The sequence below is a fragment of the Acinetobacter sp. YH01022 genome (assembly GCF_013420235.1).
Classification (GTDB): domain Bacteria; phylum Pseudomonadota; class Gammaproteobacteria; order Pseudomonadales; family Moraxellaceae; genus Acinetobacter.
Genome location: NZ_VOYP01000005.1, coordinates 57,672 through 115,342, shown reverse-complemented (window position 1 = coordinate 115,342; position 57,671 = coordinate 57,672). Strand labels below are relative to the sequence as shown.

Below are 57,671 nucleotides of genomic sequence, written 5' to 3'. Positions count from 1 at the left end.
AACATGGCTCATGGAACCGTAAACCGCATAGCGGCTATAAGGTTATTTTTGTGCCCTTTCAAAATGGCCAACCTTCAGGTCAGCCGCAAGATGTATTAAGCGGTTTTTTAAATGATCAAGGTGAGGCACTTGGACGGCCTGTTGGGGTAGCAGTTGATCGTTCGGGGGCAATATTGGTCGCTGATGATGTGGGCAATATAATTTGGCGCGTATCGCCTATCGGGACAATGATGGATAACCGGCCAGTCAATAAAACGATTAGCCCTGCTTCTGCGAGTCAACAGCCTGTGAGTTCACCACCTACCGTAGAACAGGCAGCAAAGTAATTGTGGCTGAATAAAATGATATAAAAAAAGCCCGACATCCTGTCGGGCTTTTTCGTATGGGGTAGTTAAGCATGACTCCTGTCTTGCTTCACAATCCTGGTGTATGAACGTTTTATTGTTGTTTTATGTTCCGGAACATCCTGTTCCTGTATGAATTCATCATAGGAAAAAAACTCGGCTGCGCCCATCCGCAAAATCCTTAAATTGATGTGCGCCAAAGCGTACAAAAACGGACATTTTTTCATCCATAAAATATGGGCATTCTTTTTGTCCCGGAAGAATTAATAACCCACCAAAAATTATAAAATTGAATTTTTATTGATCAACTTTATTGACAGAACATTACAGATGCGGCTAAAAAACACACGAGTTGTTAAAACGTGTGTTTTTTGATCTCTTGGGTTTGGGATTTATGGATTTATGGATTTATGGATTTATGGATTTATGGATTTATGGATTTAAGTGTTTGACAAACAATAATATTTTAAAAATCGTTTCGTATAACGACCATTATGTTAGATATAGCTAAACTGATTTTGCATGTTACGAAGAATATCTTTAATAAAGTTAATTATATCAATATCTTATAATTATAAGAATGTATCATAAAAATTAATTTAGCTATAGAGGTCATTTGGAAAAGCTATCTAATAATTAAAATGAAGAACATTCCTGTAAAAATGGTTCCAATTATGAAATATATCAAAGGCACAAAATATCTTTGATACCAATGTGGGCTTTTCCCTTCACTGTCTATAAGACATCTTTCATTCCAAGTTGGTATAAGAAATATTAAAGCACAAGATATGAAAACAACTATTTTATTAAAACTAGATAAATCATTAATATAGTTTAAACCACTGTGTCTTTGAGCGAGCAGAAAGAACATAATTATTGGATAGAGTAGGAATCCAAGTAAGAGCCCCAACCACGTTAATGCATTATTACTCACAAAAAAACTCACTAAATTTTAGTTTTTCTAAAATTAACATAATACACCTTATACGAAATTGAAATTTATTTTTTATAAATCAATAATTTAAGTAAAATTAAAAAAGCCTAATCTTCACAAATTAGGCTTTTTTAAGTGATTTTTCACGTTCCACGCTCTTAATTCATTTTTTAAATCTAGAAGTAAAAAGGCTCCATTTCGTAAAATGGCATTTTCTTATTTCATTATGAATAAAAACTCGGATCAGGAACTTTAGCCGTTAACACCCACTCCCCAATTTCCTGATATTTATAATCCACCGGGTCATGCAAAGTTTGGGTACGCACATTACGCCAGAAACGATCTAGATTTAATTGGGCTGTGGTGGCACGTGCACCCATCACCTGAAAAATATTTTGTGTGATATACAACGAGGTATTGGTCGCCGCAATTTTGGCAGTCGCAATTGCAATAGACACTTCACCGCGCTGTTCAGCAGTGAGGTCATTGCCTAGATCCCATGCCGTCTGTAAGCTCTGAACCGCTTTAGCTGCCAGTAAACGTACCCCTTCCAGCTGCACATAAAACTCGGCAAAGTGTTTTTGCGTAAACGGGTCATTCACGGCATTTTCAGCCAAAGATTTGGACCAGGCTTTTTGGCTCTGTACGGTTTGTCTGGCAGTTGCAAAAGCCCCTTCTGCTACGCCTAAAAACAGGTGCACAAAAATCAGTTGCGCAATCAGCGGACGTAGGCTCGAATACGGCGTACTCAGGGGTCCCGGATTGAGCAATAACTCATCTTTTTGGATTTTGACCTGCTCAAAATGACTGGTACCGCTGTCAGTCTGGCGTTGTCCCATATTGTTCCAGTCACCTAAGAAGCTCACCCCTTCTCGGGCTGTCGGAATCACACCTATCAGCAATTTACCTTCATCATTATAAGCTGAGCATAGCAAGATGTCAGAATCGATCGAACCTGAACAGAAGCTTTTGTCACCATGAAATAGATATTCATTTTCAGACACTTGGGTTGCAATCGTTCGTCGGTCTAATGGATTTAAAGTATTGCCCCAAAACAGGTTTTCTTGTGCGGTTTGCTCAAACCATTTGCCATACTGTTCAGGCTGTGAAAACAGTTGCACCGTCGCAATCAGTAAATGATGAAAACCATAAACATGTGCCAGTGAACTATCGACCTGGGCAATGACCTGAATAGTCTGAAATACCGTTTTCCAGCCTGCACCCTGTCCGCCATATTGGGTTGGAATGGCAAGTCCCAGCAAACCACTTTGACGGATTAAATCACGCTCCTGTTTTGGGTTACCGCCCTGTTTATCACGTTCCGCAGCCGTGGTTGCAAACTGTTCCGCCAGTTGTTGAGCGATGTGTAATGGATTTGACGTTAAAAGCGGGGATGAAACATTCATAATATGATCTGATTATTGCTATATTTTTAGCTTAGCAGATGATGTTTTGCTGCTTTATCTGAATGCCTGCTGTGCTTATACATAAAATAAAAATACCGCCTCATTTTCAGGCGGTATTTTTATAAATGACTTATTTATCGGGATAGACCGTTGCAATCAGATTGTCCACCACCTGTGGGTCGGCCAGGGTTGAAGTATCTCCTAAAGTGTCCAGTTCATTGGCGGCAATTTTTCTTAATATACGGCGCATGATTTTACCGGAACGGGTTTTCGGTAAAGCTGGTGCCCAATACAAGGCATCCGGTGTAGCTACGGGTCCCAAAACCTTACGCACCCAGTTGATCAGTTCATTACGCAGCTCTTCGGATTCCTCAAAATTTGCCTGTAAGGTGACGAATGCACAAATACCCTGACCTTTAATATCATGCGGCATACCGACCACCGCCGCTTCAGCCACATGTTCATGTGCCACCAAAGCACTTTCCACTTCTGCCGTACCCAAACGGTGGCCAGAAACATTCAGTACGTCATCGACGCGTCCGGTAATCCAGTAATAGCCATCCTTGTCACGGCGGGCACCATCTCCAGTGAAATACGTCCCCGGATAAGTCGAGAAATAGGCTTCGATAAAACGTTCAGGATCACCCCAAATGGTACGCATCTGACCCGGCCAGGAATCCTTGATGATCAGGTTGCCTTCGGCTTCACCTTGAAGTTCCTTGCCTTCAGCATCAACGATGGCGGGTTGTATGCCGAACAAGGGTCGGGTTGCAGAACCCGGTTTTAAATCGGTTGCACCCGGCAAAGGTGAAATCAGGATTCCGCCAGTCTCGGTTTGCCACCAGGTATCGACAATTGGACAACGGCTTTCACCGACCACGGTGTAATACCAGTTCCAGGCTTCCGGGTTAATCGGCTCACCCACCGAACCGATCAGACGCAAGCTGCTGCGGTCACTTTCCCGAACAAAGGCATCGCCTTCGCGCATCATGGCACGAATCGCCGTGGGTGCCGTATAGAGAATGGAAACATTGTGCTTGTCGACAATATGACCGGTACGCGCCCAGGTCGGGTATTGCGGCACGCCTTCAAACATCACCGTGGTGGTGCCATTGGAAAGCGGGCCATAGATCACATAGGAATGTCCGGTAATCCAGCCCACGTCTGCAGTACACCAGAACACATCATCCTGCTTGATATCGAACACTTCTCGGAAAGTGGAATTCACATAAGTCAGATAGCCACCGGTCGTATGCAACACCCCTTTCGGCTTGCCGGTCGAACCCGAGGTATACAGAATGAATAACGGATCTTCGGCATTCATCGGTTCAGGCGGACAGATTTCATTCACCGACATGATTTCCATGTGATACCACAGATCACGCCCGGGCTGCATTTCAATCGGGTTGCCGGTACGGTGTACCACAATCACATGTTCAACCGATTCAGTTCCGGCAATTTTCAAGGCTTCATCTACGTTGGCTTTGAGCAGAATCGGCTTGCCGCCGCGCATGCCGGAATCGGCAGTAATCACCATTTTGGCCTGGCTGTCCTCAATCCGGCTGGCCAGTGAATCGGGAGAAAAACCGCCAAACACCACACAATGCACCGCGCCAATCCGGGCGCAGGCCAGCATCGCAATCGCGGCTTCCGAAACCATCGGCATATACAGCACCACCCGGTCGCCTTTTTTAATCCCGTTCTTTTTCAGCACATTGGCAAAGCGGCAGGTTTCATCATAAAGTTCGTTAAAGGAAATAATCTTGTGACGGGACGGGTGATCGCCTTCCCAGATAATGGCCGGTTTATACGGATGTTCCTTGAGATGACGGTCCAGACAGTTGGCACTGAGGTTCAGCTGCCCATCAGCGAACCATTCAATCTTAAAATTGTCCTTGTCGAAACTGGTATTTTTGACCTGGGTAAAAGGTTTGATCCAGTCCAGCTTGTTGGCCTGTTCAGCCCAATATTCATCAGGCTGCGTGATGGATTTCTGATAACGCTCGAAATATTCAGACTCATTGGTGCGAGCGGTTTTTTTAAATTCTTCTGGTACAGGATAGATCTCATTCATTGTTTACTTCCTTGATCTTATTCATCTCATCACGAGATGCTATGCCGCGTTGTTATTGCTTTATTTATTGACTGCATATCTACAGTATGACGATTATTTTTCAACCGCTTCAATCATGCTTTGGTCGTAGTTTATTTATACAATTTAAAACACATACCCCTTATCGTATTCAACAAAAAATATGGTTTTATTCGTATCTGATCTGTTTATTTAATCTTATAATTTAAGCAGAAGATAGTGTTCTAACTTTGTAGAATTCATCATTTTCTTATTTTTATTTTAACCGGAAAAAGCGTATGAAACCGCAAGATGCCTCCCCATTTTTTTCCCGATCCCAACAGGCCAAGGCAGATAATCCGCTTTCTCCGGAAGGTCGTTTCGGTCGTCTGAGTTCAATTGGCTGGTATGGGTTTGTGCATCTGATTGCTTTCTTTGCCACCCTTGCCTTCAGTCTGGCACTGGGCATTTTTAATATGCATACCTTGTCCATGGACAATCAGTTCGTCAATACCCTGACAGGAATCGCCGGACTGGGTTTTGTGGTCATTCTGGTGCTTTATCTATATTTTCTGATCGTGATTACGGTACGCCGCCTGCATGACCTGAACCGTAGCGGCTGGCTGATCCTGCTGTTTTTACTGCCACTGGTGAATATTTTTATGGGGCTGTATTTGCTGTTGGGTGCCGGGACCAAAGGCATCAACACCTATGGATTGCCGCGTGAAACGCCGGTCTGGGAAAAAATATTGGCCTGGTTGATGATCATCATCACGGTACTGAGTTTCTTGGCTTCAGGCAGCATGGTGTCTTATATGTTCGGTACCGGCGAACTGGAAGTACCGCCACAGGTCATTCAAAAAGGTACACAATATTTCTAAAGTTGACTGACAATTTTTGACAAAACGGCAGTGAATACGATGTACGGTTGGTTAAATTTTTGTTCAGTTTCAGGCAAAATGTCCGGCAATGATCATCATCCGGAAAACTTGTGGCTGAAAAACAAAACGCCTTAAATGAGGTAACTCAGGACACCTCTCAACTTTTGCAAGAAGCAACAGAAAAGACAGCGCAAACTGTCATTGAACATACAGCAAAATACAATGATGCCTATTCCACCATCGACAAATTTGTTGATGCCTTTTGGGAACGCCTGCCTTATTTATGTATCGCGTTGGTGGTCTTCAGCATTTTCTGGTTGCTGTCAAAACTGTTTAAGCTCTTTGTCCGTAAAGCACTCACTGACCGTAGTTACACCAAACAAAACCTGGTACTGGTGCTAAACCGTGTCGGCAGCTCAGCCATCATCTTTATCGGATTTTTAATTGCCATGGTCATTGCCATTCCAGGTTTTACCCCGGGTCAGCTGATGAGTGCTCTGGGGATTGGTTCTGTTGCCATCGGTTTCGCGTTCAAGGACATTTTCCAGAACCTGCTCTCTGGCATCTTAATCCTGCTGGGTGAACCGTTCAAAATTGGCGATGACATTATTGTTTCGGGCATGGAAGGAACGGTTGAGGATATCCAGATTCGTGCAACCTACTTACGTTCTCCCGATGGCCGCCGCATCGTGATTCCCAATGCGACAGTATATACCAGTGCCGTGACTGTAAACACGGCCTATCAACGGCGTCGTTGTGAATTTGTGGTGGGGATTGGTTATGAAGATGATGTACAAAAAGCCAAGAGCATTATCTTAAGCATTTTAGATAAAGACCCGACCATTTTGAGCCAGCCTGGATTTGCAGTAAACGTCAATGCACTTGCAGACTTCTCGATTAACCTGAATGTACGTTGGTGGGTCGATACTACAGAAACCACCACTGCAGGTTCAATCAGCGAAGTTCAGGAACGCGTGATTAAAGCCTTTGCTGAACATGAAATTTCGATTCCTTATCCGGTACAGGAAGTCAAAATCTATCGTGGCAATGACACGACAGAACTCGCTGAATCAGCACGTGCTAAATAAGCGGCCCAATACGTAAGGAATTACCGTTTCGGTCCGAATAATACGGTTGCCCAGGCTGACTGCCTTGCAGCCGTTTTTTATGAGTAAATCAATTTCATAAGGGATAAAACCTCCCTCTGGGCCAATTACGATGGTACAGGGATGATCAATGGCAACAGGCATGGGTTGCTCTACATAAGGATGGGCCACATAAGCAGGACATTCTGCCGTAATTAAACCGGGCAGCACATCTTCAACAAAAGGTTTAAGGCGTTTATGGATTTCAATTTGCGGTGCAACCGTATCCCCCGCCTGTTCCAGACCCAGTGTGACATAATGATCCAGCTGCTGTAGAAATGGGGTTTGCCAATAGCTTTTATCCACCCGATAGCTATGCAGCAAAATCATTTTTTCCACCCCTAACGTCACGCTATCCATAATCAGGCGGCGCAGCACTTTCGGACGTGGCATGGCGACAATTAAAGTTACTGGCAACTTGGCTGGAACAACTTCTTCTTTGAGCGGTTTTAATTTTATAGCGTGTTCGGTCACTTCTACAATTTCGGTGAGATAGCGTTTCCCCTCACGAATACCCACCTTGAGCGTATCACCTACAGTAATCTCTAGATGTTGCTGTAGATGCTCTAACTGACGTTTGCTGGTAATGGACCAGTATTCAGATTCAGTTTGGCGTGGGTCAAGGAGGACAATATTCATAATCTTCTGCTAAAGAATCATTCAACATATTAGGATACGCGGAAGGCGACAGGGATGTCGCCCGCTGATCTGTACAGCATGGATGCTGTATCAGATCAGCAAAGGATTTTTGCTACTTTTGATCCCTCAAAAGTAGAGATTACCTACGAATCAACATTTAAACTTTTCTGTCAAAATGAGGCCGTATGGTGCATTTGAAATATTTAAATATACTGATCAATCACCGCAATATGTTTGGCTAAAGAACCCTTGTTCTGCAACATAATTTTCTGCGCATGCTGGTTCAGCTGGTCTGCGGTCACGCGATCATTTAACAATTCAATTAAAACCTGCGCGGCCTGCTCTGCATCTTCCACGATTTTCACACCGTTTACAGCAACAAATTCATCGACAATGCTCTGGAAGTTAAAATAATTTTTACCCAAAACCGTCGCTACATTTAAGGCAATCGGCTCCAGAATATTATGCCCGCCACCCGGTTCATTCAGCGAGCCGCCGACAAAGCAGGCTTGGCTAAGTGCATACCACAGCCACATTTCCCCCATCGAATCGGCTAAATAAACTTGGGTATCTAACTGAATAGCTTCCCCTGCACTGCGACGACTGGTTTTTAGATTCAGATTTTGTGCAAGCTGAAACACTTCATCAAAGCGTTCCGGATGACGGGGCACCACAATGACCAGCAGTTCTGGATGTTGTGCCAGATAAGGCTTGAAAGCCGTTAACAGTTTTTGTTCCTCAGGCGCATGAGTACTGGCAAGGGTGATTATTTTCCGTGCCGATAAATTCCAGTCCTGCTGCAATTGCTGTGCCTGTTGAATAAAGCTTTGTGGCGCATGAATATCAAATTTAATGCTGCCCAATACCTGACTTTTATTTACTGCCATACCTAAATTACGGTAACGATCTAAAGTCGCCTGATCTTGAGCCAGCAAACGTTCCAAACCCTTCAACATGCCTTGAGTCAGTCCTTGAACCTTGGCATAGCCTTTGGCCGATTTTTCCGAAAGCCGGGCATTCATCAGTAAACATGGCACTTTAAATTGCTGTGCCTGATCGATTAAATTCGGCCAGATTTCAGTTTCCACCAAAACCAAGAGCTTCGGCTGATATTTTTGATAAAATGCATGAACTAATTTTTTCTGATCGGCAGGCAAATACACGGCCTGAAACAAATGTTCATAAGGTGCTTTTAGAAATAGTGACTTGGCCCGAGCCTGACCCGTCTTGGTGGTATTGGTGACCAGTACCGGATGGCCGAGTTTGAGATAATGTTCAATTAAAGGCTGGGCTGCGTTGGTTTCTCCAACCGACACCACATGAAACCAGAAAGCATGCAGGTTTTTCGGCTGTTGAAATGGACCAAAGCGCTCAAGACATTCTTGTTGCAATTGCTCCGTAGTCAGCGCACGTTTTTTAATCTGCCATTTATACAATGGCTTAATTAGAGTAAGTGCCGCGTTGTACCAAAAAGGAGTAGCCAAACAAGTTGCCTCAAATCATGTTCAATCGGCAAAATATAACAGAGCAGCCTTCACATGTTAATGAATTCTGCTCTGTGACCTCATTTATTCTGTTTTATGGAAGTAGCTGCTTAACTTTCAGCAAGCTGTTTATTCAGGAATGGATAGTCAATATAGCCTTCTGCCACATCGGTTCCAATCATGTTTTCCAGTTTCAATTCATTTAGTGGTTCATCTTCCACCAAACGCTCAAACAGGTCTGGATTGGCAATATAAGCCTTACCAAAAGACACTGCTTCCGCTTTACCTGATGCCAGCAGCTCAAGCGCATCTTCACGGCTTAAACGCATATTGGCAATATACGGCACACCGTTAGAACGTGCTTTCATGTCCAGACTGATGCTGTCATCGGCCAGATATTCACGGGTAAAGAAAAAGGCAATTTGACGTTTACCCAATTCTTGCATGACATAACCAAAGGTTTCTTTAGGATTGGCATCCCCCATATCATGCTCATCGCCACGCGGTGCCAGATGTACACCGACACGACCTGCGCCCCACACTTCAATCAGTACATCCACCACTTCTAATAAGAAGCGGGCACGGTTTTCAGCAGAACCACCGTAAATATCTTCACGTTGATTGGTTTTGCTTTGTAAAAATTGGTCAATCAGATAACCGTTGGCGGCATGCAGTTCCACCCCATCAAAACCAGCAGCTTTGGCACGAATGGCCGCCTGTTTGTATTGTTCGGTAATGGCATGGATTTCCGAGATTTCCAGGGCACGTGGCACCACATATTCACGTTTTGGACGCAGCAGGCTGACATAGCCAGCTTGCTTCACATTACTGGCTGAAACTGGTGTTTCACCTTTTAACAGGTCAGGATGGGAGACACGTCCCACATGCCACAACTGTGCTACGATCAAACCACCTTTACCATGCACTGCATTGGTAACCAGTTTCCAGCCTTCTACCTGCTCATCAGTAAACAGACCCGGGGTTTTTTCATAACCGTTGGCTTCTTCTGAAATCACTGTCGCTTCGGAGATGATTAAACCTGCGCTAGCACGCTGTGCATAGTATTCCGCCATCATGGCCGTTGGAACACGGTCTGCGGTAGCACGGCTACGTGTCAGTGGTGCCATCACCACACGGTTTTTAAGTTTGAGTTCACCAAATTGAATTGGGGTAGAAAAATCTGTCATCAAGCCATCCTCTTACAGCTGGCCTAGACTGATTAAAGTCTAAAGCGCATGCTGTAAATGTTGTAAAAATTCCTGAATCAGTGCTTCATTACGAGAGAAATAAGACCATTGCCCATATTTGGTCACCTGAATCAGCCCTGCCTGTTGCAACACCGATAAGTGATTGGACATGGTGGATTGGGAAATATCCGCGATTTTTTCCATCTGCCCTGCACATACACCACGACTGAAATCACTGCCACATTCTTCAGTGGCAATGAAACGTTCAGGTTCTTTTAAACATTGCAGAATCTGACGTCGAATCGGGTTGGCTAAGGCTTTATAAATCGCTTCTGTGTCCATCTCATTTCACTCATGTTCATGATCAGCACTTTCGCAAAAATCATTATATCGAATTTATGCGATATTAATATCGAAAATTATCGATATTATGAGTCATTTTGTAAATTGCTGTCATTTTATCCAAATCCAGATCATTCTAGCATTGTCTGGTCAGGGGCATTCATCCTGCTGATCGACAAATGTTAAAGCTAAAAAAGCAGAGAACCCGCCTCTGCTTTTCCACGCAATAAACTTATAGACCCTGTTTCAGGCTGGCTTCAATAAATTTATCCAGATCACCATCCAGTACTGCACCAGTATTCGAGGTTTCTACACTGGTACGCAAGTCTTTAATACGCGAGTCATCCAGTACGTATGAACGAATCTGGCTGCCCCAGCCGATATCAGATTTGGTATCTTCCAACGCCTGCGCCGCTTCATTACGTTTGCTCATCTCTAATTCATAGAGTTTGGCACGTAACTGTTTCCAGGCATGGTCACGGTTGGCATGTTGTGAACGCTGGTTCTGACAGGCCACTACAATACCGGTTGGTGCATGGGTTAAACGTACCGCAGAGTCGGTTTTGTTAATGTGCTGACCACCGGCACCGGATGCACGATAAGTATCGGTACGTACATCTGCCGGGTTAATATCAATTTCAATGTTGTCATCCACTTCTGGCGATACAAACACGGCAGAGAATGAAGTATGACGACGGTTACCCGAGTCAAATGGCGATTTACGCACTAAACGGTGTACACCGGATTCAGTACGCAACCAGCCATAGGCATACTCGCCTTCTACACGAATGGTCGCCGATTTAATCCCGGCCACATCACCGTCAGATTCTTCCATCACTTCAGCTTTAAAGCCATGACGTTCAATCCAGCGCAGGTACATACGCAGCAGCATTGAAGCCCAGTCCTGTGCTTCCGTACCACCCGAACCGGCCTGAATCTCGACATAACATGGATTCGGATCCATCGGATTGCTGAACATACGGCGGAATTCAAGTTTTGCCAGTTCCGCTTCTGCAACATCAAGTTCAGCCTGCACATCCTCAAGCATGGCTTCTTCGTCCGCTTCTACAGCAAGGTCAAGCATGGCTTGGGCATCTTCAAGCTGCGTAGCTAAACCATCCAGTACATTCAGTACATTCTCAAGCTCGCCTTTTTCTTTGGCCATGGCTTGGGCACGGCTTTGGTCATTCCAGATCGCCGGATCTTCCAGTTCACGCAGAACCTCTTCTAAACGTTCCTTTTTCAGATCGTAGTCAAAGATACCCCCGTAATGTCAGACCACGGTCGTTTAAGTCTTTTAATTGGTTTAGATAAGGATTAATTTCCACGTGAATTACTCTCAATCAGAATATTAGGCTTAAATAGCCGTCAATTATAACACAGAGCATACAGGGAGTTTTAAAGCACTTTAATTCAATAACAATTGAGCAAATACTGCATAAAAATAGCGGATAAAAAAGCACTTACTCTAGAGGGTGCTTTTAAGATTCAAATCATTTTTATGTTACAAAATACTCAGTTTTTTATGTAAAAAACGTCTAAATTCATAAAACCTCCACAATTTTAATAAAACAAAACATTTTAATATTTTTATAATTTTCAAATATTTAATAAATATAAATTACATAATATTACCTTAGAAACATTTCTGTAACCTTGGGTGGATTGACCTGTTTTTGTTTTGCTCTAGACTAAAAGTTGTAACAAAAAATGTATTATTTTTAACCGAAATTTGAGGGGTAGTATCCATGAAAAAATTAGCCATTGCTTCAGCATTTCTTTCTGCTCTAGCAGTCACAGGTACAGCCAATGCCTACCAGGCCGAAGTCGGTGCAGCAGCAGCTTATATTGATCCAGACAACGGCAGTTCAGGTAGTGCCTTCGGTGTAGATGGTACTTATTACTTTAACCCCGTACAAACTCGTAATGCGCCACTTGCAGAAGCGGCATTCCTTGACCGTGCCAGCAACGTCAATGCACACGCAACATTTGCCGATCGTGGCGATGTAGATGACAACACTTATGGTGTGGGTGCTGAAGTTTATGTTCCAAACTCAGATTTCTATCTGGGTGGTGATGTAAGCCGTAACAATACTGAATATCGTGATGTATTGGGTCAAAAATATGACTTTGATACCACTTATTATTCTGCTGAAGTCGGTTATCTTCCAGCACCAGGCCTATTAATTGCCGCTGGTGTAAAAGGATATGACAACGACAATGATGATGGTGTAGATCCTACAGTTCGTGCCAAATACGTGACCCAGCTGAGTAATGGTAAAGATATCAACCTTGAAGCAGGCGCATCATTTGGTGATCTAGACGAGTTCAATCTTGCTGCCGATTACTTCATTGATAAATCATTAAGTGTTGGTGCGGATTACTACAACAACGACTTAACTGATCAAAATGAATTTGGCATTAATGCGCGTAAATTCTTTAACCAACAAGTCAGCCTTGAAGGTCGAGTTGGTTTCGGTGAAGTGGGTAATAACGACTACAACTCATTCGGTGTAGCTGCTAAATACCGCTTCTAAGCGTGCCTTAACTCCTTTTCATCAAGTGGCCCATCTTCGGATGGGCCACTTTTTTGCTCTGTAATAAAGCATTTAGATCGTTTTTGCACATTGACGGGGCAAATATAAACTGTACACTTTGTTACAACTGTTCAAGAAACAGTCATATTTTTATAACAAAGAGAGAAATCTAAATGCTTAAAAAACTTGCTCTTGCTACAGCACTTTTGGCTAGCCTAGGAACTGCACATGCTTATCAAGCTGAAATTAATGCTGCATATGAAAATACCGACATTGATGACAGTAACGACATTGATACTTATGCAATTGGCGGGAAATATTATTTAAAGGGGGTTCAAGTTAGAAATGCTCCTCTAGCTGAAGCAGCTTTTTTAGGCAAAGCAAGCAATATCGGTCTTGGCTATGCCAATGCCCGTACTGATGATGATTTTGCAGATTTAGAAATTGATACTGTAGGTATTAATGGTGAATTCTTTATCCCTAACTCACAGTTTTATGTTTCTGGAAGCTTAAATCGTGCTGAAGTGACTGTTGAAAGTGAATTTGCTAAAGCATCTGATGACAATACAGGTTATGCAATTGAAGCAGGTTACCTACCAGTTAACGGCTTACTGTTAGCTGCAGGTGTTTCTAAAGAAAACATTGATCCAGTATATGTTTCAAAAAATGGTTTCATAGACACTTTTACCAATCTAGCCTCTGTAGCAGATGAGACTGCTGTGACTTTGCGCGCAAAATACGTCACTCAAATTGGCAATCATTTTACCAATTTTGAGGGAGCAACATATTTTGGAGATGAAACTGCATATCGTCTAGGTGCAGACCTTTACCTCGATCCTACACTTAGTGTTGGTATTTCCTTCGCTGACTCAACGATTGAAGATTCAGATACCATTTTCAGTATTCGTGGTCAGAAATTCTTTACTCCAGTCATTGCTGCCGGTATGAATTACACGACAACTGATGGTGGGGACTCTTTTGGAATCAACGGTACTTTCCGCTTTTAAGCTTTAAGATTAAAAACAAAAACCGCTCAATTGAGCGGTTTTTTTATTGTTCCAAATGGATCACGCGTAGTTGTAAACTGACGTTGCCATTAAATTCATTTTTATCAATTTCATAGACCAGTCGTACACTGCCCTGCATGGCATCAAATTCAAACTTGTCACGTGCATTAAAGGCGATGGCTTCCACAATTTGACCATCTTGCAAAGCCAGACGCAGCTTTAAATGCATTTCTTTCAGCCAGCGATAATCCAGAACCTTAAATATCCCTTCAAAAATCGGCGATGGAAACTTTTGCCCCCAGGGGGTTAAATTTTGCAGAAAATCGACTGTTTCAATGTGAAAATGTTCTGTCGGTAATTCACCATCAGTCCATAAAGTGGCCTGAAACAGTGACTCATCCATATTTGAAATTAAAGCCTCAAAGACCTGCTTAAATTCATCAAAATGCTGTTTCTGAATGGTCAAACCGGCAGCGGCGGCATGTCCGCCAAAATGGCTGACCAAATGGGGATACTGCTCGGCAATCATTTCAATCGCATCGCGTATATGTACGCCCTCTATAGAACGGGCAGAGCCTTTAATATGTATACCATCTTCATCGGAGGCAAAAACAATACTGGGGCGATGAAACTGTTCTTTTAAGCGACCGGCCACAATCCCAATCACGCCCTGATGCCAATGTGGCTCAAACAGAATGAGCACAGCTGGTAAATGCTCTTGGTCCAGCTCCAGCTGAGTAAGCTCAGACAAAGCCTCCTGTTTCATCTGGCTCTCGACCTGTCGGCGCTCAGTGTTCAATTGATTTAATTGTTGTGCCAAGGGATAAGCGGTTTGCAGATCGGCAGCCAGCAGACATTCAATCCCTATGTCCATGGTTTCCATGCGTCCAGCCGCATTAATCCGTGGTCCCAGAACAAAACCCAAATCTTGAGCATTTAAAGAAGCTGGATCACGTCCGGCAATATCCAGCAATGCGCTAATTCCCGCACGACACTGATTTTGCCGTATGCGCTTGACCCCGGCATCGACCAGAATACGGTTGTTATAATCCAGGCTGGCCACATCGGCATAAGTGCCTAAAGCTACCAGATCGAGATATTGGGCCACTTTTGAGGTCGATTTTCCTAATTGGCTGCGATAACTGGACAAATTGGCGAGCAGGTAAAACGCCACCCCGACCCCAGCCAAAGCCTTGCTGGGGAATTCACAGCCCAACTGGTTCGGATTGACCACAGCTTCGGCTTTAGGCGTTTCTTTGGTGGTCAGGTGATGATCAGTAATAATCACCTGCATGCCATGTGCTTGTGCCTGTTCCACCCCGGCATGGCTGGAAATACCATTATCTACCGTAATCAAAAGGTCAGGCGTGAAATTGGCAAAAGCCAGGTCGGCAATTGCAGGCGTCAGTCCATAACCATATTTAAAACGATCCGGCACCAGATACGCGACATTCGCGCCCATATCCCGTAAAGCTAAAATCATCAATGCCGTACTGGTGGCCCCATCGGCATCATAATCTCCCACAATGACAATTTTCTTTTGCTGATCAATGGCCTGATCCATCAACTGAATGGCAGCATCCAAACCTTTCATGGTCGGCGCTAAAAGATGCTTCAATTTCAGTTCAAGTTCTTGTTCCGATTGCACACCACGGCGCGCTAAAATTTGCGCAATAAACGGTGACACGCCCTGGAAGTTTTCAGGGCGTGTAATGAACGGTCTTTGCTGAATCAGTGTTTTTGGCATTAAGGCATGAGTCGTTGTAAGTTCCACTTACCGTCGATTCTTTCATAACACAAGCGGTCATGTAAACGGTTAGGACGACCTTGCCAAAATTCATAATAATCCGGTTGCAGGCGATAGCCGCCCCAGAATTCAGGTTTTGCCAATTCTGCTTTATCGCTCACCTGATCTTGCAAAATCTGAAAACGAGTCTGTAGTTCCTCACGACTGACAATCACACCACTTTGTGGCGTACTGATATGCGCTGCAATCTGGCTGTCTCGCGGGCGTTTATGATAATAATCTGTTGATTCCTCTAAAGAGATTTTTTCAACGCGGCCGCCGACACGAATTTGGCGTTCTTGCTCAGGCCAATAAAACAACAGTTCGGCATAGGGATTGTCTGCCAAATCCAGGCCTTTTTGACTGTCGTAATTGGTATAAAAATCATAACCTGCTTCAGTCGCACCACGTAATAATAGGGTACGCACATGCGGACGGCCTTGTGCACTCGCAGTTGCGAGCGACATGGCATAGGGTTCATGCAGTTGTGCTTCTAAAGCATGGTTAAACCAATTCAAGAATTGCTCATGCGGATTTTCAGCCACATGAGTTTCGTGTAATTCCCCTTTCTGGTAACTCAAGCGCAGTTCGCTCAAGTCTTTAATCAGATCACTCATATTGTTCCCTTATACTGCGTTAGAACGTACACTGTCTGCAAGCTGATTGGCCAAAGCCGTGACTTCTTGCAGATCATCCCCTTCAACCATCACCCGAATGACCGGTTCCGTTCCTGACTTACGAATCAGTAAACGACCACGGCCTTTTAATTGTGCTGCAGCCCGATCAAATTCAGCCACCAATGCAGGCACAGCATACGGGTCAAACATTTGTTGCAAACGTACATTTACCAAGACATTTGGCAATAAATGGAAACCTTCAACCAGTTCATGTAAGGCTTTCTTCTGTTCGACCATGACAGTCAATACCTGCAAGGCAGCTATAATCGCATCGCCTGTGGTACTTTTATCCAGCGTCAGAATATGTCCTGATGGTTCACCACCAATAGCCCAGCCATTTTCATCCAGGGCTTGTAGCACATAACGGTCACCCACGCTGGCACGGACAAATGGAACCTGGGCTTTTTCCAAAGCCAATTCAAGTGCCATATTGCTCATGACCGTACCGACAATGCCTGCCGGCTTTTTCGAGCCCTGTGTTGCCAGAATATATAAAATATGATCACCAGTAATTTGCTGACCGCTTTTATCCACCATGATCACACGGTCTGCATCGCCATCAAAGGCAATACCCAAATCTGCCTGATGTTCAAGCACGGCTTTTTGCAGGTTTTCCGGATGGGTCGAACCACAGTCCTGATTGATGTTTAGGCCATCCGGTTCATTATAAAGTGCTACGACTTTGGCGCCCAGTTCCTTAAACACCGATGGCCCCACGTTATAGGCAGCACCATTGGCACAGTCCACCACAATTTTCAGGTTACTGAGGTCAAAATGGTAAGGGAAAGTCGATTTACAGAATTCAATGTAACGGCCATTGGCATCTTTTACACGCACACTTTTACCTAGGTTTGCGGTATCTTCAATTTTGAGTTCGTTTTCGAGCTCTTTATTGATCGCATCCTGTAATTCATCCGGCAGTTTCTTGCCTTCGCTAGAGAAGAATTTGATTCCATTATCAAAATAAGGATTGTGCGAAGCTGAGATCACAATCCCCAAGCTGGCATGTAAAGCACGGGTTAAATGGGCAATCGCAGGGGTAGGTAAAGGACCAAGCAAATGCACATATACACCCGCCGCATTTAGACCGGCCTGTAATGCAGATTCTAAAATATAGCCTGATAAACGCGTATCTTTACCCAACACAACAATCGGTTTTTTCTTATTACTGAACTGTTTTAAAACTTTACCTGCCGCAAAACCCAACTTCAGGGCAAATTCAGGTGTAATCGGAAGTTCCCCAAACTTTCCACGAATTCCATCTGTTCCAAAATAACTCATTTTCTACTCACTTCTTATACATTTATAGGGAAATTAACCATCCCATTTTCATGCAAATACTTTACACCAAAATCAAAAAAGCCGTCATATAAATGACGGCTTTTCCTGAATTTGATTACTAAAAATCAACCAACACGGTAGTTCGGTGCTTCTTTAGTAATGGTCACATCATGTACGTGTGATTCAGACATACCAGCTGCAGTGATTTTCACAAACTTGGCATTTTGACGAAGATCGTTCACGGTTGCAGAACCGGTATAACCCATAGAAGAACGCAAGCCACCCATCATTTGATGAACGATGTTACCCATAGGGCCTTTGTAAGGTACGCGACCTTCAATACCTTCTGGTACAAGTTTTTCCTGACCAGCTTTAGCGTCCTGGAAATAACGGTCAGCAGAACCTGTTGCACCCGCCATTGCACCCAATGAACCCATACCACGGTAAGCTTTGTAATAACGGCCCTGGAAGAATTCTACTTCACCCGGTGCTTCTTCAGTACCAGCCATCAATGAACCGACCATGATGGTGCTTGCACCGGCGCCAATTGCTTTCGCCATATCGCCAGAGAAGCGGATACCGCCATCTGCAATCAAAGGAATCTGGTCTTTCAATGCATTGGCAACGCTGTCAATCGCAGAAATTTGTGGCATACCAATACCGGCAACAATACGTGTAGTACAGATCGAACCAGGACCGATACCCACTTTTACCGCATCAGCACCGGCATCAAGAAGCGCAAGTGCAGCATCACCAGTGGCAATGTTACCGCCAATCACCTGAACTTGCGGATAGTTGGCTTTTACCCAGCGAACACGCTCAATCACGCCTGCAGAGTGACCATGGGCTGTATCGACAACAATGGCATCTACACCCGCCTCAACCAGTGCTTCAACACGGCTTGGTGTTTCTGCGCCAGTACCGACTGCCGCACCGACACGTAGACGACCGAGGTCATCTTTACAGCTGTTTGGATAAAGTTCCGCTTTACGGAAATCAGTGACCGTAATCAAACCTTTCAGTTCGTTGTTATCACCCACCACCAATACTTTTTCAATGCGATTTTTTTGTAGAAGTGCCTGGATATTTTCTTTTGATTCGTTTTCACGAACAGTCACCAGACGGTCCTGACCAGTCATGATATTGCTAACAGGTTGTTCCAGATTGGTTTCGAAACGTGTATCACGACCCGTCACAATACCGACAACCCTGCCATCTTTAACCACAGGCACACCGCTGATGTTGTTGGCTTGAGTGATTGCGATCAGTTCACGAACAGTGGTTTCTGGCGTTACGGTGATAGGATCTTTCACCATACCCGCTTCAAATTTTTTCACACGGCGTACTTCTGCAGCTTGCGCAGCAATGTCCATGTTTTTGTGCAAGATACCAATACCGCCATTTTGCGCCATTGCAATTGCCATACGGGATTCAGTCACCGTATCCATAGCTGCTGACACAAGAGGAATATTCAGGTTAATGCCGCGAGTAAGGCGTGTCTTTAAGGAGACATCTTTTGGGAGAACAGTTGAGTAGGCAGGGAGTAATAAGACATCATCGAAGGTTAAAGCTTCTTGAACGATGGTCAACATAACAGTCTCACTGGTAATTTCCGTGCGCTATTATAAACAAAAAAAACAATTTTATTCATGCTTATTTCAGGCAGCAATGTAAAATAAATTTAGATTACTGAATATTATTGGGTTTTTGAATTTAAATACCGCAATTCGGGCTGAATTTCCTGATCAGTATTTCATTCAGACTGAACAACAAAAAACCTCGCGCTGTATCACCTAGACACCGCAAGCCCCCTAACCAGTGCAAAAGGCTCTAATCGTGGCTTTACCCATCAAAACCGTGTGTTTTTAAATAAAAAAGCAGAGCCAGGGCCCTGCTTTTTTATTCTGGGATGACGAATCACGATCTAGCTGACACGTTCAAAACTATCATCATTCTCGGCATCCTCTACCTCAATCTGGATAAAGGGAATCATATTGTGGGCCATACGGGCCTTGTTGCATTGTTCATCGGCAATTTGCACTTCTTTACACGAGGAACTGCGCAGCTGGTACATGCCACAACTGACCTGTTCACCTATGCTGCCTTCTAGCGCGATACAGCGTGGATTTTTTTGATTGGTTCCTGCCATGCATGAATAGACTGCTGTGACAGGTTCAGTATAATTTTCGGGCATTGGAATTCCCTCTGCCCAATAAAATGAAACCCGAAAATAGGCGCAACATGCGCCACAGCTTAAACATGCATCCTGTGCAGGAACTTGAGACAACATTTCTTATAAATTCTCGTCATCAAAAAAGTTTTTGGGGATAGAAAATATAAAAAATGTTGTTTTTTGACTCAAGAAAAATTTTGTATTTTCTTGAACTATTCAGGACAGGTAAATACGCTTTCGTCCATCAGGTCGGTGCCGCATTCCAAGGTTTCAATCCAGTCCAAAAATTGATGGATCTGCTCTTTGCCAATAAATGGCGTGCCATGCTGTGGCACAATCATTTCCACATCCATGCTACGAACCATTTGTACCCACAGACGGATCACTTTATTGCAACACATATAGCGTTGATGAAAGCCTTTCATCTTCGGAATATGCGCAGCAAAATTTTCCAGCGGTTTAGAGACATCATCTACCATGGATGCGCCCATATCACCAGAAAACAGAATTTTGGCAATCGGATCATAAAACTGGAAATTACCGACCGAATGCAGAAAATGTGCCGGAACGGCAACAATGCTCGATTCACCCAACGGAATCACCTGACCATGGTCAGGCAGCTCAACCAGACGATCCAGCCAGTTCCCTTTCATCCGGTCGCTCATGAAAGCCGAGCTCAAATGTGGCAAGAAACGTGCCCATAATTTTGATGCTACTATTTTGGCCTCGGTATAGACCAGCCAGCGTGGCATAGAAGTAATAATGTCGGGGTCCTGATGGGAGGCCATGACATAATCAAGATTGGTTAGACGGGTATATTTGTTCAGCTCCATGGTCAATGGAACATAGGTCAAGTCGCCCCCTGGATCAAGCACTGCAGCACGTTCATGATCCAAGATTAGAAACTGGTTTGCCTGTACACCTTCACCTTTCACTAAACTGGTAAAACTAATACATTTATGCGTACCATTATCAAATAGTACCTGTGATGTGGTGCGATCAAACGCCATACCCATTCCCCAAAATATCGTTTTTAAACTAAATTTTTAATTCCTCTCAACATATAGGGATTCATGGAAATTTACAACAAAATAACATCTGAATACTGGTAGATTTATCAGTAAATTGTGTGGTATTTCACAATAAAAAATCCCGACAAAAATGCCAGGATTTTTTTAATGCTATTCAAATTTAAAAGAAATAATGTTGTACCAGTGCCGCCACACCAATCACTAAAAACACAACTGCACCAATTTTATGAATCAGTGAAATCGGTAGTTTTTCTGCCAGTTTGTTACCAATAAAAACCGCAGGAGCATTGACCAGCATAATGCCCAGTGTAGTTCCCAATGTTACCCAGCCTATACTGTCAAAGCGCGCGGCAAGTGCGACGGTAGCAATCTGGGTTTTATCACCAATTTCTGCCAGAAAGAATAAAACAAACGTGGCACTAAAGACGCCATATTTTTGCCATTTATTAATGCTTTCAGTTTCATCATCCAGTTCATCTGGAATCAGCATCCAGGCCGCCATCCCAATAAATCCAAGAGAAACAATCCATAACAATACGGTCGGGCTCAGAACAGTGGTAATCCATTGACCCAGTACAGCGGAAACACCATGGTTGACCACGGTCGCCAGAAAAATTGCTATCAGAATTGGTACAGGTTTACGGAAACGCGCAGCCAGCAGCAAAGCCAGCAATTGAGTTTTGTCACCCATTTCAGACAAGGCAACAACAGCTAAAGAAATCAGGAAGGCTGAAAGCATGATGTATTTCTCTGGCTAGCATAATAAAACCTGTGACTCACCCCTCCTGCTAGCCAAATTGAGCAGAGTGGTAAATCAAAGGTCTTGCCAACAAAAAGAAAATCATGATCAAAAGATCATTTGGTTCTTTGCTATGATGACCATGTTCTGTGGAACAATTATGTTGACCATCACCTTTTTACATTGCGTAAAAAGCGGCTACTCCCCAATGAAGTGCATGCATTTTAAGCTGAAAGATAAAAATTTTCAAATGACTTTAAAAATATCATTTCAGGACAATGCTAAACATTGCGACTCATGGCAAAAATTGGATTAAAGATCATTTTAAGCGGCTGTGTTAACCATCTTATCCCTATCATAAGAATGAGTCTGCGTATGTCTCAATACCAAAGCTTTCATAAAAAAACCCTGCCGAAGCAGGGTTTTTTGTAGCCTAAACTGAAATTAGAGCAACAGACTACGGATATCCGCCAACAATTTGGTCAGCTTATGGGTAAAGCGTGCTGCATCTGCGCCATTAATCACACGGTGGTCATAAGACAATGACAATGGAAGCATCAGCTTAGGATCAAAACTTGTACCATTCCAGACCGGTTGCATGGTGGCTGGTGAAATACCCAAAATCGCCACCTGAGGCCAGTTCACCAATGGTGTGAATGCGGTACCGCCAATTGAACCCAGGCTGGTAATGGTAAAGTTCGCCCCTTGCAAGTCTTTCGGTGACAATTTCTTGTCACGTGCTTTCTTGCTCAGCTCACCCAGCTCAACTGCAATTTGCTTGATTGATTTTTGATCTGGATTACGCAGTACCGGCACAGTCAAACCATCTGGTGTTGCTACCGCGATGCCCATATGGATTTCATTACGCAGCAATACCGATTTTTGATCGTCTGCCAAATGGCCTGCAAAATACGGCTCTTCCTTCAACAGATGAGCGACTGCTTTGGCAATAAAAGCCAGAATCGTCAGGCTAATACCGTCTTGTTTAAACTTGGCTTTGAGTTCACCGCGCCATGCTTCAAGTTCGGTAATATCGGCCAGGTCAAACTGGGTCACCTGTGGAATGTAGTTATTCAATGACAATTGCGGCACAGATACCTGTTGCAGACGGGTCATGGCTTTTTCTTCAGTACCGCCAAAAGCACTAAAATCAGGAAGTTTAGGCAAACCAGAAACTTGTGCTACGGCCTGTGCTACCGGTGCAGCTTGAGGTGCAGTTAAGCGTGTTTTTACATAAGCAAAAACATCTTCTTTCATCAAGCGTGCATGTGGACCAGATGCTTTCACATCAGCCAACACCACGCCCAACTCACGCGCCAGCTTACGCACCGCAGGACCGGCATAGACTTTGGCATTGGCGGCATTCTGCTCTTTGCTCAGCTTATCAGGCGATTGAACGGGTGCTTGTTCTACAGATGTAGCCGCTTGTGGCGCTGCTACCGGAGCAGGTGCAGCTTTGGCTGGCTGAGCTACAGCAGCTGCTTGCCCTTTCGCTTCGATGCTTACCAGAGCCATGCCTTGTGAGACATTTTGCCCCATTTGTACGTGAATGGCTTTAATCACCCCTGCCGATGAGCTTGGTACTTCAATGGTCGCTTTATCGGACTCAACCACAATAATGCTTTGATCCGCCTCAACCGTGTCACCGACTTGAACTAAAATTTCCGCCACTACAGCTTTATCTACACCCAGATCAGGCACAGCAATTTCAACGTCTCCGCTTGGTGCAGAGGCTACAGGTGCCTGAACTGATGTTTCTGTTTTTGGCGCTTTTGTAGAAGATGCTGTTGTAGAAGCTGTACTTGGTGCATCTTCAGCAGCTGAAGATGCAGTTTTCACTTTGAGCAGAACCACACCTTCTTTGACTGTATCGCCTGCCCGAACTTCAACACTCTCAACCGTACCTGAAACAGTACTTGGCACTTCTACAGTGGCTTTATCAGATTCCACCACCACAATGCTTTGATCAACAGAGATTTCATCGCCTACCTGGACCAAAATTTCGCCGACCAGGGCTTTTTCTACCCCAATGTCAGGGACTTGCACTTCAACAATTGAAGAGCTGCCAGTCGGAGCCTTCGGTGCAGAAGCTGCTGGTTGATGGGATGCCAGTGCCTGCATAATTTCCTGATCAGGCAAAGATGTCGGGGTATTTTCCGAAGTCTTTTGTGAAGCATCTGCTTCCTGGGCTTCAGTTGCGCCAGTTGAACCGTCTTCAGCTTCCAGTTCAATCAGGACCGAACCTTCTGAAACCACATCGCCTGCTGCAACTGTAATGCTTTTCACAATCCCTGCCGAAGTGCTTGGCACTTCAACAGAGGCTTTATCCGATTCAAGTAGCACCAGGCTGTCATCTACCGCGACACTATCGCCCGCTTTGACCAAAATTTCAGCAACGGTGGCTTTATCAACTCCAATATCAGGTGTTTTGATTTGCATGCTTAGTTCTCCTCACCTGATTGTTCTTTATAGTCCGCAACCGCCTGAATTTCAGGGTGTGCTTGAGGTGCCCAAGCGACTGGACGATCAGTATCAAGTTCGAAGCTGGAGATGGCATCTTTCACCAAACGCGCATCAACTTCACCTTCATCAGCCAGTTTCTTCAAGGTTGCCACGACAATGTGCGCAGCATCGACACCGAAGTAACTACGCAAATTGCCACGGGTATCGGAACGGCCGTAACCATCGGTGCCCAAGGCTACGAATGGACGGTTGTCTGGAAGATAGGCACGGATCTGTTCACTGTATGCACGCATATGATCGGTTGCAGAAACCACAATACCGTCAGTATCACGCAATTGTTGTGACACCCAAGACTCCTTCGCTTCTTCAGTCAATGGATGCAGGCGGTTGTATTCTTCACAAGCCATGCCATCACGTGCCAGTTCGTTGAAGCTGGTGACACTCCATACGTTTGAGTGAATCTGGTATTCATCACGCAAGATTTTCGCTGCTTTAATCACTTCACGAAGAATCACACCGGAACCCATCAGCTGAACAGTGGCTTTATCATCCTGTTCAAGCAGATACATACCGCGCTTGATGCCTTCTTCCACACCTTGCGGCATTTCAGGATGCTCATAGTTTTCGTTCATGACAGTCAGGTAATAGAACACACGTTCCTGATTGACATACATGCGTTGCAAACCATCGTGTACGATCACCGCAAGTTCATAACCGAAACATGGGTCATAAGACACACAGTTTGGAATAGTGTTGGCCAGAATGTGCGAATGACCATCCTGATGTTGCAAGCCTTCACCGTTCAATGTGGTACGGCCCGCGGTTGCACCCAGCAAGAAACCTTGTGCCTGAGCGTCACCGGCTGCCCAGGCAATGTCGCCAATACGTTGGAAACCGAACATCGAGTAGTACATGTACATCGGAATCATTGGCAGGTTATTGGTTGAATAACTGGTCGCCAAGGCTGCCCATGCACTCATCGCACCGGCTTCATTAATCCCTTCCTGCAACATGTGACCATCTTTGGCTTCACGATAGTTCATCAGCTGTTCTTGGTCTTCAGGGGTATATTTCTGACCATGAGCAGCATAAATACCGAGCTGACGGAACATGCCTTCTAAACCAAAGGTACGGGCTTCATCCGGTACAATTGGCACAACGCGGTCTTTAATTGCTTTTTCTTTTAACAATGCCGAGATTAAACGCACCATCACCATCGTCGTTGATTGCTGCTTGCCATTTGAACCTTTTAATACGGCATCAAAGACAGACAGATCAGGAATCGCCAATGATTCACTTTCTTTACGACGCGCTGGTAAATAACCGCCCAACGCTTCACGACGTGCCTTCATATATTTAATTTCAGGCGAGTTCTCACTTGGACGGTAGAACGGAACTTCTTCAAGCTGTTCATCGGTAAATGGCAGGTTGAAACGGTTACGTACATACTTTAATGATTCAAGCTGCATTTTCTTGATTTGATGCGTTTTGTTGACCGCTTCAATTTCTTCGGACAGACCATAACCCTTAACCGTTTTTGCCAGAATGACGGTCGGCTGACCATTGGCCTGGGTTGCCGCGGCATAGGCTGCAAACACTTTGTACGGGTCATGTCCACCGCGGTTCAGGTTATCAATATCTTCATCGCTTAGGTTTTTCACCAGCTCTTCAGCTTCAGGATATTTGCCAAAGAAGTGTGCACGGGTATACGCCCCACCTTTCACCTGATAACGCTGGTAATCCCCATCCACAGCCTCTTCCATCACGGCTTTTAAAGCACCGGATTCATCTTTGGCAAGCAGCGGATCCCAATGACGTCCCCACACCACTTTAATCACGCGCCAGCCGGCACCACGGAACAAGGATTCCAGTTCCTGAATGATTTTACCATTACCGCGAACAGGACCGTCCAGACGTTGCAGGTTACAGTTCACCACCCAAATCAGGTTGTCCAGCTTTTCACGACCGGCAAGAGAAATTGCACCCAGGCTTTCCGGTTCATCCATTTCACCATCGCCGAGGTAAGCCCAAACCTTACGGTCTTCTTCTTTAATCAGGCTACGGTTCATCAGGTATTTCTGAATATGCGCCTGGTAGATCGACATGATCGGACCCAGACCCATGGATACGGTCGGGAACTGCCAATAATCCGGCATCAAATATGGATGCGGATAACTTGGCAAACCATTGCCACCCACTTCACGGCGGAAATTGTTCAGTTGATCTTCAGTCAAACGGCCTTCCAAGAATGAACGTGCATAAATCCCTGGCGCACAGTGACCTTGATAATAGATCATGTCGCCACCAAAATGGTCGCTATTGGCGCGGAAGAAGTGGTTAAAACCAACATCGTATAAGGTTGCAGAAGATGCAAAGCTGGCCAAGTGACCACCCAGGTCGTCACCGGTTTTATTGGCACGTAACACCATTGCCAATGCATTCCAGCGAATCAGGGCACGGATACGGCGCTCCATATCCTGGTCGCCTGGCATAGCCGGGGTTTCTTCAACTGAAATGGTATTAAGATAAGGAGTATTTAGACGCTGAATAGGAACATGCTTGGCAATCGCGCGCTGATAGAGCTTTTCTAACAAAAATGCAGCACGCTCTGTACCCATATGCTGTAAAACCGAGTCAAATGCATCTTGCCATTCTTGGGTTTCTTGCGCGTCGGTATCACCATAAAACGCCATATTTCACCTATTCCTTGAGCTTATTTATAGTCTCTATATGTACCATACTTTAGAGGGCATCAGTTATCGCTACAGCTGAATACGGAATACCACTATTATTTAGATAATAAATACTCGTTGACCATTCTTTACGCAATAAAACAAAAAACCGCCAATAAAGGCGGTTTTTTATACAATAACTATTCTCTTGAATGATACTATTATATTCGAAAGCTCTAAAGGTCCTAGAGTTACTCTTTAACGAATATACAAATCTGTATTTATCAACTTATGGCAACATTGCTAAATAAGTTGATGGATTTTTGCGTTGTCCATCTTTCACGACTTCATAATGCAAATGTGGACCGGTACAACGACCCGTGCAACCCACATTGGCAATATGTTCACCAGCTTCTACGCGATCACCAACACGGGCAATCAAACGTGATGCATGTGCATAACGGGTCAAATAACCGTTGCCATGATTAATTTCTACGTATTGACCATAACCTGTACCCCAACCTGATTTGGTCACTACACCCGGGCCAGTGGCATAAATAGGTGTACCGCTTGGTGCAGACAAATCCAGACCGGAGTGATTTTCAGCGCGACCGCCCATGGTACGGCCACCAAAGTTGGAACTCACACGTTTCATGTCTGGAAGAGGATGAGACACCAACCAGGAGTAAGCACTACCAGAATAAGTTTTTGAGCTGGTTGAACGATATTTTTTCGCTAAAGATTCATTGTTTAATTCAATTGTTTTTTCACGCAATTGAACATTCATTCTGGTTTCAGCAGGAAGATCAATATCGTTTGATTCTGCATAAGAACCTTGCGCCAAAGTACGGGTCAATTGTTCAATACGATCTTCCGATGCATTGTTAGAGCTAGGATTTAATTCAACTAAATCTGCAAAAGCCACAGATGCGGCAGAAGCTGCCAATGAAAACGCTAATAAAATACGTCGCGTATGCATAAAAAAACCTCTTTTAACTGTTCTTAGTCAATGTCCTTGCGTGATCTCTTCCTTGATATCCACTAAAAGAAGTGCGTAAGATTAAGACACAAGTATGTAGGAACAATGTATGTCGGAACCAGTTAACATCTTTCAACAAACAAGAAAACACTTAAAAACAGGAAACTTTACGTTTCTCTCTACACAAGTTGCTGCATGGCAGAAACTTACAAAACTCATTCAACCGATATTGCCCCAACCGGAGCAATGGCAAGTTGTTTGTTATGAACATGGCATTTTGACGATTACGGGTGCAAATCAAGCCATGATTAGCCAGCTTGCCTATCTTCAAAAGCAATATATCTCACAATTGTTACAATTACCTGAATTTAAAGACTTACAAAAATTGCAAGTACGATTAAGAATTCAGACGCAACCCCCTTTAAAACCCCAATCTCTGTCCCGATCCCTTAGTCCAGATACTCAAGACTTACTGCGTGGTGCTGCCGACTTTGTAAGCGACCCTAAGCTTAGCCAAGCTATGCTACGTTTGGCAAGAAATAAAAAGTAACCAATACAGGCATATCTTTGAATTAAGAAAAAAAACATGTGAACTGCTTAACAATTCATTTTGTTATACTATAACGTGTGCATTAAAAGACAATAACTTATGTCACACTTACATAAGAAATTGGGCATTGATTAATGTCATCAAATGTTACAATTTCGTAATTACTTGGATCACTTTTAACATTGCGTAATAATTGATTATTTAAGGCATGTCCGGACTTATACCCATCAAATTTGGCAATAATCTGGTGGCCTAAGAGATATAAATCCCCGACTGCATCCAGAATTTTGTGACGGACAAATTCATCTGAGAAGCGAAGCCCTTCTTCATTGACCACACCAGTTTCATCTACCCCAATGGCATTGTCCAGACTCGCCCCCAAGGCCAAATTATTGGCTTTTAGATAATCCAGATCTTTCATAAAACCAAAAGTACGTGCTCCACTGACTTCATAGACAAAAGTTTCGGTAGAAAAGTCGATGGTTGCTGACTGATATTCTTTTTTAAATGCAGGATGATCAAAATCAATGGTAAAGTTGAGCTGGAAGCCATCATGAGGATGAAATACTGCACGCTTATCATCAATGAATGCTTCAACATGTTTTAAAATTTTTATAAATTTTTTCGGTGCATCCTGTTCTTGTAGTCCGCCTTGCATCAGCAGGTAAATAAATGGACCAGCACTACCGTCCATAATCGGAACTTCTGAAGCCGAAACTTCAATAATCAGGTTATCAATCCCCAGTCCTGCAATGGCACTCATGACATGCTCAATGGTCCCGACTTTGGCATTTTCCTGAACCAAGTTTGAACACATAAATGCTTCTTGAATCAGCATGGCGTCTGCAGGAATGTCCACCTGCGGATCTAAATCGATACGTCGAAATACAATACCCCCATCCACATGGTGCGGCACAAAGTTAATTAAGACTTTTTGCCCACTATGAAGACCAATACCGCTCGCTTTCACGACACGCTGTAGGGTACGTTGTTTCAACATGTTTTTCTATCATCTGCTCATCAAACCGCTATACGTTAGCATATTTAGCCATTGATAAAAAATAAAAAGGTAGTCTTGCGACTACCTTTTCTGTTGAATTTATGCATTCTGCATAAATTTACCATTATTTACGTTGCTGATTTTTCAAGTAATCCTGAATACTCATTGGCGTTGGACGGGCTGAACCGACTGCTGGAGCAGGTGCCGTTCCTGCCTCATTTTGCTGACGTTGAATGGCTGGCACATCATCATCTTCAACAACAGCCTGAGCCGTATGATTGACTGGACGTGTTGCAGACTGTACTGATGGACGTTTTACCGTATCTGCAGAGTCCGCTGAATTACGGGTTAAGCCAGTTGCAATTACAGTGACACTGATTTCATCACGCGCATCTGGATCAAAGACCGTACCGTAGAACACCTGACCTTCATCCAGATCGACAATCTGGTTGACGACATCGGTAATTTCTTCAATTTCACCGAAGGTCACATCATCACCACCGGTGACGTTAATTAAAATGCCTTTGGCATTCATAATAGTCACGTTATCCAGTAGTGGGCTGCGAATAGCCTGTTCAGCCGCCTGACGGGCACGTGTTTCACCACGACCTGAACCCACACCCATCATCGCATAACCGCGCGTACTCATGGCAGTTTTCAAATCGGCGAAGTCAAGGTTGATATGACCGGGACGAACCACCAGATCAAAGATACTGCGCACTGCGTTCAGCAATACATCATCTGCCTTTTTATAAGCATCTTTCATGGAAATGTCACGGAAGACTTTAAGCAAACGCTGGTTAGGAATAATAATTAATGAATCGACATGTGCTTCCAGAGCTTCAATGCCTTTTTCTGCCGACTGTTGACGACGCTTACCTTCAAAGTTAAACGGAGTCGTCACCACACCCACAGTTAAAATGCCCATTTCTTTGGCAATTTCAGCAACAACTGGCGCAGCACCCGTACCTGTACCACCACCCATACCGGCAGTGACAAATACCATGTCGGTACCCTCCAGATGCTGGCGAATCAGCTCACGGCTTTCTTCAGCAGCGGTTTGGCCCACTTGAGGATTTGCACCGGCACCCAGACCACGCGTGCTTTGTTCACCTAACTGGATTTTGAATTGCGCATTCATACGGTCTAAAGCTTGTTTGTCGGTATTGGCACAAACAAATTTTACACCCTGAATGTCGGATTCAAGCATATGTTGCACGGCATTACCACCAGCACCACCAACACCAAATACAGTGAAACGGGCTTGACCGTTGCTATCGTTTTGATCATCTTCTAAAAATTCAAATGAGGCCATGACCTTTGGATTTCCTAATTCGTAATTGGCAGTCACTTAAGCCCGTATACTGCCTTGATCTTAATAAAAATTGAGTTTAGGATGCTGTCCAACCACACGCTTGTCAAGTGCAAGCCGTTAGACGAACAACTTCCTTACAATATTCCCAATAAATTTCACTTAAAATATCGATTTTAACTGATTGTTTAACGCTGACCATGCCCGACCGACCCGCTTAAATAGAGTCAGTTTTTCAGGATCTGTCGCTTCTACAATAGTATCTTGCGTATCACTTTGGCTAAACATCAACAAGCCGGCAGCAGTGGCATACTGTGAACGGCGCAAAGCCGCCTGATTCTGTTCATCAGCATGTACTTGTACTGGTGGATTGCCTAAATGCGCTGACACCCCCAACATATGACGTGCCAAATTCACCATACCTTCAATTTGACTAGCATCACCCGTCAGAACTACACCATGATACAGACCATGAATTGCCCCATTCTGCTTTAATTCTTGATGAACCTGGGTCAGAATTTCTTCATAACGCGCAATAATGATTTCTGCCAATTCAATACGGCTAATGGTCTGTGGACCATCAATGCCCTGAAATTGAATCATATGGTCAGGTTTAACCACTTTCAGGTCAACACAGCCATACAACAATTTCAGCCGTTCAGCTTCTTCAGTGGTGGTTTGCAATACCGCAGCAATATCACGGGTGACATGCTCTCCCCCACGCTGCAAAGTATGCGTCAATGCCAGACGACCATCCAGATAAACGGCAATATTGGTGGTACCGGCACCGATATCGACCAAACATACCCCATATTCTTTTTCATCTTTCAGCAAACTGGCTTCAGCTGTTGCCAAACAGGAAACCACCATTTTCTCCACGCCAATATTAGCCCCTTTCAATGCACGATCCAGATTTTGCATGGTGCTGATCGGCAACATCATCAGCTGGTAATGCCCGATCATGCTATGTGCAGACATGCGAATCGGATTTTGCACCCATTCAGCAGAATCATCCAGTTCAAAACCTAAAGGTACCGCACTCACCAGATAATGGTCTGAAGTTAAATGGCTGGCTTTGGCCAATTCGAGTGCACGAACCACTTCGCTTGTTGTAATTGTGTGGTCGCCATTTTCAATCGGAGTACGGCCTGAGGCATAAAAGCTTTTTAATTCTGCACTTGGAATGGAAACCCAAGCAGAATGCACCCGGCATTCAGCCATATCTTCTGCTTCTTGTACGGCATTTTTAATTGCAGTGATGACCTTATCGAGACTTACAATTTTCCCTTTATTCATGCCTCGGTTACGAGCTGTTGCCATCCCAATCACTTGGATATTGTCTGGCGCATGTACCTTACCAATCAAAACTGAAACTTTGTGTGTCCCAATGTCAATCGCAACAACCGAGGGAACAGCTTCATTCATTATCTACTACTACCATTACGTGTTTAGTTAATTTATGGCCTTAAGCCTCTATTTTATATAAAGCCGCTCAATTATGGCTTTACCGTTCTTGTATCTGCAATGCTTGTGTCATCAATCGTTACAACAAAATGACCATTTACAATATTCGGGGGTGCTGCATTCTTCCATTGTATGGCCAATCCGTTTCTATAACGCAAGTCTACTGATGAAATTTTAGCCCAAACCGGTTTTAGATCACTTTGTGCCAGATGACTTAAGCGTTGAAGTTTACCCATGGTCTGATCCTGATCGACAATAATGCGCAAACCCGAATCAAACTGCATGAACCAGGTCATACGTTCTGTTAAATATAATTCTTTTAAACGAATGTTGACCGGCAGGAACAACTGGTTAATTTCATTGTAGCGACGCATCATCATTTTTGACTGAGAAGCGGGACCATGCAGTAAAGGTAATTTCTGGTTATTCTGCGGCACCACTTCTGCAAAAATATCACCACTGTCACTCAATAGCCGTCCGGTTCCCCAACGGGCAATGGCATGATGCGGCATGACGCGTACACGAATTGAATTTGGCCATGCACGTGAGACTACCACGCGATCCACCCAAGACAACTCTAAAGCCTGATCGCGGATTTGTTCCAGATCAGAGGTAAAATAATTTTCTGTCACCTTGGGTGCAACATGAGTCATGACCTGGCGATTTTCAGCCTCTGAGCGGGTACCCACCACACTCAGTTTAGCCACTTGGGCATCCGTCATGACACCATACAGACCATAAATCCCCACTGCCAATACGGCAAGTGCAACCAGCAACAATAACCAGCCACCCAAATTCGCAAGCTTTTCCTTGGGTGTAGGTGGCTTCTCATGAATAGAGGTAATTGCTGCTCGTTTACGACGCATTGAAGCAGGGAGTTGAGCCATAGTCTAGTGAGCCGCAGCCGTTAAAGTCTGTTCTAAAATCGCCACACATAACTCATCAAAACTATAGCCTACAGCTTTTGCCGCCTTTGGTACTAGAGAATGACTGGTCATGCCCGGAACAGTATTCACTTCCAGTAACCAGAAGTTGCCCTGTTCATCCTGCATGGCATCAATACGGCCCCAACCACTTGCACCTACGGCCTGGAAGGCACGTAAACACAAAGCTTGCAGACGTTTTTCTTCTTCTTCGGTTAAACCACACGGAATGCCGTACTGCACGTCATTACGGTTATATTTAGCTTCATAGTCATAGAATGCCACATCTTTTGGCGGTTCCAGACGAATAATCGGCAAAGCCTGGCCATTTAAAATCACAATGGTAAATTCGCGGCCGGTAATCCATTTTTCTGCCATCACCACGGCATCGTGTTCAGTGGCTTTAGCAATCGCATCGGCAAAGTCTTCCTTACGTTCAACTTTACTCATACCAATACTTGAACCTTCATGTACCGGTTTGATAATAAACGGCAGACCAATGCTGTCCACTATGGCATCCAGATCAGAATCTTTGGTCACAATGCGATAGGGTGCCGTTGGCAGTTCCGAACCTTGCCAGACCTGCTTGGTCTTCACCTTGTCCATACCAATCGCAGAACCTTGCACACCGGTACCGGTATAAGGAATATTCAACCATTCCAATGTACCTTGGATTTGACCGTCTTCACCACCGCGACCATGCAAGACAATAAAAGCACGGTCATAGTTCACTAATTCAGTTACACTACGCTCTTGCGGGTCAAAAGCTTCGGCATTCACGCCCGAACGCACCAATGCTTCAAGCACAGCTTTACCACTATCTAGAGAAACCTCGCGCTCAGCTGATTTACCACCAAGCAATACGGCAACTTTACCGAATTTTGAAGCATTTGCCACGTTTATATCCTTAAACTTTATAACTGAACAATCACACTCAAAAACACACAAAGTGATTATTTTAAATACAACTTATTTTGTGCAAGCTCAACCGAGATCGCACCCACATTACCTGCGCCTTGCGTTAATAACAAGTCATTTGGCTGCAACACTTTTTGCATCACATTTTGTAAATTGCCATCTACAGGATCAATCAAAATCGGTTCAACCTCACCGCGCAAACGGATACTGCGCGCCAGACTGCGACTATCTGCCCCGACAATCGGCTTCTCGCCTGCAGGATACACTTCCAGCAATAACAATTGGTCAACTTGTGACAATACATCGACGAAGTCATCAAAGCAGTCGCGGGTACGGGTAAAGCGATGCGGCTGGAACATCATCACTAGGCGGCGGTCTGGATGACTTTGACGCGCAGCCTTAATGGTAGCTTCGACTTCTTTAGGATGGTGACCATAGTCATCCACCAGTTTCACATTGCCACCTTCAATTTCAAATTCACCTTGAACCTGGAAGCGACGACCTACACCGCTAAAACCTTCTAATGCACGGCAGATCGCGCCATCAGAAACGCCTTCATCCGTAGCGATACCTATTGCTGCCAAGGCATTAAGCACATTATGCAGACCCGGCTGGTTCACCGTCACACGAAGCGGTTCACGATTTTTACGCAGCACGGTAAAGTGAGTACGCATACCGTCCTGATCGACATCGACAGCACGGATGTCATTGTCTTCATTAAAACCATAAGTCAACACTGGACGGCCAATACGCGGCATGATTTCACGGATGTTGGCATCATCACCACACACCACAGCCAGGCCGTAGAATGGAAGTTTTTGCAGGAACTGGACAAAAGTATCTTTCAACACATCAAAGCTACCGCCATAGGTATCCATATGATCCGCATCGATGTTGGTCACAATGGTGGCCATAGGCTGCAAGTGCAGGAATGATGCATCTGACTCATCTGCTTCAGCCACGATATAACGGCTGGCACCCAGTGCCGCATTGACACCGGTACGGTTCAGCAAACCACCAATCACATACGTTGGATCAAGATTTTCTTCTGCCAGCATACAAGTCACCAAACTTGTCGTGGTGGTTTTACCATGCGTACCAGCAACAGCAATACCGTGACGGTAACGCATCAGCTCACCAAGCATCTCTGCACGGCGAACCACTGGAATACGACTCTCAATCGCTGCCTTGATTTCCGGATTTTCCGGATCAATCGCCGTTGAAACAACCAGTACATTGGCATCTTTAATATTGTCAGCCGCATGGCCGATATAAACATTGATACCGTTTTCTTCGAGCTGAGCCGTGGTTTTTGAGGCCTTAATATCAGAACCAGACACTCGATAGCCCTGGTTTTTCAATACTTCTGCAATGCCACACATCCCTGCACCACCGATTCCGACAAAATGAATGTGTTTGATACGGCGCATTTCAGGCACTTTGATTAACTTTTTTGCTTGATCAGCAGGAGTAGATGGAGACATATATTACTCTAATTTTACAATTCTTGAATTAAACGAACCACGTGTTGGGTTGCATCTGGTTGAGCCTGTTGACGTGCCTTGACTGCCATTTCAGACAACAATTGGCGATTCATCAACGGGACTAAAAGTTCTTTTAAACTGTCCGGGGTTAAAGTGGCTTGCGGGCAAATTTTTGCCGCACCAGTTTTGGCTAAAAATTTGGCATTCGCCGTCTGGTGATCATCGACCGCACTTGGTAACGGCACAAAAACAGCTGCCACACCTGCCGTTGCAATTTCTGTCACGGTTAAAGCACCGGCCCGGCAAATAATCAGATCGGCATCAGCATAGGCTTTAGCCATATCTTCAATAAAGGGCTGGACTTCCACCTGCAACGATGCCGGCTTATCAGCATAACGGGCACGGGTTGTCTCGGCATGGTTTTGACCACATTGATGATACACATTCAATGGTACGTTTAGCTGCTTTAACGCTTCCGGTACACGCTCATTCAATGCCTGCGCACCAAGTGAGCCACCGACAATCAGTACACGTAGCGGCAAACCAGCTTTTTCACGTTCCTGGTAACGCCAGGATGGACTTAAAATTTCAGTAATTTCTTTACGGACCGGATTGCCTGTAGTCACAATTTTTGCACTTTCAGCAAAAGTACCGGGAAATGCCTGACACACTTTTTTGGCAATACGTGATAACTGGGTATTGGTAAAACCTGCAATGGCGTTTTGCTCGTGAATAATCACGGGAATGCCCAAGGCACGGGCAGCCAAACCACCAGGACCAGCCACATAACCGCCAAAACCGGCTACGGCATCGACTTTCAGCTGTTTCATATAGCGCATGGCGCTTAAGGTAGCTTTTAAAATTTTAAACGGTGCCAATAACTTACGCACAGCACCATTACCACGTACACCCTGAATATCAATCTGGTAAATTGGAATATTGTGATTTTTTAATAAGCGGTTTTCCATGCCTGTCGGCGTTGCCAACCAGGACACTTGAATTCCTTGCTGCTGTAATTCTTTGGCAACAGCAAGTGCTGGAAAAACATGCCCACCGGTTCCGGCAGCCATCATCATCACATGTTTCGGCTTTGTTTGCGTTGCTTCGGTCACAGTCTAATTCTTCAATTCTAAAATAGGAATAACGAAATTTGATTTTAAGCTAACAATTGTAATCACAAACGCATAACCGTGAAAGGTTATTTACTTTTTTTCAACATGCGTTTCATTGTTTTTTTCTTCAGATTTTAAAGTTTAAACTAGTTTTATTGATAATCGAGCAAAATATATATTTTTTAAGCAATTTTATGACCCGTCTTTTGAACAATGCATAAATTCCAGTCCCTTTGTATCCCAAAATAAAAAGCAAGAAAAGGAACGGATCAAACAGAATAAAAAAGAGCTCCTATTTTAGGAACTCTTTTTTATAAACATCAGACTTATGCTTTTACTTTTAAACCTGTTTCCAGAACAGCAAATAAATCGTCGGCAATAGATGTACCAAACTGTGCATCAATCTCACGAATACAGGTTGGACTAGTAACATTGATTTCTGTCACATAATTGCCAATTACATCTAATCCCACAAAAATCAGGCCTTTTTCTCTGAGATAAGGGCCTACTTTTGCCGCAATCGCTTTATCATTTTCAGTTAAGGGACGGGCTTGACCCAGACCACCGGCTGCCAGGTTGCCGCGCACTTCACCATTTTGCGGAATACGGGCTAAACAGTAAGGTATAGGCTCACCATTTACCATCAGGATGCGCTTATCACCCTCAACAATTTCCGGAATATAACGCTGCGCCATAATCGGCCGGGTACCGTTATTGGTCAGCATTTCAATGGTCGATCCAATATTGATGCCATCTTGATACAAACGGAAAATGCCTGTACCACCCATCCCGTCCAGTGGTTTTACAATCACATCCACCTGTTCTTTTAGAAACTCGCGGATTAGCCCTTCATTTGAGGTCACCAGAGTCGGAACCTGAAGTTCAGGGAACTGGGTGGCGAATAATTTTTCGTTGCAGTCACGCAGGCTTTGCGGCTTGTTAATAATCCACGCCCCTTCACGCTCAGCCTGTTCCAGAATATACGTAGTATAAACAAAATTCATGTCAAAAGGTGGGTCTTTACGCATCAACACCACGTCATAAGCTGCAATCGATTCTTTTTTCTTTTCACCCAATTCATAATAATGGTTATAGTCTTCAAACACTTTCAGGGGTGAAATCAAACCGAAGGCTTTACCTTGATCGATATATAAATCTTGCTGTAATGCATAACCCAACTCATGCCCACGACGGCTGGCAGCCCACAGCATGGCCATAGAAGAATCTTTTTTCAGGTTTACATTTTCGATGGGATCCATCACAACAAGTACGCGCATATCGATCTGCTCATGTATTTTTAACTTGAGAAAAGTATAACGGAGTTTAATCTTTCTTTTTTCTCAATTTTAATAAAGCTTGTATCGAATCATTTGAAAGCGGCAAGGAGTACCTCATGCAACAAGCGATTCTTGGATTTCATTTAGATGAAGAAAACCATTGGGTTGCAGACCTGGCCTGTGGCCATACCCAGCATGTTCGACATAATCCGCCTTGGCAAAACCGCCCATGGGTGATAACTGAACAAGGTCGAAAAGAGAAACTAGGAATAATGTTGGAGTGTAGGAAATGTGAAGAACCAATTTAATTATAAATCCATAAAGGATAAATAATAAAATACTTATGCAGAATATAATATTCTATCTTATTTACCCCATCTTAAAAAATAATTTTATTTTAACCTTATGAAATTTAAAACTGCTTAAATAATAAAGTACAGATAATTTAAATCAAAATATTTAAAAAATAAAATTTTCATCAATCATATTCACCCCAACCAGTTTAATTTTTATTTAACAAAAAATTTACCTTATTAACCTTAAAGAATATAACCTTTCATAATTTTATTAAAATTATAACGATTAACTTATTTCTAATATAAAAAAAATCCTCTTTATTCTCACAATAAAAAATCATGAGCAATTTATTTAAATAGCTATGCACTTTAATTTATTTTAAGGGGCAAGATTTTTAAAAATATGTTTCAGGTTATCCAGCATTTTTTCAATTTGTAGCGGTGTTAAGCCATCAAAAGATTGTTCTAATACGACCAGGCTGAGATCATTAATTTTTTGAATCATTTGTTGTCCTTTATCTGTTAATAATACTCGCGTAATTCGAGCATCATCTTCACAACAATAAGTATTTACTAATCCTTCTTCTTTTAAGCGATAGACCACTTTGGTGGTGGTCGACATTTTAGAAATCAACATTTCCGACAGATCAGATACGCTAGCCTTATTTTTGGATTGTAATGCCAGCAAGATACGACGGCGCGAATTATCTAAACCATATTTCTTTAATGCATGATCAACATTTTGTATATATTGAGCATGTACTTGAGTAATCCAGTGATACAGAGAATTTTCTAAATTAAAATCTGCAGATCCAGATAAAAATTTATTGTACTTTTTTGCCATAATCTCACCTTTTTAATATATTAAGACCATTAAAATTATTTTAAAGACGCATTGTATTTTAGCTTCTTTAGTTTTAGGTTACACTTTTATCCATTTAATATCTGGTATTAAGATTTTCTACTCACTCTCAGTTAATATTAACTCTCTAATTCTTTTTCGCTTCTGTGAGCCTCTTTTTTATAAAAAGAATTAGAGAGCCAAAGTTTAAATGAAGATCCCTTTTATATTTATCTATTGTTATTATGCAAGCCGATTAAATCATTTTAATGGTTAAATGATCTATCACAAAAATACCATTTTATTTCTGAAAATGTGTAAAAATGTGACAAAGTTTACAGTAATTTATTTTGGAAAAATCCTCCATTTTTTACACTTTTATTATCAAAAAATAAGTTATAATTTAATTTATAGTCTTTTTATATTTATTAATAAAAATAAAATACTGTTTAATTTAGCATTTTTATCTATAAAAATTTTATACCTTTAGGGTATAAAATCACAGTACCTTATAAAATAGAATGAAAAATAATCTATTTTTACTAACTTACAATATGCATTTTGTATAATTTATTAACTAATCATGAATTTATTAGATATTTTTATACAGAATAAATTTAAAGTGGAATTTTACTCTGAAAAATCGGGTTTTCTTTGTCGCAAAATTTTAAGAGCTATCCGTATACGGAGCCTGAGCAAAAGGGGTAAGTCTCTCTTAAATCTTCTAGTCTTAGCCCTAAATAAATACCGGTTTAGAGGGTATAGATTAAAACGGTGCTCAACTTCAATAGCATGTATTGGCGTCTTCTTTCAACCTAAAAACAAACAAAAGATGAATATGACTAGAGCTTTGTTTAAAGCCTGAGTACTTTTTTAGTCGATTTTTTTAAGTTATCTCTTATTTTCTTAAAATGACAAAAAAGGAAGCACATGGCTTCCCTTTTTAACCATTGACCGATCAGATACCGTATTTTACACGATAGGCTTCCATTTTCGCTAAAGCGTCTTTTTCGCCTTTAGCTTCCAAGAAATCCATCAAATCTTTCATGGTAATCAAGGCATGAACTGGAATTTCCAGTTCTTTTTGAACTTCCTGAATAGCAGACAATTCGCCCTGTCCTTTTTCCTGACGGTCTAGAGCCACCAATACTCCGGCAATTTGCGCACCAGCATTTTTAAGAATGGTGACCACTTCACGAATGGCTGTACCTGCAGTAATGACATCATCAATAATCCAGACTTTTTTGCCTTCAACCGATGCGCCAACCAGCACCCCGCCTTCACCGTGATCCTTGGCTTCTTTACGGTTAAAGCCCCAAGGTACACTTACACCATGATTTTGTGACAATGCCACGGCAGTCGCAGCAACAAATGGAATACCCTTATAAGCCGGGCCAAAAATCACTTCGACATTGTCACATGCCGTTAATTTGTCTGCATAGCCTGAAGCCAGTAGCGTTAACGCCTCGCCATCATTGAGCAAACCCGCATTAAAAAAATAAGGACTCACACGACCCGATTTTAAAGTAAACTCACCAAATTTAAGCACACCACGTGATAATGCAAGTTCGATAAAAGCTTGAGGGTTAAAAGTCGCTTGCGACGTCATGAGGTGCTCCAAAATTCATAAATAGAGGTAAGACTTGCGCATGATACCAAAGAGTAGCTATCCAAGTGATCAAAAAATTCTAAGAGTCGTTTCAATTAACGTAAATGGCTTGCGTTCAGCAGTGACCAAAGGCTTGCTGGAATGGCTGGAACAGTCAGATGCCGATGTCATTTGTATGCAGGAAAGCCGGATCACCCATGCGCAGTGGACTGAAAAATTTAGACCTGAAGGCTGGTACACGCACCTGTTCCCGGCAGAACGTGCAGGCTATGCCGGTACCGCCATTTATAGTCGCCTACCTTTTGTCTCCGTAAAAGATGGTTTAGGCTTTGAACTGGCCGACTCTCAAGGGCGCTTTATCGCTGCCGAATTTGATCTCGGTTTAGACAAGCCGGTATACATCTGTTCGCTGTATTTGCCTTCAGGTTCATCCGGTGAAGAAGCACAAGCCCGTAAAGATCACTTTTTGGATCAGTATCAAGACATCTTAAAACAATGGCGGGATGAAAATAAATCGATCATCGTCTGCGGTGATTACAACATTGTGCATAAACGCATTGATATCAAGAACTGGTCGGGCAACCAGAAATCTTCAGGCTGCCTGCCACATGAACGCGCCTGGCTCGATCATATTTATGATGATCTGGGTTATGTCGATACTTTCCGTGAAGTGCGCAAGGAAGCCGAACTTTATTCATGGTGGTCTAATCGCGGACAGGCGCGTGCCAAAAACGTCGGGTGGCGCATTGACTATCAAGCCTGCTCACCAGACTGGAAAGCCCGTACTGTCAATGCCTGGGTGTATAAGGAGACCTGGTTTAGCGACCATGCACCGGTGATTATTGATTATAAAATATAGTCCATAATGCGCATTGAGTGAACTATTGTTCACTCAATACAGGCTTATAGATTACAAAAGATGTCGAATTTGTTGCTTTTTATATAGATCTTTTAAGTGCATTATTGTCGCACGGCACAGGGATAAGTCAGGATGACTGAAAAGGGATAGGATGCCGTAGGATGAAACAGAATAAAGCACTTCGGTAGCTTATTTTGCAAGGATGTGACAATGGACGTTGAAATGAGACCCGCATAATCAGGATGATTGAATGCGGGTTTTCTCTATTCGTTATCTTTATTTTTTCTTTTCTATTTCTATATTTTTTCTATTTTCTATATATTTAGAATAATCATATGGTTCTTATTTATAGTTTTATAATTACAAATCTAAATGTCAGTTTAATGACAGCTGAATTTTTTAATTTTAATCATTTAATTCACTCTAGAGCTTCTGATGGATTTTCGTTACGCTATTGAAGAATAGCAAATGGAATAATTCACCTATGCTGAAGATTTATGGTATCAAAAACTGTAATTCAATGAAAAAAGCCTTTGACCTGCTTAATCAACTTGGCCTTGCCTATGAGTTTCACGATTACAAGAAACAAGGCATTGCTGCTGAAACGGTAAAAACATGGCTGGATGCCAAAGGTCAGGAAGTCATCCTGAATAAAAAAGGCACCACTTGGCGCAAACTGAGCGAAGCGGAACAACAAACAGCTTTAAGCAGTGAAGAAAATCTCATTGAAGCGCTCACCTGCCATAACAGCTTAATCAAACGTCCTGTGCTTGAAACTGCTTCTGGTTATATCGTCGGCTTTGATGAAGAAGCGTATCGGGCATTAAAGTAAGCCTCCTGCACCATCCGCATTAAAAAAGCCTGAGATTGTCAGGCTTTTTTTGTTTTATCCATTAGGCTAGGCAAACTTAGTTTGCGCGAACCCAAGTCTGGTTACGGCCTAAAACAGATACGCCAATAAAACCGCGTAATTCGAGCGTTTTACCGCCATTTGCCAGTTCACCTTTGAGTTTGTAGGTTTTGCCTGAAGAAGGGTCAAGGATAGTACCCTCTTCATAACTTGTACCACCGACATTTTTAAGACCGTGAACAATCTTTAAACCTTTTAAAGATTTATTATGATATGGACCTTCACATTTTTTACATGCCTGTTCTTCGCCCGGTGTCAAAACTTTTTGAATACTCGCAGACAATGTGCCATTTTTTTGTTCAGTAAATTTTACGATTGCTTTGGGTTGTTTTGTTTTATCGTCAATCGTTTTCCAAACTGTTCCATTTAAAGGATCAGCAGCATTTGCCAAAGCTGTTAATCCGAGCAATCCTAATGCAAGAGCAATTCTTTTCATTTTTTTTCGTTTCCTAGTCTAGTGTAGACGGCCTTAGTATTAAAAAGTCACAACATATTTGCAATTCTTCCGTGTGACCGTTTAGTGTAATCTTGTAACTTGAATTGGTAAACAACCAGTTATCCCCCAAAAGATATAACAAGATGGAAAAAACATGAAGATAAATCCGTTATGGAAACAATTAATTACAGAAAGTTTTTTAAAAACCACCATCCGTCTGCCAAGCCAGTTTAACTTACCTCCAAATTCAGCACGCTTTGTCATTGAACAAATGTGCCGTCTATTTCCGCAGAATAAAAATGTCAGTATTCGCCCAATCCGTCTTGCCTGTTTACGTGCTGAAGAAATCAAACCTCACAATGAGGCCACACAGCTTATTTTACATATTCACGGCGGTGCATTCTTTTTAGGATCCTTAAATACCCATCGGGCATTTGTATCCGACATGGTGGCACGGACTCAAATGCAAGCGCTGCACGTAGATTATCCTCTCGCGCCTGAACAGCCTTTTCCTGAAGCGCTGGATGCGCTGTTTGATGTTTACAATATTTTGCTCGACCAAGGCATACAAGCCAAGGATATTATCTTGTCCGGGGATTCCTGTGGTGCCAATCTGGCTTTAGCCTTGGCACTTAAAATTCGTGATGAACAGCTGCCCCAGGTCAGCGGTCTGATGCTATTGTCACCCTTTTTAGATTTAACCCTGACCAGTGAATCCTTACGCTATAACCAGAAACACGATGCCTTATTGTCCATTGAAACCTTAGAAACCGGAATTGATTATTACGTCCCTAAATCGATGGATAAATCACATCCCTCAATTTCTCCCCTGTTTGCAGATTTAACCGGATTACCTCCTACACTGGTACAAGTAGGATCGAAAGAAATTCTGCTGGATGATGCACAGCGCTTTAAAGAAAAAGCAGAACAGGCCAATGTTGAAGTGACTTTTAAACTTTATACCGGCATGTGGCACAATTTTCAGATGTTCCATGCGTGGTTTGATGAAGCCAAACAGGCACTGGCCGATCTGGCTGAATTTGCCCATGCACTGGATCAAAGCTAAATTTAATCCGCAATGAACCATATTCCATAAAAAAGGTCAGCCGAAGCTGACCCAAGAGGAATCATGGATAGGATGATTTCACATTACAGGCTTTGCACCTGAGCTAAAGCGCTGGCAATTGCCTGATCTTTTGACTCTGCACCCATATTGACACCTTCTGCACGAATAATTTCGACATCGTTCACACCGGTGAAATTAAATACAGTTTTCAAAAAACCTTCCTGAAAATCTGCCGGGCTATTTTCACCATACACGCCGCCACGACTGCTGGCGATATAGGCTTTTTTCTCACCAGCCAAACCAACAGGACCATTTTCAGTATATTTAAAGGTTTTACCGGCCACACTGATCCGGTCAATCCAAGCTTTTAGCGTAGACGGCAAGCCAAAGTTATACATTGCTGCACCGACTACAACCACGTCCGCATCCAAATATTGCTGAATAATTTTTTCACCTAAGGCTGCCTGTTCAGCATCTTGCCCCATCAAAATTTCAGCGGTTAAATGTGGAATGGGCTGTTGTGCCAAATCCAGATATTCTACGGTCGCATCTGCATGCTTGGCTTGCAACTGAGTGACAATCGCCTGACTTAATTGGCGTGAAACAGAAGCATCACCTAAAATACTCGAATCGATATGTAAAACTTTCATGCCTGTTACCTTCATCTTTATTTATTCAATGTAGGCATTTTAATCGACCACTAAAAATAGAATAATACGTTTATATACAACACAACGTTCCATATTTAATACAACAATAATTCAGCTAAAAGTACTTTTTAGACCAAAAAGTACAAAAAACAACCATTACCATTACTGAAAAAACGTGCTATGTTGTGAATTATTAAAAATAAATCTACTTATTTCACATTAATTCATGATTTAGACAATCAAGGATTATATTTATCGAATGAAGCCAATCTTTTCACCAAATCATGCCTTCTCATTCAAAGAAAAAATTGCGAAATACCTGTTAGAAGATGGGGGTGTAATGAATTGGAGTGTCCTGAATAAATGCATTTTGATGCTGATTTTAGGAAGTTCAGTGCATATGATCTGGATTATCTGGAAAGTTTTTGTGCTTTTATCTCCTGAAGTCTGGCCTTGGGTAAATTTACCCTTGCTCAAACTACAGCTGGAAATGAATATCCTGATTTTGACCGTCTTTATTGCGCTGATTTACCCATGTTCGGCATGGCGTAAAAAAGCCTGGGTACAGCAATGCCTACCCTATGTATCCGTGGGGATTTTGGTCATGTCTTTATGTCGTGATGGTTATGTGATCGGCGTACTCAGTCCGGCCACCATGATCACTTACATGTGTCTGCTCACGGTGGGCCTGGTGCTGTTTAACCGTAAAATCGTTTATTTCGCCCTTATCCCGGCCACATTATTTTTACTGGTTTGCGGGTATTTAGCCTTGCAAGGTCAAATCAGCTACGGTCCGTTGTTTAATCTTCACACCCAACCCTACCAGAATATGTTTTGGGTGCTGACAATGATGTATTTCATTGTACCAATTCTTATTACTTGTTTAATTTTATTTGAAATTTTACTTAGCCAATGGCGGCATCGAGAAAAACTGATTCAGCATTTAAGTCAGGTTGACCCACTGACCAATACTCTTAACCGGCGCAGCATCAACAATTGTCTGGAAAAACTAGAACGCAAGCCCAATGAATCTTATGCACTGGTGTTAATTGACCTGGATCATTTCAAGCGCATTAATGACCAATACGGGCACGATAAAGGCGACGAAACCCTGATTCAGGTCAGTCAAGCACTCTCTCAAATCATTCGAGATAGCGATATGCTGGGCCGTTTTGGTGGAGAAGAATTTCTTCTTATTTTAAATCATTCTTCTCTAGAACAGGCACAAATTATTGCTGAACGGTGTCGTCAGGCCATTCAACAGCTTCATTTATGCAGTGAATCGGGAGAGATCATTCCGATCACCGCAAGTTTTGGCATTGCACTATCCAGTCCCTTACTCAATTCGCAACAATTGCTCAGCCGGGCAGACAAGGCTCTGTATGCAGCCAAAGGCTACGGACGCAATCAGGTCAAGTGTTATCAGGCAGAGTTGTTTACTGAGCCCAAGCCCTGCTAAAGCGGCTGCTGTTGATACGACTCTAAATAATTCACCCAAGCTTGTTCTTGCAACGCGCCTTCCATCCACAGTTTCATGGCCGGATGTTGCAGCATGGTGTGCATATACTGCTGTGTCGACTCACTGACCGGTAAGGCATAGGTCATAAGCCGCGTCACCACCGGGGCATAAAATGCATCGGCAATTGAAAATTCACCACATAAAAAACCGTTCACCTCTGGACGTTCTGACCAGATCTGTTCGATCCGTGCCACATCTTGCCTAAGCTCGGCATTGTCCTGCCATAAACGCTTACCCACATCGGCTAAATGGGCTCGGATATTCATGCCGCAGGCATTGCGCAAACCTGAAAATCCGCTATGCATTTCCGCCACAATACAACGTGCATGCGCACGCTGCTTGACATCTTGTGGCCACAAATGCTCATTGGGGTGCCGTTCTGCCAGATATTCACAAATCGCCAGCGAATCCCACAGCATCAAGTCATGATCGATCAATACCGGGACTTTCCCATTGGGGTTAATGGCCAATACATCCTGCTTGAATGTGCCGGTGTTGCGTTCTGCGGGAAACGGAATCATGAATTCCTGAAAAGGCAACTGAAAAGCCTGTAACACCAGCCACGGGCGCATTGACCAGCTGGAATAATTTTTATTGGCTATATAGAGCTGATACATCACATTATGGTCCTATATGCTGTTGAAACAAATCGAGCTGTTTCAGTAATTCAGCCTCGCTAAAAGCACCGGTTAGACGTAAACCACGAATTTCCTGCTGCTTAGCATCCAAGAATAAATAGGTGGGCGGCCCTAAAATATCCCATTGATTCAATAAGGCCTGATGCGTTGCATCATAGTTACTCAAATCCAGTTTAATCAGAAAATACGGCGCAAGTGCTTGTTGGACTTGAGCCGATTTTAGCACCTGATGTTCAATGGGCTGACAGGCCACACACCAGTCTGCATACACATCAATAATAATCGGCTGATTGGAGGGCACACTACTTAAGAGCTGTTGAAATTCATTCGCTGTTTTTGCCACATGCCAAGTGGCCTGGGTCGTGCTTTGCCCGATAAAAAACCGCTGGCTGTGTTGATATTGAGTATAAGCCAGATAAGGCATCACCACGAGTAATACCAGTACATATAAAGCCCTCAGCGGGGTCTGTTGCCGAATGCGAAAAAGGATATACGCAATAAAAGCAATGCCTAAACCTAAGCCTGCCCATTGCAGCCAGGCCTCAGAAATAAGCGGACGAATAAAATATAGGGCCAAGGCTAGCATGATAAAGGCAAACAGCACCTTAATCTGGTGCATCCACAACCCTGCTTTAGGCAACACCCTGGAACCCAGTACACTGGCCAGAAGCAAGGGCGTTCCCATGCCAAAACCCAAGGTGAACAGCAAGAGTGCTCCCTGCCACTGGCTTTGGTTCTGGGAAATAAATAACAGTGCCCCGGCTAGAGGTGCGGTCATGCAGGGTCCAACCAGCAGTGCCGAGATCATCCCCATGACACCTGCCCCAATCAGGCTGCCACCTTTTTGTAGCGACTGGGCCTGATCGAGGCGGTTGACCAAAGCTTGGGGCAATTTAATTTCAAATAAACCGAATAAATTTAGTGCAAATAAAACAAATAACGCACTAAAAGCAATCAGGGTGGAAGGCTGCTGTAACCAGCGCTGAAAATTCAAACCAGCAGATGAAGCAATTAAGCCTAAAACCGCATAGACCATGGCCATACTGCAGACAAACACCAGAGCAATCATCCAGGCTTTCAGCCCTTTACTGTCGCGGACAATCAGCGAAGTTAAAATCGGCAGCATCGGTAATGAACATGGCGTAAAGGCCAACAAGATGCCTAAACCGAAAAACAGCAATAAGCCATACAGCAAAGAGCTTTCAGCCAGTGTTTCCGACCACATTTGATCTTTTGCAGTATCGCGTATGACGGGCTTTGCTGTCGGTTGAATGCTATTCTGTTCAGCACTCAAAGTGTTTTGACCAGTTACAGAACTGTTTGAAGATGTTGAAAGATCCCGCAGACGCTTGCTTGCTCTGGCCTGATTTTGTAACAGCACCAAACCGTCAATATCGGTCTGAAACTCAATGGTTTGCGGTGGATAGCAAATCCGGTCCTGGGCACAGCCCTGCCACGTCACCTGATAGGTTTTTGAGGCTTCGGTGGGAACCGTGAATTGGACCTTGTGAAAATAGACCTGGGTATGGCCATAATTTTCATCATGCAAATCGGTTGCTGGCGGCAATTTTAAAGCCAGCTTTTGCGTCCCTTGCCGGACTTCAAATTTATGCTGATATAAATAATAGCGATCTGGAATCGTCCAGTTGAGTTGGGCTTCATGTGTGCTACTGGATTCAACACTAAAAGAAAAAGCATCCTCGGGTGCAAGCAATTGCTCTTGCGCCTGCAGTGTCATGGAGCACAATACAATCACACTACCGATCAATCCGCATATAGCGAACCGAAACCACAAACTCATGTCTTGAAGATGCTTTTTCATATCAGTTTATTTTTTTTAATTAAAATAGGAATGCAACACCCAAACCTGATTGATAGCTTTTATCTCGACCATTTAAGTCCACACCAATACTGGCATCCATTTGCACACGCTCATTCAGTGCATAAATGAGTCCTGAACCCAGTGCATATTCATAGTCTTGACTTTCAGCTTTACGATAGACCAGTTCAGAAAAACCGGACAATTTATCGGTAATTTTATATTCAATGTTCGGGATTGCAGTCACAGCCCAATTGCTGTTTTGTGCTTCATAACGCATGGTAATGGAAGTACGAATTACATCACTATAATTATACGCCACAGCCGAAGTCAGACTGTAGATATCATCTTGATTGCTAAACGCATCATTGCCGGTCGCAAGAATCGCTTCAGCTAAAATGGCCATAGAAAGCTTTTCATCATCCAGATTAATAGCCTTTTTCACCCCAATGCTGACATCGCCCAAACCGTCTTCTTCAACAGACTGACCCGCTGCTTTGGTTTTTGACCAGGATGGACCTTGCCAGCCCAACTGCAATTCAAGATCTTGAGCTAAACCGGTACGTAACAACATGTCGGCATTTAAAGTGGTGTTTTTAACTTTAATTCCGGTTTCATCTCTACTTTCTGAATAGCTGAGGCTAGGTAAGCCTTGTTCCCATGCCAGCTGACCGACGGGCGTAATGCCAGTGCCGATTCCCGCACCTGGACGGTCAAAAGAAAAATCGGCAGCCATCGCATTGATACTGAAACCCGCTGCAAAAATGAAACTTACTGTTTTTACGACTGACATGGTTGTCTCACTAATTATGTTAATTCTTTAGTCATTTTAGCCCCATAACTACGGAGCAACTCTAAAGTTTGCTTTTCTTCGGCCAATGCTTCTGACCAGTTGATTTCATCAAAGTCACAATCAAAGAATAAATCACTAATCGAAGATAATATGGTCTGACCATCTTCATCTTTGGTATTAGGATCTACTTTTTCATCCAGTAAACGTTGCACTGCAGGCACGCAGGCGGAGCTGGCAGCATCCCATAATGGACCATACAGTTCTTCGGCATCCCATAAATGTAAATTGACTTTGGCTTGAATAAGCGCCTCTAAAATTTCAAGATGAACTGCCAGATTCTGCTGTTTTTCTTGTTCAGATAAAGGTGAACCGGCTTCATAAGCTTCGCAAATATGCTCCCACCAGTGGAACAAACCATCGGACCAGACAGAAATGGCCGGACCTTTTTCCAGATCAATAAAATTCGGATCGAGACCTTCTGCCAAAAGACGTTGTACCTGAGCAAGATCCAGCTCTTCTATTGCCTGTACAAAGACTTGTTGTTGTGCTGTTAACATGGAGAAAATACTCTTCAATCATTTTTTAACTATTATGCCGAATAAACTGTCATTTGTTTTAGCTAAATGTATAAAGAGTATATTTTTTATTTCTGTTGCCCTGTCCCAAATAGCGCATTAAAACGCCCATAAAAAAAGCTCCGAAGAGCTTTTTTTTCTTTAAGCAAGATGTTGCTTAATCATTTACATCGTCCACATCACTGGCTTCTGCAGTTTCAGCAAGTACCGGCACTGCGGCACGAGGGTCATCTATTTTCTCAAATAGATGTTCCAAACTGCGTTTTAAACGGTCAATGGCTCCATGTATGGCAGTATCGATATTATGACCATGATGGTTCACCACTACTGGTTTCAAACCTGCCGGGCGTGCTTCGATCATGCAGTGAATATCATCTGCACCACCTTTTGGACCATTTTCATCGCTAAAATGAACCGAGAAATGGGTAATACGTTCGCTATAACGTTGGAATTCAGCATTCAGTTCTGCACGAACATAAGTAATTAAACGATCACTATTTTGGATGTTTTTATCGGTACGAATTTCAATGTTCATATAATTTCATCCTCTTTATTCATCAAATCTTTTTTTGTGCAAAACTTCTTATCTTGGCACGTTTCACCTTGCTGTTAACAACAGCGCTGAGCATCTTCAACCTAGTTTGGAACGAGTTCCTCCACATTGAATGATGAACACTTTTAACTCTGCAGATTCGTGTCCTTATGCTTTGAATATAAGGGTCTAGGTGAAGCTTATGCAAGTAGTATTTTGATATTTTTTTTAAATACCCTATAACGTATAAGGAATTTGACTTTCCCTCTAAATAATTTGATAAATATCATATTATTTGTTTGCGGATAAAATGCCTTCTTCAAACTGCTTTACTTTTTTTATCAACATGTATTTTTAGGTATCAAAGCGGTGTCTTGATTTTAATCAGGAGCACTCTGAGAAAAGCAGACTATTTTTTTAACCATTGATCAATTTTGGCTTTATTTTTGCTAAAGAATCTGTATGCTTTGCTTGCTTCTCGGGGGAGATATTTTTAATGAAATTTACACAATTTTTTGCTACATGTGCATTGGCTTCAACAGCTGCACTTACACAGGCTTCGCCAGTGGTATGGCAAGACTTCAGCGTAACTGGTCTTTATGGTGAAAACTATGAAGTGGGTACTGAAGACCGTACGACCGTGACTGCAGAATATGCAGCTAAACTTAAATACTCGGATGTATTTTTCTTTGTTGACCATCAATTGGATGGCAATGATGAACAAAATACATATTTCGAGTTAGCGCCACGTTTAAGCTTAGGCGAAGTATCTGGAAAAGATCTTTCTTTTGGTCCAATTAAAGATGTCCTTATTGCGACAACTTGGGAACACAATGCCGGATACGATCAAAACCAAGAGTTTAATAACTTCTTGTATGGTGTAGGTTTCTCTTTAGATATTCCATATACCCAATATGCCAATGTGAACTTCTATAAAGCGGATAACGACAAAACTAAAGATGATTATCAAATGACGATCACTTATGCAGTTCCGTTTAAATTGGGTTCTGAAGATTTCCTGGTAGATGCCTTCCTGGATTGGTCAACAGCTGAAAAAGGTGCTCAAGCAAGCGAGCTGAACTGGACCAGCCAGTACAAATGGAATGTAGGTAAGCATATTTCACCTAAAACTAAATTATATGTTGGTATCGAACACTCAGTTTGGAACAACAAATTTGGTATTCAAGGCGTTGATCAAAACGACGTCAGTGCTTTGGTCAAATACCACTTCTAAGCACCACGTTTTGAGCAATAAAAAAGCAAGGCTTCGGTCTTGCTTTTTTATTGCTCAAAGTCAGGTTTATTTCTAAAATCCATAGTCTATTTAGTCGTTCGGCATATGCTCATGGGTTTTCTGATTCGTCCCGCTCAAGTACAAGATCTAGAACATATCCTGAAAATTTATAATGCTGAAATTTTAAATGGTACTGCAACCTGGAATGACCAGGAAAAATCGTTAGAAGATTTTCTGAATTGGTTTAAAAGCCTTACTGAACAACAATTTCCTTTGTTTGTCGCTGAACATTCAGAGACTAAACACATCGCCGGCTATGCCGATTATTCTTCTTTCCGTCAAATTAGCGGGTTTAAACATACAGTGGAACATTCGGTCTTTATTCATCCGGACTTTATCGGACAAGGTCTGGGCAAAGCCTTAATGCTGAAACTGATTGAACATGCACAGCACAATCGTATTCATGTCATGGTTGCTGCGATTGATCATGAAAATCAGGCATCAATTGTGTTACATGAAAAATTAGGTTTTAAGCAGACAGGTTATATGTCAGAAGTTGGACAAAAATTTGGGAAATGGCGTGATCTGGTGTTAATGCAACTCAATTTAAACATATAAAAAAGCCCGCAATTGAGGGCTTTTTTATATGTAAATAATAATTTAACTTAAAAACTAAACTACCAGATCAGCCAGATTACCTTTCTGTTCTAACCAATGTTTACGGTCCGATGAGCGTTTTTTCGCAAGTAATTTATCCAGCAGACCGGCTGTAAAATGCGCGTCGTCCAGATCGAGCTGTACCAAACGACGGGTATTTGGGTCCATGGTGGTTTCCCTTAACTGACTGGCATTCATTTCACCCAAACCTTTGAATCGGGTGATTTGCGGATTTTTACTTTTGCATTTTTTCAGAATGCTTTCCAGTTCGTCTTCATCCAGCGCATAGTGCACATCCTTGCCATCATCAATACGGAATAAAGGCGGCATGGCTACAAACAGATGCCCTTCTTCCACCATGGTCGGAAAGTGTTTTACAAACAAGGCACAGAGCAGGGTCGCGATATGCAGACCATCCGAATCGGCATCGGCCAGAATACAGATTTTACCGTAGCGAAGTTCTGACAGGTCATCACTGCCCGGATCGACTCCAATCGCAATGGCAATATCATGCACTTCCTGAGAACCCAGAACTTCATCGGAGGAGACTTCCCAGGTATTTAAGATTTTCCCGCGAATAGGCATGATTGCCTGAAAATTCTTGTCACGTGCCTGCTTGGCAGAACCGCCTGCAGAATCCCCTTCCACAATAAACAGTTCCGATTCTTCCAAGGTATGTCCTACACAGTCGGCCAGTTTACCCGGGAGTGCAGGTCCGGAAACAATCTTCTTACGTTCAACTTTTTTTGCCGCTTTTAAACGGCGGCCTGCCTTGGCAATCGCCAATTCAGCCAGTTGCATGGCAATGTCTGAATTCTGGTTGAGCCACAGTGCAAAAGCATCTTTGGCGATATTCAGTACAATGCCTGAGGCTTCACGGCTCGACAGGCGCTCTTTGGTTTGACCGGAAAATTGTGGTTCCTGAAATTTTAACGACAGAATGTAGTTCACCCCGTCCCAGACATCTTCGGCAGACAGTTTCAGATTACGTGGCAACAGGTTACGCAATTCACAGAACTCGCGCATGGCATCGGTGACCCCTGAACGTAAACCATTGACATGGGTACCGCCCTGCGCAGTTGGAATCAGGTTGACATAACTTTCCTGAATCTGTTCGCCACCTTCAGCATTCCAGCAAATCGCAAATTCGGCGCTGGCACGTTCAGCTTCGCCAGTAGCCACAAAAGCAGGACTTGGAATGATTTCACGGTCTTCAAGCTCATCCATCAAATAATCAACTAGACCATTTTCGAACTGCCAGCTGATCTTTTCATCATTGATTTGATCAACATAGTTGATCTCTAAGCCTGCCGCCAAAACTGCTTTGGCTTTTAAATTATGTTTTAACGCTTTTAGAGCAAACTTGGGCGAATCAAAATATTTGGCTTCTGGCCAGAAATGTACTGTGGTACCGGTCGCACGTTTAGGTGCCTTACCTTGCAGTACTTCAAGCGGTGCAACCGGTTCACCGTGCTCAAAGGCCATTTTATACAGGTTGCCCTGACGCTGAACTTCGACTTCCACCCGGTCAGATAGGGCATTGACCACTGAAATGCCCACGCCATGCAAGCCGCCGGAAAACTGGTAGTTATCGGTACTGAATTTACCCCCGGCATGCAGCTTGGTCAGAATAATTTCAATCCCGCTCTGGCCATATTCCGGATGGATATCCACCGGCATCCCCCGGCCATTGTCTTCAACCGACAGGGAACCGTCTTTATACACTGTGACGGTAATTTTATTGGCATGTCCGGCAAGTGCCTCATCCACAGCGTTATCAATAACTTCCTGCGCCAAATGGTTTGGACGAGTGGTATCGGTATACATACCCGGACGACGACGTACCGGATCTAAACCAGATAAAACTTCAAGTGATTGAGCCGTATATTGAGACACGTTGTACTGTTTCCTTAATTTATACAATCCGATAAAAACTGTAAGGCCATCGGTATTTTGTCTGCGAAATTTTCCATCGCATGGTTGCCATTTGCTTCGGTAATCAGCATGGACGGATGTGAAGCATTGCTATAATAGCGCTGTGCTTCACGATAATCCAAAACTTCGTCCCCTTGTTGTAATAACACTAAAATTTTGTCCGCATCTTGCACAAATGGCACTGCCATCTGCTCAAGCTGATCCAGATGGGTATGATCCAGCGTCCATTCAGCATTCACCACATAGGGAATCTGATCACTGCCAAATAAGTCACGAAATAGTTGCCATGGTCGCATAGCAGGATTAATTAAAACAGCCGGCACGCCATACTTTGCGACCAGCTGTGTCGCATAAAAGCCGCCTAGACTGCTCCCCACCAGCACGACCTGGTCAAGATTCTCAATCATGGCAGCTAGATGCGCCATTGTCTGCTCGGGCGGCATATTAAGATCCGGCAGATGCACCCGAACCTTCTGACCCTGCTGCTGACAGTAGTCTTTAATTTGCTGGCCTTTTATGGATAAAGCACTGCTTTGAAATCCATGTAAATAAATGATGTTCATGCTTTTTTATTGTATCATTGCCAAATTTAAACTAGATTTATTTTATACCTGAGTTTTAGCTACCCATCTGTTTTTATCTAGATATAACCAAAATTGTCAGACAAAAAAATTAATACCGAAGCTCAATCAACGTTATTGTAAAAGCTGTTCCAGATGAACGATATAAAATGAAAAGCTAAGAGTTTATACCGTGATCCCAAGAAAAAATAAAGAGTATGGGAAACATGGTCACAGAAAGGACAGGATCAAATGCCGAGTTTAACCCCATTACATGAAACCTATTGTAGATGGGACCGTACACCGCCCAGTCAAGCTGATGTATTGGAAGGTCTCGCACAATTGGTGACGACACGTCTCAACGACGTCATGCAGGAGCTGATCCAGGCGATTCAACGTGAAATTTTAATTAGCCTGTTTGGCATGAGTGAACAACGCTCGAAAAAATTGCAAAAAATTCCTTATATCGACAAACTGTACCAGCTGTCCTTCGACACCCTGCTCAACTACGGCAACTATTTACTGGCACCCGGTTTACGTCAGATTATTGAAAAATATCCAAAATTACATGACAGGCCGCTAACACCTGCGCTGCACTTTCTCGTCGGGGTGCTCAACGGGGTGCTGGGTGATTATTTATTAAAATACCAGAACCCGATGGCACTGCCGATGGTGCTGTATAACCACTATGGTGGACTGCAAAAAGGGGATTTATCCGGTCGCGTGGTCATTTTTGTACATGGCTTGTGCATGAACCATCTGGACTGGAGCAACACGCAATATGGCGGTATAGGCGAAAAATTGTTGGCACAACGTGACAATAACACCATGCTGTACCTGAACTACAATAGCGGACGTCGTATCTCGGCCAATGGCCGTAGTCTTTCCCACACCCTAGAAGATCTGATTCGTCGCAATCCGCGTATTACCAGCATCGATTTAATTGGCCACAGCATGGGTGGTCTGGTCTTACGCAGTGCCCTGTTTTACGGTAAACAGAACATGTATCAATGGATACATCTGACCGAAAACCTGGTCTGTCTGGGTTCTCCGCACCATGGTGCAGTCTTGGAACGTTTCGGGTTTATCCTGCAAGACAAACTCGGGCATTTTCCCTTTGTGAAAATCATCCGGCATATTGTCAATATCCGCAGCAATGGCATTCTGGATTTGCGCTATGGCAGTGTCCGCGATGATGACTGGGAACATAATCATGCCCGGATTGGCGGCATGGATGACAACCGTAAACCGGCTCCCCTGCCAAAACATATTAATACGTACCTGGTTGCCGGCACCATTGAATATGAAAACAAAAAGAACCGAACCTTAAAGGTGCTGGGGGACTATCTGGTCAGTGTAGACAGTGCTTTGGGTGAACATCCAAATCCGCGCTTTCAACTGAAAGTGCCACAATCCCATAAAGCGATCTTTTATGGCTTAAGTCATTTTGAAATCAACTATCATTCCAGTGTGGCGGAACAGATTGTGAAATGGTTCTACCCGCCGCAAAATGAACAGGTCAAAGAAGAAGTGCATGAATACCGCATGCAGCTGGAAGATTTATCAGGTATTGCACTGACTTAAGTAAAAAATAAAAAAGCCAACGTTCGGTTTAATGCCAGTCAGTTAAGAAATTGACTGGTATTTTCTTTTTTAAATTCATGACTGTATTTGATATGTGGGAAAGTCATCCGCAACTGTTTGAGGCCGGACTACATTAAAAAATGATTGTTTCTGCGATAAATTTGCGAGTTGATAGTGGCTGACGAGTTTTGCGGATGACAAATGCCTTTGGTTACTTTGGACGAAACCAAAGTAACAAATGAGCTGCAAGGGTTTGATTTAAAATGGTAAGACTCCGCCATGAATCACTAAAAAGTTAAGGAGTTTATTTCTAAACTCCTTAACTGATCAGCATTACAACATTCAGTTGGCTTTTTTATACACCTCTTTATTTTTTCTTGGCTGTTTTATTGTTCATTCCTGGATAGTGACGCAATAGTTGCCACAGGCTGATCAAGGCAAGTACGGTAAAGAAGGCCAATGACCATACCGGAAGAGATAGTCCAAACAGAGTCCAGTCAACCTTGGCACATTCGCCCGAACCTTTCAGCACCTGTTCAAATACCGACTTTAACGGCAAGGTATCCAGCCAATAATCTAAGCCTGGACCACAACTCGGCACCTGATCGGGCGGCAAATTTTGCAGCCAGACATGACGTGCTGCCACCCCTGCGGACCAGAGGATACTAAGCGTACCCAGCAAAGCATAAAAACGCTTAAACGCATTTGAAATGGGGTTATGCAGGAAAGCGATCAGGGAAATGATCCCCAGCCCAATTAGCCCTATACGCTGAAAAACGCAGAGTGGACAAGGCTCAAGCCCTTGTCCATGCTCTAAATACAACGCAAATGCCATCCCCGCGACACTGGCTAAAAATAAAAAACCACTCACGAAGCGATAACTCCATTGCATGGCAAATCCTCTTAATTTTTATCGATAATCGGCAAGATATTGCTCAAAACTGATGCTCGTATCTTGTTCCAGTTGCTGTTGCTGTTGCAATGACTGCCCCGCTAAACCATCAAAATAAGCCAGAGTATCCGGACTTAATGTGTGCTGTTCATAAGTCATTGCATGCTGCAGCGCCATCATACTGCCAAAACCCCAGGTCCCGCCATGTTCCAAAGTATCGGCAATAACCTGTGCAGACAGGGTTTCATCCACTTCATCAATGCGGCTGAGCATGACTGCCAAGGCTGCTGAATACATCTTGGTGCTATAGGCGGCATCCAGTAAATCAGCCCAAGACTGCATTTTGATGACCTGCGCACGTGCCCAGTCTTCAATCGGATGCTTTCCAGCCGCATCCACAATAGTGGCATTCGGTGCACGGCCACGATTGACCACTTCGGCCTGATTA

Annotated in this window: 52 protein-coding genes and 1 riboswitch (2 of these 53 cut by a window edge); of the genes, 14 read left to right on the top strand and 38 right to left on the bottom strand. The window is 43.3% G+C overall.

Annotation, left to right across the window (positions count from 1 at the left end; genetic code table 11):
* Nucleotides 1-326, top strand: the 3' end of a protein-coding gene (locus FTT87_RS02870; protein WP_180174316.1) for a sorbosone dehydrogenase family protein. The gene continues 1,090 nt to the left of window position 1, outside the view; only the last 326 of its 1,416 coding nucleotides appear in the window; its start codon lies off the left edge, out of view; its stop codon occupies nt 324-326.
* Nucleotides 327-1,502: 1,176 nt separating this feature from the next.
* Here the strand turns inward: FTT87_RS02870 and FTT87_RS02865 are convergent.
* Nucleotides 1,503-2,684: an acyl-CoA dehydrogenase family protein gene (locus FTT87_RS02865; RefSeq protein WP_180041908.1), complete on the bottom strand. Its 1,182-nt coding sequence runs from the start codon at nt 2,682-2,684 to the stop codon at nt 1,503-1,505.
* Between the two features lie 130 nt (nt 2,685-2,814).
* A complete protein-coding gene (gene acs / locus FTT87_RS02860; RefSeq protein ID WP_180041905.1) occupies nt 2,815-4,758 on the bottom strand; it encodes an acetate--CoA ligase in 1,944 nt (647 codons plus the stop codon).
* 296 nt (nt 4,759-5,054) lie between these two features.
* On the opposite strand from acs, the gene FTT87_RS02855 reads away from it, so the two are divergent.
* Nucleotides 5,055-5,636: a DUF805 domain-containing protein gene (locus FTT87_RS02855; protein WP_180041903.1), complete on the top strand. Its 582-nt coding sequence runs from the start codon at nt 5,055-5,057 to the stop codon at nt 5,634-5,636.
* Nucleotides 5,637-5,746: 110 nt separating this feature from the next.
* Nucleotides 5,747-6,724 carry a mechanosensitive ion channel family protein gene (locus tag FTT87_RS02850; protein ID WP_180041901.1) on the top strand — a complete coding sequence of 326 codons (978 nt, stop codon included), beginning with the start codon at nt 5,747-5,749 and terminating at the stop codon, nt 6,722-6,724.
* Here FTT87_RS02850 and FTT87_RS02845 read toward each other — a convergent pair.
* From FTT87_RS02845 to prfB, 5 genes are all read right to left on the bottom strand, one after another.
* The gene (locus FTT87_RS02845) at nt 6,707-7,420 is read right to left on the bottom strand and encodes a 16S rRNA (uracil(1498)-N(3))-methyltransferase (RefSeq protein WP_180041899.1); all 714 of its coding nucleotides are present in this window, start codon (nt 7,418-7,420) and stop codon (nt 6,707-6,709) included. The genes FTT87_RS02850 and FTT87_RS02845 overlap by 18 nt on opposite strands.
* Before the next feature lie 203 nt (nt 7,421-7,623).
* Complete coding sequence (locus FTT87_RS02840; protein ID WP_180041897.1) at nt 7,624-8,904, bottom strand: 3-deoxy-D-manno-octulosonic acid transferase; 1,281 nt, start codon at nt 8,902-8,904, stop codon at nt 7,624-7,626.
* A 110-nt stretch (nt 8,905-9,014) separates the two neighbouring features.
* Complete coding sequence (locus tag FTT87_RS02835) at nt 9,015-10,091, bottom strand: alkene reductase (protein ID WP_180041895.1); 1,077 nt, start codon at nt 10,089-10,091, stop codon at nt 9,015-9,017.
* A gap of 39 nt (nt 10,092-10,130) precedes the next feature.
* Nucleotides 10,131-10,433, bottom strand: coding sequence for a helix-turn-helix transcriptional regulator (locus tag FTT87_RS02830; RefSeq protein ID WP_086196522.1), 303 nt, complete (start codon nt 10,431-10,433; stop codon nt 10,131-10,133).
* Nucleotides 10,434-10,665: 232 nt separating this feature from the next.
* Nucleotides 10,666-11,761, bottom strand: a protein-coding gene (prfB, locus tag FTT87_RS02825; protein ID WP_143222687.1) for a peptide chain release factor 2 whose coding sequence is annotated in 2 segments (ribosomal slippage) — nt 10,666-11,688 and nt 11,690-11,761 — 1,095 coding nt in all. Because the reading frame shifts where the segments join, the coding sequence is not laid out codon by codon here.
* A 420-nt stretch (nt 11,762-12,181) separates the two neighbouring features.
* Between prfB and FTT87_RS02820 the strand changes: the two genes are divergently transcribed.
* Nucleotides 12,182-12,970, top strand: coding sequence for a putative porin (locus tag FTT87_RS02820; RefSeq protein WP_180174315.1), 789 nt, complete (start codon nt 12,182-12,184; stop codon nt 12,968-12,970).
* 173 nt (nt 12,971-13,143) lie between these two features.
* A complete protein-coding gene (locus FTT87_RS02815) occupies nt 13,144-13,977 on the top strand; it encodes a putative porin (protein ID WP_180174314.1) in 834 nt (277 codons plus the stop codon).
* Nucleotides 13,978-14,020: 43 nt separating this feature from the next.
* On the opposite strand, the gene recJ is transcribed toward FTT87_RS02815, so the two are convergent.
* The 10 genes from recJ to FTT87_RS02765 all read right to left on the bottom strand — a co-directional run bounded on the left by recJ (nt 14,021) and on the right by FTT87_RS02765 (nt 27,778).
* Complete coding sequence (gene recJ, locus FTT87_RS02810; RefSeq protein ID WP_180042028.1) at nt 14,021-15,724, bottom strand: single-stranded-DNA-specific exonuclease RecJ; 1,704 nt, start codon at nt 15,722-15,724, stop codon at nt 14,021-14,023.
* Nucleotides 15,724-16,380, bottom strand: a complete 657-nt coding sequence (pdxH, locus tag FTT87_RS02805; protein ID WP_166170627.1) for a pyridoxamine 5'-phosphate oxidase — start codon at nt 16,378-16,380, stop codon at nt 15,724-15,726. The genes recJ and pdxH overlap by 1 nt, the downstream gene beginning before the upstream one ends.
* A 9-nt stretch (nt 16,381-16,389) precedes the next feature.
* Nucleotides 16,390-17,721, bottom strand: a complete 1,332-nt coding sequence (gene glmM, locus FTT87_RS02800; RefSeq protein WP_166170625.1) for a phosphoglucosamine mutase — start codon at nt 17,719-17,721, stop codon at nt 16,390-16,392.
* Between the two features lie 125 nt (nt 17,722-17,846).
* Nucleotides 17,847-19,313 carry an IMP dehydrogenase gene (guaB, locus tag FTT87_RS02795; protein WP_180041889.1) on the bottom strand — a complete coding sequence of 489 codons (1,467 nt, stop codon included), beginning with the start codon at nt 19,311-19,313 and terminating at the stop codon, nt 17,847-17,849.
* Between the two features lie 332 nt (nt 19,314-19,645).
* Entirely contained in the window at nt 19,646-20,011 is a 366-nt protein-coding gene (locus FTT87_RS02790; protein WP_180041887.1) for a YkgJ family cysteine cluster protein, read from the bottom strand.
* 95 nt (nt 20,012-20,106) lie between these two features.
* Nucleotides 20,107-20,904 (bottom strand): MBL fold metallo-hydrolase, encoded by a 798-nt coding sequence (locus tag FTT87_RS02785; protein WP_086196618.1) that lies wholly within the window; start codon nt 20,902-20,904, stop codon nt 20,107-20,109.
* 181 nt (nt 20,905-21,085) lie between these two features.
* On the bottom strand, nt 21,086-21,664 hold the full coding sequence (locus FTT87_RS02780) for a TMEM165/GDT1 family protein (protein WP_180041885.1): 579 nt from the start codon (nt 21,662-21,664) through the stop codon (nt 21,086-21,088).
* 74 nt (nt 21,665-21,738) lie between these two features.
* Nucleotides 21,739-21,883, bottom strand: a riboswitch (yybP-ykoY riboswitch).
* Between the two features lie 225 nt (nt 21,884-22,108).
* Nucleotides 22,109-24,103 (bottom strand): 2-oxo acid dehydrogenase subunit E2, encoded by a 1,995-nt coding sequence (locus FTT87_RS02775; RefSeq protein ID WP_180174313.1) that lies wholly within the window; start codon nt 24,101-24,103, stop codon nt 22,109-22,111.
* Between the two features lie 2 nt (nt 24,104-24,105).
* Nucleotides 24,106-26,820 (bottom strand): pyruvate dehydrogenase (acetyl-transferring), homodimeric type, encoded by a 2,715-nt coding sequence (aceE, locus tag FTT87_RS02770; RefSeq protein ID WP_180174312.1) that lies wholly within the window; start codon nt 26,818-26,820, stop codon nt 24,106-24,108.
* Nucleotides 26,821-27,088: 268 nt separating this feature from the next.
* Nucleotides 27,089-27,778: a M23 family metallopeptidase gene (locus FTT87_RS02765; RefSeq protein ID WP_180041879.1), complete on the bottom strand. Its 690-nt coding sequence runs from the start codon at nt 27,776-27,778 to the stop codon at nt 27,089-27,091.
* Nucleotides 27,779-27,887: 109 nt separating this feature from the next.
* On the opposite strand from FTT87_RS02765, the gene FTT87_RS02760 reads away from it, so the two are divergent.
* Entirely contained in the window at nt 27,888-28,328 is a 441-nt protein-coding gene (locus tag FTT87_RS02760; RefSeq protein ID WP_166170616.1) for a DUF721 domain-containing protein, read from the top strand.
* A gap of 97 nt (nt 28,329-28,425) precedes the next feature.
* Here the strand turns inward: FTT87_RS02760 and lpxC are convergent, their stop codons facing one another.
* The 8 genes from lpxC to gshB all read right to left on the bottom strand — a co-directional run bounded on the left by lpxC (nt 28,426) and on the right by gshB (nt 37,818).
* Entirely contained in the window at nt 28,426-29,328 is a 903-nt protein-coding gene (gene lpxC, locus FTT87_RS02755; RefSeq protein ID WP_166170614.1) for a UDP-3-O-acyl-N-acetylglucosamine deacetylase, read from the bottom strand.
* A gap of 124 nt (nt 29,329-29,452) precedes the next feature.
* Nucleotides 29,453-30,643, bottom strand: coding sequence for a cell division protein FtsZ (gene ftsZ, locus FTT87_RS02750; RefSeq protein ID WP_086196537.1), 1,191 nt, complete (start codon nt 30,641-30,643; stop codon nt 29,453-29,455).
* Between the two features lie 159 nt (nt 30,644-30,802).
* Nucleotides 30,803-32,065 carry a cell division protein FtsA gene (gene ftsA, locus FTT87_RS02745; RefSeq protein ID WP_086196538.1) on the bottom strand — a complete coding sequence of 421 codons (1,263 nt, stop codon included), beginning with the start codon at nt 32,063-32,065 and terminating at the stop codon, nt 30,803-30,805.
* A 71-nt stretch (nt 32,066-32,136) separates the two neighbouring features.
* Nucleotides 32,137-32,991 (bottom strand): cell division protein FtsQ/DivIB, encoded by an 855-nt coding sequence (locus tag FTT87_RS02740; protein WP_180041877.1) that lies wholly within the window; start codon nt 32,989-32,991, stop codon nt 32,137-32,139.
* A 3-nt stretch (nt 32,992-32,994) separates the two neighbouring features.
* Nucleotides 32,995-33,924: a D-alanine--D-alanine ligase gene (locus FTT87_RS02735; RefSeq protein WP_086196540.1), complete on the bottom strand. Its 930-nt coding sequence runs from the start codon at nt 33,922-33,924 to the stop codon at nt 32,995-32,997.
* A gap of 56 nt (nt 33,925-33,980) precedes the next feature.
* Nucleotides 33,981-35,429 carry a UDP-N-acetylmuramate--L-alanine ligase gene (gene murC / locus FTT87_RS02730; protein WP_180174311.1) on the bottom strand — a complete coding sequence of 483 codons (1,449 nt, stop codon included), beginning with the start codon at nt 35,427-35,429 and terminating at the stop codon, nt 33,981-33,983.
* Between the two features lie 14 nt (nt 35,430-35,443).
* Nucleotides 35,444-36,541, bottom strand: coding sequence for an undecaprenyldiphospho-muramoylpentapeptide beta-N-acetylglucosaminyltransferase (gene murG, locus FTT87_RS02725; protein WP_180174310.1), 1,098 nt, complete (start codon nt 36,539-36,541; stop codon nt 35,444-35,446).
* Nucleotides 36,542-36,867: 326 nt separating this feature from the next.
* The gene (gshB, locus tag FTT87_RS02720) at nt 36,868-37,818 is read right to left on the bottom strand and encodes a glutathione synthase (protein WP_166170600.1); all 951 of its coding nucleotides are present in this window, start codon (nt 37,816-37,818) and stop codon (nt 36,868-36,870) included.
* A 116-nt stretch (nt 37,819-37,934) separates the two neighbouring features.
* Between gshB and FTT87_RS02715 the strand changes: the two genes are divergently transcribed.
* Nucleotides 37,935-38,126: a DUF3565 domain-containing protein gene (locus FTT87_RS02715; protein WP_086196544.1), complete on the top strand. Its 192-nt coding sequence runs from the start codon at nt 37,935-37,937 to the stop codon at nt 38,124-38,126.
* Nucleotides 38,127-38,493: 367 nt separating this feature from the next.
* Here the strand turns inward: FTT87_RS02715 and FTT87_RS02710 are convergent, their stop codons facing one another.
* Both FTT87_RS02710 and pyrE read right to left on the bottom strand, forming a co-directional pair.
* On the bottom strand, nt 38,494-38,958 hold the full coding sequence (locus FTT87_RS02710; RefSeq protein ID WP_086196545.1) for a MarR family winged helix-turn-helix transcriptional regulator: 465 nt from the start codon (nt 38,956-38,958) through the stop codon (nt 38,494-38,496).
* A 955-nt stretch (nt 38,959-39,913) separates the two neighbouring features.
* Nucleotides 39,914-40,564: an orotate phosphoribosyltransferase gene (gene pyrE, locus FTT87_RS02705; RefSeq protein WP_086196546.1), complete on the bottom strand. Its 651-nt coding sequence runs from the start codon at nt 40,562-40,564 to the stop codon at nt 39,914-39,916.
* Between the two features lie 40 nt (nt 40,565-40,604).
* On the opposite strand from pyrE, the gene FTT87_RS02700 reads away from it, so the two are divergent.
* Together FTT87_RS02700 and FTT87_RS02695 are read left to right on the top strand one after the other, a co-directional pair.
* Nucleotides 40,605-41,423: an exodeoxyribonuclease III gene (locus FTT87_RS02700; RefSeq protein WP_180044649.1), complete on the top strand. Its 819-nt coding sequence runs from the start codon at nt 40,605-40,607 to the stop codon at nt 41,421-41,423.
* 484 nt (nt 41,424-41,907) lie between these two features.
* Complete coding sequence (locus tag FTT87_RS02695; protein WP_180044657.1) at nt 41,908-42,255, top strand: Spx/MgsR family RNA polymerase-binding regulatory protein; 348 nt, start codon at nt 41,908-41,910, stop codon at nt 42,253-42,255.
* A gap of 76 nt (nt 42,256-42,331) precedes the next feature.
* On the opposite strand, the gene FTT87_RS02690 is transcribed toward FTT87_RS02695, so the two are convergent.
* The gene (locus FTT87_RS02690) at nt 42,332-42,769 is read right to left on the bottom strand and encodes a DUF2147 domain-containing protein (RefSeq protein ID WP_086196549.1); all 438 of its coding nucleotides are present in this window, start codon (nt 42,767-42,769) and stop codon (nt 42,332-42,334) included.
* Between the two features lie 154 nt (nt 42,770-42,923).
* Here FTT87_RS02690 and FTT87_RS02685 point away from each other — a divergent pair, with 154 nt between their 5' ends.
* Complete coding sequence (locus FTT87_RS02685; RefSeq protein WP_180044656.1) at nt 42,924-43,835, top strand: alpha/beta hydrolase; 912 nt, start codon at nt 42,924-42,926, stop codon at nt 43,833-43,835.
* An 83-nt stretch (nt 43,836-43,918) separates the two neighbouring features.
* Here FTT87_RS02685 and FTT87_RS02680 read toward each other — a convergent pair whose 3' ends face one another.
* Entirely contained in the window at nt 43,919-44,485 is a 567-nt protein-coding gene (locus FTT87_RS02680; RefSeq protein WP_086196551.1) for an FMN-dependent NADH-azoreductase, read from the bottom strand.
* A 259-nt stretch (nt 44,486-44,744) separates the two neighbouring features.
* On the opposite strand from FTT87_RS02680, the gene FTT87_RS02675 reads away from it, so the two are divergent.
* Nucleotides 44,745-45,944, top strand: a complete 1,200-nt coding sequence (locus tag FTT87_RS02675) for a GGDEF domain-containing protein (RefSeq protein ID WP_180043171.1) — start codon at nt 44,745-44,747, stop codon at nt 45,942-45,944.
* Here the strand turns inward: FTT87_RS02675 and FTT87_RS02670 are convergent.
* The 5 genes from FTT87_RS02670 to FTT87_RS02650 all read right to left on the bottom strand — a co-directional run bounded on the left by FTT87_RS02670 (nt 45,941) and on the right by FTT87_RS02650 (nt 50,364).
* Nucleotides 45,941-46,621 (bottom strand): glutathione S-transferase family protein, encoded by a 681-nt coding sequence (locus FTT87_RS02670; protein WP_180043170.1) that lies wholly within the window; start codon nt 46,619-46,621, stop codon nt 45,941-45,943. The genes FTT87_RS02675 and FTT87_RS02670 overlap by 4 nt on opposite strands.
* A 4-nt stretch (nt 46,622-46,625) precedes the next feature.
* Nucleotides 46,626-48,464 (bottom strand): protein-disulfide reductase DsbD, encoded by a 1,839-nt coding sequence (gene dsbD, locus FTT87_RS02665; protein WP_180174309.1) that lies wholly within the window; start codon nt 48,462-48,464, stop codon nt 46,626-46,628.
* Between the two features lie 19 nt (nt 48,465-48,483).
* A complete protein-coding gene (locus tag FTT87_RS02660; protein WP_180082688.1) occupies nt 48,484-49,254 on the bottom strand; it encodes a transporter in 771 nt (256 codons plus the stop codon).
* Nucleotides 49,255-49,268: 14 nt separating this feature from the next.
* Nucleotides 49,269-49,811, bottom strand: coding sequence for an ankyrin repeat domain-containing protein (locus tag FTT87_RS02655; protein WP_180043167.1), 543 nt, complete (start codon nt 49,809-49,811; stop codon nt 49,269-49,271).
* Between the two features lie 175 nt (nt 49,812-49,986).
* Nucleotides 49,987-50,364, bottom strand: coding sequence for an HPF/RaiA family ribosome-associated protein (locus FTT87_RS02650; RefSeq protein ID WP_086196557.1), 378 nt, complete (start codon nt 50,362-50,364; stop codon nt 49,987-49,989).
* Between the two features lie 493 nt (nt 50,365-50,857).
* On the opposite strand from FTT87_RS02650, the gene FTT87_RS02645 reads away from it, so the two are divergent.
* Together FTT87_RS02645 and FTT87_RS02640 are read left to right on the top strand one after the other, a co-directional pair.
* On the top strand, nt 50,858-51,595 hold the full coding sequence (locus FTT87_RS02645; RefSeq protein WP_180174308.1) for an outer membrane protein OmpK: 738 nt from the start codon (nt 50,858-50,860) through the stop codon (nt 51,593-51,595).
* 111 nt (nt 51,596-51,706) lie between these two features.
* Entirely contained in the window at nt 51,707-52,213 is a 507-nt protein-coding gene (locus FTT87_RS02640) for a GNAT family N-acetyltransferase (protein WP_086196559.1), read from the top strand.
* A 54-nt stretch (nt 52,214-52,267) separates the two neighbouring features.
* On the opposite strand, the gene parE is transcribed toward FTT87_RS02640, so the two are convergent.
* A complete protein-coding gene (gene parE, locus FTT87_RS02635; protein ID WP_086196560.1) occupies nt 52,268-54,148 on the bottom strand; it encodes a DNA topoisomerase IV subunit B in 1,881 nt (626 codons plus the stop codon).
* A 14-nt stretch (nt 54,149-54,162) separates the two neighbouring features.
* Nucleotides 54,163-54,750 (bottom strand): YqiA/YcfP family alpha/beta fold hydrolase, encoded by a 588-nt coding sequence (locus FTT87_RS02630; protein WP_086196561.1) that lies wholly within the window; start codon nt 54,748-54,750, stop codon nt 54,163-54,165.
* Between the two features lie 249 nt (nt 54,751-54,999).
* On the opposite strand from FTT87_RS02630, the gene FTT87_RS02625 reads away from it, so the two are divergent.
* A complete protein-coding gene (locus FTT87_RS02625; protein WP_180174307.1) occupies nt 55,000-56,331 on the top strand; it encodes a hypothetical protein in 1,332 nt (443 codons plus the stop codon).
* 367 nt (nt 56,332-56,698) lie between these two features.
* Here the strand turns inward: FTT87_RS02625 and FTT87_RS02620 are convergent, their stop codons facing one another.
* Together FTT87_RS02620 and gshA are read right to left on the bottom strand one after the other, a co-directional pair.
* Complete coding sequence (locus FTT87_RS02620; RefSeq protein WP_086196563.1) at nt 56,699-57,223, bottom strand: disulfide bond formation protein B; 525 nt, start codon at nt 57,221-57,223, stop codon at nt 56,699-56,701.
* A gap of 18 nt (nt 57,224-57,241) precedes the next feature.
* Nucleotides 57,242-57,671, bottom strand: partial view of a glutamate--cysteine ligase gene (gshA, locus tag FTT87_RS02615; RefSeq protein ID WP_180174306.1) — the 3' portion only. The gene runs 1,148 nt beyond the window's last position; only the last 430 of its 1,578 coding nucleotides appear in the window; its start codon lies beyond the right edge, outside the window; the stop codon is at nt 57,242-57,244.

Coding starts and splice junctions, on each gene's coding strand:
- FTT87_RS02865 (WP_180041908.1), bottom strand. CDS start 2,684: ATGAATGTTTCATCCCCGCTTTTAACGTCAAATCCATTACACATCGCT.
- acs (WP_180041905.1), bottom strand. CDS start 4,758: ATGAATGAGATCTATCCTGTACCAGAAGAATTTAAAAAAACCGCTCGC.
- FTT87_RS02855 (WP_180041903.1), top strand. CDS start 5,055: ATGAAACCGCAAGATGCCTCCCCATTTTTTTCCCGATCCCAACAGGCC.
- FTT87_RS02845 (WP_180041899.1), bottom strand. CDS start 7,420: ATGAATATTGTCCTCCTTGACCCACGCCAAACTGAATCTGAATACTGG.
- FTT87_RS02835 (WP_180041895.1), bottom strand. CDS start 10,091: ATGACAGATTTTTCTACCCCAATTCAATTTGGTGAACTCAAACTTAAA.
- FTT87_RS02830 (WP_086196522.1), bottom strand. CDS start 10,433: ATGGACACAGAAGCGATTTATAAAGCCTTAGCCAACCCGATTCGACGT.
- FTT87_RS02820 (WP_180174315.1), top strand. CDS start 12,182: ATGAAAAAATTAGCCATTGCTTCAGCATTTCTTTCTGCTCTAGCAGTC.
- FTT87_RS02815 (WP_180174314.1), top strand. CDS start 13,144: ATGCTTAAAAAACTTGCTCTTGCTACAGCACTTTTGGCTAGCCTAGGA.
- recJ (WP_180042028.1), bottom strand. CDS start 15,724: ATGCCAAAAACACTGATTCAGCAAAGACCGTTCATTACACGCCCTGAA.
- pdxH (WP_166170627.1), bottom strand. CDS start 16,380: ATGAGTGATCTGATTAAAGACTTGAGCGAACTGCGCTTGAGTTACCAG.
- glmM (WP_166170625.1), bottom strand. CDS start 17,721: ATGAGTTATTTTGGAACAGATGGAATTCGTGGAAAGTTTGGGGAACTT.
- guaB (WP_180041889.1), bottom strand. CDS start 19,313: ATGTTGACCATCGTTCAAGAAGCTTTAACCTTCGATGATGTCTTATTA.
- FTT87_RS02790 (WP_180041887.1), bottom strand. CDS start 20,011: ATGTTGTCTCAAGTTCCTGCACAGGATGCATGTTTAAGCTGTGGCGCA.
- FTT87_RS02785 (WP_086196618.1), bottom strand. CDS start 20,904: ATGGCGTTTGATCGCACCACATCACAGGTACTATTTGATAATGGTACG.
- FTT87_RS02780 (WP_180041885.1), bottom strand. CDS start 21,664: ATGCTTTCAGCCTTCCTGATTTCTTTAGCTGTTGTTGCCTTGTCTGAA.
- FTT87_RS02775 (WP_180174313.1), bottom strand. CDS start 24,103: ATGCAAATCAAAACACCTGATATTGGAGTTGATAAAGCCACCGTTGCT.
- aceE (WP_180174312.1), bottom strand. CDS start 26,820: ATGGCGTTTTATGGTGATACCGACGCGCAAGAAACCCAAGAATGGCAA.
- FTT87_RS02765 (WP_180041879.1), bottom strand. CDS start 27,778: ATGCATACGCGACGTATTTTATTAGCGTTTTCATTGGCAGCTTCTGCC.
- FTT87_RS02760 (WP_166170616.1), top strand. CDS start 27,888: ATGTCGGAACCAGTTAACATCTTTCAACAAACAAGAAAACACTTAAAA.
- lpxC (WP_166170614.1), bottom strand. CDS start 29,328: ATGTTGAAACAACGTACCCTACAGCGTGTCGTGAAAGCGAGCGGTATT.
- ftsZ (WP_086196537.1), bottom strand. CDS start 30,643: ATGGCCTCATTTGAATTTTTAGAAGATGATCAAAACGATAGCAACGGT.
- ftsA (WP_086196538.1), bottom strand. CDS start 32,065: ATGAATGAAGCTGTTCCCTCGGTTGTTGCGATTGACATTGGGACACAC.
- FTT87_RS02740 (WP_180041877.1), bottom strand. CDS start 32,991: ATGGCTCAACTCCCTGCTTCAATGCGTCGTAAACGAGCAGCAATTACC.
- murC (WP_180174311.1), bottom strand. CDS start 35,429: ATGTCTCCATCTACTCCTGCTGATCAAGCAAAAAAGTTAATCAAAGTG.
- gshB (WP_166170600.1), bottom strand. CDS start 37,818: ATGCGCGTACTTGTTGTGATGGATCCCATCGAAAATGTAAACCTGAAA.
- FTT87_RS02715 (WP_086196544.1), top strand. CDS start 37,935: ATGCAACAAGCGATTCTTGGATTTCATTTAGATGAAGAAAACCATTGG.
- FTT87_RS02710 (WP_086196545.1), bottom strand. CDS start 38,958: ATGGCAAAAAAGTACAATAAATTTTTATCTGGATCTGCAGATTTTAAT.
- pyrE (WP_086196546.1), bottom strand. CDS start 40,564: ATGACGTCGCAAGCGACTTTTAACCCTCAAGCTTTTATCGAACTTGCA.
- FTT87_RS02700 (WP_180044649.1), top strand. CDS start 40,605: ATGATACCAAAGAGTAGCTATCCAAGTGATCAAAAAATTCTAAGAGTC.
- FTT87_RS02695 (WP_180044657.1), top strand. CDS start 41,908: ATGCTGAAGATTTATGGTATCAAAAACTGTAATTCAATGAAAAAAGCC.
- FTT87_RS02690 (WP_086196549.1), bottom strand. CDS start 42,769: ATGAAAAGAATTGCTCTTGCATTAGGATTGCTCGGATTAACAGCTTTG.
- FTT87_RS02685 (WP_180044656.1), top strand. CDS start 42,924: ATGAAGATAAATCCGTTATGGAAACAATTAATTACAGAAAGTTTTTTA.
- FTT87_RS02680 (WP_086196551.1), bottom strand. CDS start 44,485: ATGAAAGTTTTACATATCGATTCGAGTATTTTAGGTGATGCTTCTGTT.
- FTT87_RS02675 (WP_180043171.1), top strand. CDS start 44,745: ATGAAGCCAATCTTTTCACCAAATCATGCCTTCTCATTCAAAGAAAAA.
- FTT87_RS02670 (WP_180043170.1), bottom strand. CDS start 46,621: ATGTATCAGCTCTATATAGCCAATAAAAATTATTCCAGCTGGTCAATG.
- dsbD (WP_180174309.1), bottom strand. CDS start 48,464: ATGAAAAAGCATCTTCAAGACATGAGTTTGTGGTTTCGGTTCGCTATA.
- FTT87_RS02660 (WP_180082688.1), bottom strand. CDS start 49,254: ATGTCAGTCGTAAAAACAGTAAGTTTCATTTTTGCAGCGGGTTTCAGT.
- FTT87_RS02655 (WP_180043167.1), bottom strand. CDS start 49,811: ATGTTAACAGCACAACAACAAGTCTTTGTACAGGCAATAGAAGAGCTG.
- FTT87_RS02650 (WP_086196557.1), bottom strand. CDS start 50,364: ATGAACATTGAAATTCGTACCGATAAAAACATCCAAAATAGTGATCGT.
- FTT87_RS02645 (WP_180174308.1), top strand. CDS start 50,858: ATGAAATTTACACAATTTTTTGCTACATGTGCATTGGCTTCAACAGCT.
- FTT87_RS02640 (WP_086196559.1), top strand. CDS start 51,707: ATGGGTTTTCTGATTCGTCCCGCTCAAGTACAAGATCTAGAACATATC.
- FTT87_RS02630 (WP_086196561.1), bottom strand. CDS start 54,750: ATGAACATCATTTATTTACATGGATTTCAAAGCAGTGCTTTATCCATA.
- FTT87_RS02625 (WP_180174307.1), top strand. CDS start 55,000: ATGCCGAGTTTAACCCCATTACATGAAACCTATTGTAGATGGGACCGT.
- FTT87_RS02620 (WP_086196563.1), bottom strand. CDS start 57,223: ATGCAATGGAGTTATCGCTTCGTGAGTGGTTTTTTATTTTTAGCCAGT.